This window comes from Glycocaulis abyssi (genome assembly GCF_041429775.1).
In the GTDB taxonomy this organism is placed as follows: Bacteria; Pseudomonadota; Alphaproteobacteria; order Caulobacterales; family Maricaulaceae; genus Glycocaulis; species Glycocaulis abyssi.
Map to the genome: position 1 here is coordinate 2,253,919 of NZ_CP163421.1, position 54,385 is coordinate 2,308,303.

General features: G+C 63.3%; 60 protein-coding genes (1 of these 60 cut by a window edge). 30 read left to right on the forward strand and 30 right to left on the reverse strand.

Going from position 1 to position 54,385, the window contains the following annotated elements; genetic code table 11:
* Positions 1–259, reverse strand: the start of a protein-coding gene (locus AB6B38_RS10925; RefSeq protein ID WP_371392888.1) for a 1-acyl-sn-glycerol-3-phosphate acyltransferase. The gene continues 611 nt to the left of window position 1, outside the view; the window shows 259 of its 870 coding nt (coding positions 1–259); it begins with the start codon at positions 257–259; its stop codon lies off the left edge, out of view.
* 27 nt (positions 260–286) lie between these two features.
* Entirely contained in the window at positions 287–652 is a 366-nt protein-coding gene (locus tag AB6B38_RS10930) for an ArsR/SmtB family transcription factor (protein ID WP_371392889.1), read from the reverse strand.
* A 76-nt stretch (positions 653–728) separates the two neighbouring features.
* Between AB6B38_RS10930 and AB6B38_RS10935 the strand changes: the two genes are divergently transcribed.
* From AB6B38_RS10935 to AB6B38_RS10950, 4 genes are all read left to right on the forward strand, one after another.
* Positions 729–1,244, forward strand: coding sequence for an arsenate reductase ArsC (locus AB6B38_RS10935; protein ID WP_371392890.1), 516 nt, complete (start codon positions 729–731; stop codon positions 1,242–1,244).
* Positions 1,244–2,299 (forward strand): ACR3 family arsenite efflux transporter, encoded by a 1,056-nt coding sequence (gene arsB / locus AB6B38_RS10940; RefSeq protein WP_371392891.1) that lies wholly within the window; start codon positions 1,244–1,246, stop codon positions 2,297–2,299. Before AB6B38_RS10935 ends, arsB begins: the two co-directional genes overlap by 1 nt.
* Positions 2,300–2,304: 5 nt before the next feature.
* Positions 2,305–3,024 carry an arsenical resistance protein ArsH gene (arsH, locus tag AB6B38_RS10945; RefSeq protein WP_371392892.1) on the forward strand — a complete coding sequence of 240 codons (720 nt, stop codon included), beginning with the start codon at positions 2,305–2,307 and terminating at the stop codon, positions 3,022–3,024.
* 85 nt (positions 3,025–3,109) lie between these two features.
* Positions 3,110–3,478: a hypothetical protein gene (locus tag AB6B38_RS10950; RefSeq protein ID WP_371392893.1), complete on the forward strand. Its 369-nt coding sequence runs from the start codon at positions 3,110–3,112 to the stop codon at positions 3,476–3,478.
* 74 nt (positions 3,479–3,552) lie between these two features.
* Here AB6B38_RS10950 and AB6B38_RS10955 read toward each other — a convergent pair whose 3' ends face one another.
* From AB6B38_RS10955 to AB6B38_RS10965, 3 genes are all read right to left on the reverse strand, one after another.
* A complete protein-coding gene (locus AB6B38_RS10955) occupies positions 3,553–5,694 on the reverse strand; it encodes an autotransporter outer membrane beta-barrel domain-containing protein (RefSeq protein WP_371392894.1) in 2,142 nt (713 codons plus the stop codon).
* Between the two features lie 11 nt (positions 5,695–5,705).
* Positions 5,706–6,505, reverse strand: a protein-coding gene (locus AB6B38_RS10960) for an IS5 family transposase (RefSeq protein ID WP_371392684.1) whose coding sequence is annotated in 2 segments (ribosomal slippage) — positions 5,706–6,167 and positions 6,170–6,505 — 798 coding nt in all. Because the reading frame shifts where the segments join, the coding sequence is not laid out codon by codon here.
* A gap of 28 nt (positions 6,506–6,533) precedes the next feature.
* Positions 6,534–8,036: a hypothetical protein gene (locus tag AB6B38_RS10965; RefSeq protein ID WP_371392895.1), complete on the reverse strand. Its 1,503-nt coding sequence runs from the start codon at positions 8,034–8,036 to the stop codon at positions 6,534–6,536.
* A gap of 126 nt (positions 8,037–8,162) precedes the next feature.
* On the opposite strand from AB6B38_RS10965, the gene AB6B38_RS10970 reads away from it, so the two are divergent.
* From AB6B38_RS10970 to AB6B38_RS10985, 4 genes are all read left to right on the forward strand, one after another.
* On the forward strand, positions 8,163–8,654 hold the full coding sequence (locus AB6B38_RS10970) for a hypothetical protein (protein WP_371392896.1): 492 nt from the start codon (positions 8,163–8,165) through the stop codon (positions 8,652–8,654).
* 99 nt (positions 8,655–8,753) lie between these two features.
* On the forward strand, positions 8,754–10,253 hold the full coding sequence (locus AB6B38_RS10975) for a CoA-acylating methylmalonate-semialdehyde dehydrogenase (RefSeq protein ID WP_371392897.1): 1,500 nt from the start codon (positions 8,754–8,756) through the stop codon (positions 10,251–10,253).
* Positions 10,254–10,288: 35 nt separating this feature from the next.
* Entirely contained in the window at positions 10,289–10,606 is a 318-nt protein-coding gene (locus AB6B38_RS10980; RefSeq protein WP_371392898.1) for a nucleotidyltransferase family protein, read from the forward strand.
* Positions 10,603–10,944: a DUF86 domain-containing protein gene (locus AB6B38_RS10985; protein ID WP_371392899.1), complete on the forward strand. Its 342-nt coding sequence runs from the start codon at positions 10,603–10,605 to the stop codon at positions 10,942–10,944. The genes AB6B38_RS10980 and AB6B38_RS10985 overlap by 4 nt, the downstream gene beginning before the upstream one ends.
* On the opposite strand, the gene AB6B38_RS10990 is transcribed toward AB6B38_RS10985, so the two are convergent.
* Both AB6B38_RS10990 and AB6B38_RS10995 read right to left on the reverse strand, forming a co-directional pair.
* Positions 10,941–11,228, reverse strand: coding sequence for a BrnA antitoxin family protein (locus AB6B38_RS10990; protein ID WP_371392900.1), 288 nt, complete (start codon positions 11,226–11,228; stop codon positions 10,941–10,943). The genes AB6B38_RS10985 and AB6B38_RS10990 overlap by 4 nt on opposite strands.
* A 122-nt stretch (positions 11,229–11,350) precedes the next feature.
* Complete coding sequence (locus tag AB6B38_RS10995) at positions 11,351–13,582, reverse strand: prolyl oligopeptidase family protein (RefSeq protein ID WP_371392901.1); 2,232 nt, start codon at positions 13,580–13,582, stop codon at positions 11,351–11,353.
* A 150-nt stretch (positions 13,583–13,732) separates the two neighbouring features.
* Between AB6B38_RS10995 and dapF the strand changes: the two genes are divergently transcribed.
* Entirely contained in the window at positions 13,733–14,557 is an 825-nt protein-coding gene (gene dapF / locus AB6B38_RS11000; RefSeq protein WP_371392902.1) for a diaminopimelate epimerase, read from the forward strand.
* Here dapF and AB6B38_RS11005 read toward each other — a convergent pair.
* On the reverse strand, positions 14,554–15,312 hold the full coding sequence (locus tag AB6B38_RS11005) for a GntR family transcriptional regulator (protein ID WP_371392903.1): 759 nt from the start codon (positions 15,310–15,312) through the stop codon (positions 14,554–14,556). The two genes, dapF and AB6B38_RS11005, sit on opposite strands and share 4 nt — an antisense overlap.
* Before the next feature lie 161 nt (positions 15,313–15,473).
* On the opposite strand from AB6B38_RS11005, the gene AB6B38_RS11010 reads away from it, so the two are divergent.
* The gene (locus AB6B38_RS11010) at positions 15,474–16,157 is read left to right on the forward strand and encodes a hypothetical protein (protein WP_371392904.1); all 684 of its coding nucleotides are present in this window, start codon (positions 15,474–15,476) and stop codon (positions 16,155–16,157) included.
* A 9-nt stretch (positions 16,158–16,166) separates the two neighbouring features.
* Positions 16,167–16,973 carry a dihydropteroate synthase gene (gene folP / locus AB6B38_RS11015; RefSeq protein WP_371392905.1) on the forward strand — a complete coding sequence of 269 codons (807 nt, stop codon included), beginning with the start codon at positions 16,167–16,169 and terminating at the stop codon, positions 16,971–16,973.
* Here folP and AB6B38_RS11020 read toward each other — a convergent pair.
* The 8 genes from AB6B38_RS11020 to AB6B38_RS11055 all read right to left on the reverse strand — a co-directional run bounded on the left by AB6B38_RS11020 (position 16,970) and on the right by AB6B38_RS11055 (position 24,615).
* Positions 16,970–19,018, reverse strand: coding sequence for a DEAD/DEAH box helicase (locus tag AB6B38_RS11020; RefSeq protein ID WP_371392906.1), 2,049 nt, complete (start codon positions 19,016–19,018; stop codon positions 16,970–16,972). The two genes, folP and AB6B38_RS11020, sit on opposite strands and share 4 nt — an antisense overlap.
* Before the next feature lie 145 nt (positions 19,019–19,163).
* Entirely contained in the window at positions 19,164–19,319 is a 156-nt protein-coding gene (locus AB6B38_RS11025; protein WP_371392907.1) for a type II toxin-antitoxin system CcdA family antitoxin, read from the reverse strand.
* 5 nt (positions 19,320–19,324) lie between these two features.
* The gene (locus AB6B38_RS11030; protein ID WP_371392908.1) at positions 19,325–19,846 is read right to left on the reverse strand and encodes a GNAT family N-acetyltransferase; all 522 of its coding nucleotides are present in this window, start codon (positions 19,844–19,846) and stop codon (positions 19,325–19,327) included.
* A 9-nt stretch (positions 19,847–19,855) separates the two neighbouring features.
* Positions 19,856–21,448 (reverse strand): ABC transporter ATP-binding protein, encoded by a 1,593-nt coding sequence (locus AB6B38_RS11035; protein ID WP_371392909.1) that lies wholly within the window; start codon positions 21,446–21,448, stop codon positions 19,856–19,858.
* Complete coding sequence (locus AB6B38_RS11040; protein WP_371392910.1) at positions 21,445–21,633, reverse strand: hypothetical protein; 189 nt, start codon at positions 21,631–21,633, stop codon at positions 21,445–21,447. Before AB6B38_RS11040 ends, AB6B38_RS11035 begins: the two co-directional genes overlap by 4 nt.
* A 462-nt stretch (positions 21,634–22,095) precedes the next feature.
* Complete coding sequence (locus tag AB6B38_RS11045) at positions 22,096–22,773, reverse strand: glutathione S-transferase family protein (RefSeq protein ID WP_371392911.1); 678 nt, start codon at positions 22,771–22,773, stop codon at positions 22,096–22,098.
* Positions 22,774–22,818: 45 nt separating this feature from the next.
* On the reverse strand, positions 22,819–23,823 hold the full coding sequence (locus AB6B38_RS11050) for a cation diffusion facilitator family transporter (protein ID WP_371392912.1): 1,005 nt from the start codon (positions 23,821–23,823) through the stop codon (positions 22,819–22,821).
* 54 nt (positions 23,824–23,877) lie between these two features.
* Positions 23,878–24,615: a creatininase family protein gene (locus AB6B38_RS11055; RefSeq protein ID WP_371392913.1), complete on the reverse strand. Its 738-nt coding sequence runs from the start codon at positions 24,613–24,615 to the stop codon at positions 23,878–23,880.
* 182 nt (positions 24,616–24,797) lie between these two features.
* Between AB6B38_RS11055 and acs the strand changes: the two genes are divergently transcribed.
* The 4 genes from acs to AB6B38_RS11075 all read left to right on the forward strand — a co-directional run bounded on the left by acs (position 24,798) and on the right by AB6B38_RS11075 (position 29,358).
* Positions 24,798–26,744, forward strand: a complete 1,947-nt coding sequence (acs, locus tag AB6B38_RS11060) for an acetate--CoA ligase (RefSeq protein ID WP_371392914.1) — start codon at positions 24,798–24,800, stop codon at positions 26,742–26,744.
* A gap of 99 nt (positions 26,745–26,843) precedes the next feature.
* Positions 26,844–27,314 carry a low molecular weight protein-tyrosine-phosphatase gene (locus AB6B38_RS11065; protein ID WP_371392915.1) on the forward strand — a complete coding sequence of 157 codons (471 nt, stop codon included), beginning with the start codon at positions 26,844–26,846 and terminating at the stop codon, positions 27,312–27,314.
* A gap of 163 nt (positions 27,315–27,477) precedes the next feature.
* Positions 27,478–28,572, forward strand: a complete 1,095-nt coding sequence (gene zapE, locus AB6B38_RS11070) for a cell division protein ZapE (protein WP_371392916.1) — start codon at positions 27,478–27,480, stop codon at positions 28,570–28,572.
* An 81-nt stretch (positions 28,573–28,653) separates the two neighbouring features.
* A complete protein-coding gene (locus AB6B38_RS11075; protein WP_371392917.1) occupies positions 28,654–29,358 on the forward strand; it encodes a hypothetical protein in 705 nt (234 codons plus the stop codon).
* 62 nt (positions 29,359–29,420) lie between these two features.
* Here AB6B38_RS11075 and AB6B38_RS11080 read toward each other — a convergent pair whose 3' ends face one another.
* On the reverse strand, positions 29,421–29,864 hold the full coding sequence (locus AB6B38_RS11080) for a DUF6265 family protein (protein WP_371392918.1): 444 nt from the start codon (positions 29,862–29,864) through the stop codon (positions 29,421–29,423).
* A 169-nt stretch (positions 29,865–30,033) separates the two neighbouring features.
* Between AB6B38_RS11080 and mdh the strand changes: the two genes are divergently transcribed.
* Genes mdh through AB6B38_RS11100 form a run of 4 tightly spaced genes read left to right on the forward strand, consistent with a single transcriptional unit; the run spans position 30,034 to position 34,011 of the window.
* Entirely contained in the window at positions 30,034–31,002 is a 969-nt protein-coding gene (gene mdh / locus AB6B38_RS11085; protein ID WP_371392919.1) for a malate dehydrogenase, read from the forward strand.
* A 14-nt stretch (positions 31,003–31,016) separates the two neighbouring features.
* Positions 31,017–31,844 carry a hypothetical protein gene (locus AB6B38_RS11090; protein WP_371392920.1) on the forward strand — a complete coding sequence of 276 codons (828 nt, stop codon included), beginning with the start codon at positions 31,017–31,019 and terminating at the stop codon, positions 31,842–31,844.
* On the forward strand, positions 31,844–32,869 hold the full coding sequence (locus AB6B38_RS11095) for an aspartate-semialdehyde dehydrogenase (RefSeq protein WP_371392921.1): 1,026 nt from the start codon (positions 31,844–31,846) through the stop codon (positions 32,867–32,869). The genes AB6B38_RS11090 and AB6B38_RS11095 overlap by 1 nt, the downstream gene beginning before the upstream one ends.
* Positions 32,869–34,011, forward strand: a complete 1,143-nt coding sequence (locus tag AB6B38_RS11100; RefSeq protein WP_371392922.1) for an acyl-CoA dehydrogenase family protein — start codon at positions 32,869–32,871, stop codon at positions 34,009–34,011. The genes AB6B38_RS11095 and AB6B38_RS11100 overlap by 1 nt, the downstream gene beginning before the upstream one ends.
* Before the next feature lie 251 nt (positions 34,012–34,262).
* On the opposite strand, the gene AB6B38_RS11105 is transcribed toward AB6B38_RS11100, so the two are convergent.
* On the reverse strand, positions 34,263–34,532 hold the full coding sequence (locus AB6B38_RS11105; protein ID WP_371392923.1) for a BolA family protein: 270 nt from the start codon (positions 34,530–34,532) through the stop codon (positions 34,263–34,265).
* Positions 34,533–34,585: 53 nt separating this feature from the next.
* Between AB6B38_RS11105 and AB6B38_RS11110 the strand changes: the two genes are divergently transcribed.
* The 4 genes from AB6B38_RS11110 to AB6B38_RS11125 all read left to right on the forward strand — a co-directional run bounded on the left by AB6B38_RS11110 (position 34,586) and on the right by AB6B38_RS11125 (position 36,931).
* Positions 34,586–35,212, forward strand: a complete 627-nt coding sequence (locus AB6B38_RS11110; protein ID WP_371392924.1) for a J domain-containing protein — start codon at positions 34,586–34,588, stop codon at positions 35,210–35,212.
* Positions 35,213–35,305: 93 nt separating this feature from the next.
* A complete protein-coding gene (cobS, locus tag AB6B38_RS11115) occupies positions 35,306–36,301 on the forward strand; it encodes a cobaltochelatase subunit CobS (RefSeq protein WP_371392925.1) in 996 nt (331 codons plus the stop codon).
* 25 nt (positions 36,302–36,326) lie between these two features.
* Positions 36,327–36,653 (forward strand): type II toxin-antitoxin system RelE/ParE family toxin, encoded by a 327-nt coding sequence (locus AB6B38_RS11120; RefSeq protein WP_371392926.1) that lies wholly within the window; start codon positions 36,327–36,329, stop codon positions 36,651–36,653.
* Positions 36,650–36,931, forward strand: a complete 282-nt coding sequence (locus AB6B38_RS11125; RefSeq protein ID WP_371392927.1) for a multiprotein-bridging factor 1 family protein — start codon at positions 36,650–36,652, stop codon at positions 36,929–36,931. The genes AB6B38_RS11120 and AB6B38_RS11125 overlap by 4 nt, the downstream gene beginning before the upstream one ends.
* A gap of 3 nt (positions 36,932–36,934) precedes the next feature.
* Here AB6B38_RS11125 and AB6B38_RS11130 read toward each other — a convergent pair whose 3' ends face one another.
* Both AB6B38_RS11130 and AB6B38_RS11135 read right to left on the reverse strand, forming a co-directional pair.
* Positions 36,935–37,330 carry a type II toxin-antitoxin system VapC family toxin gene (locus AB6B38_RS11130; RefSeq protein ID WP_371392928.1) on the reverse strand — a complete coding sequence of 132 codons (396 nt, stop codon included), beginning with the start codon at positions 37,328–37,330 and terminating at the stop codon, positions 36,935–36,937.
* Positions 37,327–37,602 (reverse strand): type II toxin-antitoxin system Phd/YefM family antitoxin, encoded by a 276-nt coding sequence (locus AB6B38_RS11135; protein WP_371392929.1) that lies wholly within the window; start codon positions 37,600–37,602, stop codon positions 37,327–37,329. The genes AB6B38_RS11130 and AB6B38_RS11135 overlap by 4 nt, the downstream gene beginning before the upstream one ends.
* A gap of 133 nt (positions 37,603–37,735) precedes the next feature.
* Here AB6B38_RS11135 and cobT point away from each other — a divergent pair, with 133 nt between their 5' ends.
* Positions 37,736–39,670 (forward strand): cobaltochelatase subunit CobT, encoded by a 1,935-nt coding sequence (cobT, locus tag AB6B38_RS11140; protein WP_371392930.1) that lies wholly within the window; start codon positions 37,736–37,738, stop codon positions 39,668–39,670.
* A gap of 4 nt (positions 39,671–39,674) precedes the next feature.
* On the opposite strand, the gene AB6B38_RS11145 is transcribed toward cobT, so the two are convergent.
* On the reverse strand, positions 39,675–41,366 hold the full coding sequence (locus AB6B38_RS11145; RefSeq protein WP_371392931.1) for an amidohydrolase: 1,692 nt from the start codon (positions 41,364–41,366) through the stop codon (positions 39,675–39,677).
* A gap of 112 nt (positions 41,367–41,478) precedes the next feature.
* On the reverse strand, positions 41,479–41,772 hold the full coding sequence (rpmB, locus tag AB6B38_RS11150; RefSeq protein ID WP_127565059.1) for a 50S ribosomal protein L28: 294 nt from the start codon (positions 41,770–41,772) through the stop codon (positions 41,479–41,481).
* Between the two features lie 226 nt (positions 41,773–41,998).
* On the opposite strand from rpmB, the gene AB6B38_RS11155 reads away from it, so the two are divergent.
* Entirely contained in the window at positions 41,999–42,802 is an 804-nt protein-coding gene (locus AB6B38_RS11155; RefSeq protein ID WP_371392932.1) for a DUF3108 domain-containing protein, read from the forward strand.
* Here AB6B38_RS11155 and AB6B38_RS11160 read toward each other — a convergent pair.
* Together AB6B38_RS11160 and AB6B38_RS11165 are read right to left on the reverse strand one after the other, a co-directional pair.
* The gene (locus AB6B38_RS11160) at positions 42,799–43,167 is read right to left on the reverse strand and encodes a type II toxin-antitoxin system VapC family toxin (RefSeq protein WP_371392933.1); all 369 of its coding nucleotides are present in this window, start codon (positions 43,165–43,167) and stop codon (positions 42,799–42,801) included. The two genes, AB6B38_RS11155 and AB6B38_RS11160, sit on opposite strands and share 4 nt — an antisense overlap.
* On the reverse strand, positions 43,164–43,361 hold the full coding sequence (locus AB6B38_RS11165) for a type II toxin-antitoxin system VapB family antitoxin (RefSeq protein WP_371392934.1): 198 nt from the start codon (positions 43,359–43,361) through the stop codon (positions 43,164–43,166). Before AB6B38_RS11165 ends, AB6B38_RS11160 begins: the two co-directional genes overlap by 4 nt.
* Before the next feature lie 119 nt (positions 43,362–43,480).
* On the opposite strand from AB6B38_RS11165, the gene AB6B38_RS11170 reads away from it, so the two are divergent.
* From AB6B38_RS11170 to AB6B38_RS11190, 5 genes are all read left to right on the forward strand, one after another.
* Positions 43,481–46,087 (forward strand): helicase-related protein, encoded by a 2,607-nt coding sequence (locus AB6B38_RS11170; RefSeq protein WP_371392935.1) that lies wholly within the window; start codon positions 43,481–43,483, stop codon positions 46,085–46,087.
* Positions 46,084–46,395, forward strand: a complete 312-nt coding sequence (locus AB6B38_RS11175) for a S4 domain-containing protein (RefSeq protein WP_371392936.1) — start codon at positions 46,084–46,086, stop codon at positions 46,393–46,395. Before AB6B38_RS11170 ends, AB6B38_RS11175 begins: the two co-directional genes overlap by 4 nt.
* Before the next feature lie 79 nt (positions 46,396–46,474).
* Complete coding sequence (gene fdxA / locus AB6B38_RS11180; RefSeq protein WP_371392937.1) at positions 46,475–46,816, forward strand: ferredoxin FdxA; 342 nt, start codon at positions 46,475–46,477, stop codon at positions 46,814–46,816.
* Between the two features lie 238 nt (positions 46,817–47,054).
* Positions 47,055–47,573, forward strand: a complete 519-nt coding sequence (locus AB6B38_RS11185; RefSeq protein ID WP_188451481.1) for a CarD family transcriptional regulator — start codon at positions 47,055–47,057, stop codon at positions 47,571–47,573.
* Positions 47,574–47,753: 180 nt separating this feature from the next.
* Positions 47,754–48,647 (forward strand): RNA polymerase factor sigma-32, encoded by an 894-nt coding sequence (locus AB6B38_RS11190; RefSeq protein ID WP_371392938.1) that lies wholly within the window; start codon positions 47,754–47,756, stop codon positions 48,645–48,647.
* On the opposite strand, the gene AB6B38_RS11195 is transcribed toward AB6B38_RS11190, so the two are convergent.
* The 6 genes from AB6B38_RS11195 to AB6B38_RS11220 form a co-directional block, all read right to left on the reverse strand.
* The gene (locus AB6B38_RS11195; protein ID WP_371392939.1) at positions 48,644–49,456 is read right to left on the reverse strand and encodes a thermonuclease family protein; all 813 of its coding nucleotides are present in this window, start codon (positions 49,454–49,456) and stop codon (positions 48,644–48,646) included. The genes AB6B38_RS11190 and AB6B38_RS11195 overlap by 4 nt on opposite strands.
* Positions 49,457–49,529: 73 nt before the next feature.
* A complete protein-coding gene (locus AB6B38_RS11200) occupies positions 49,530–49,910 on the reverse strand; it encodes a hypothetical protein (protein WP_371392940.1) in 381 nt (126 codons plus the stop codon).
* The gene (locus AB6B38_RS11205; RefSeq protein WP_371392941.1) at positions 49,910–50,284 is read right to left on the reverse strand and encodes a heavy-metal-associated domain-containing protein; all 375 of its coding nucleotides are present in this window, start codon (positions 50,282–50,284) and stop codon (positions 49,910–49,912) included. The genes AB6B38_RS11200 and AB6B38_RS11205 overlap by 1 nt, the downstream gene beginning before the upstream one ends.
* A 33-nt stretch (positions 50,285–50,317) precedes the next feature.
* The gene (locus tag AB6B38_RS11210) at positions 50,318–50,971 is read right to left on the reverse strand and encodes a hypothetical protein (RefSeq protein ID WP_371392942.1); all 654 of its coding nucleotides are present in this window, start codon (positions 50,969–50,971) and stop codon (positions 50,318–50,320) included.
* A 68-nt stretch (positions 50,972–51,039) separates the two neighbouring features.
* Positions 51,040–51,399 (reverse strand): hypothetical protein, encoded by a 360-nt coding sequence (locus tag AB6B38_RS11215; protein WP_371392943.1) that lies wholly within the window; start codon positions 51,397–51,399, stop codon positions 51,040–51,042.
* A 132-nt stretch (positions 51,400–51,531) separates the two neighbouring features.
* A complete protein-coding gene (locus tag AB6B38_RS11220) occupies positions 51,532–54,318 on the reverse strand; it encodes a TonB-dependent receptor (protein WP_371392944.1) in 2,787 nt (928 codons plus the stop codon).
* Between the last annotated feature and the right edge of the window lie 67 nt (positions 54,319–54,385).

Sequence of the window (54,385 nt, forward strand, 5' to 3'; positions counted from 1 at the left end):
GCGTGTTCACCGTCAGGTCCAGATAGTCCGCCGCCCAGTCGAACGCCTCACGCGCCCGCATCGGCCTCACCGTATCGACCATACGGATCGCGTCGCGATAGCCCATCAGCGCGCCTGCGGTGGGCCGGACGATATTCCAGAGCCAGGGATGGCGGCGCAGGCGCGGCGCGCGCTCATCGATCAGCTGATCGACAAGTTCCTTCGCCGACTGGGGCGGCGCAGGGGGAATGGGATAAAGGTCGGCGGGATAAGGGCTCATTACGAGTAGAGTTCGCGTGAGTGCGCCCTAGTTGCAAGCCCTCAGCGCGGATACCGCCAGCTTGGCCGTCACATCCCGGCACAGCTCGGGATCCCCGCCGCAGCAATCGGCGATGAGAAAGCTCACGAGCTCTGCTGTCGCCACCAGATTGGCGGCATAAATGCGCTGACGCCCGGCTTTCTCCACCTGCGCGAGACCCGCGCCCGTCAGCACGGCCAGATGGGCGGAAAGATTGCTGGGACTGATCCCTACCTGCTCTGCCAGCATGCCTGCTGCAAGTCCTTTGGGGCCTGCAGCGACAAGGGCGCGGAATATGCGCAGCCGGCCCTCATGGGCGAGGGCGGAAAGCTGGGCGCAGGCGCTGGATTCTTCGAGTTCGGGGCGATCTGACATTTCATTTCAATAATTCTTGAAATATTGAAATGTCAAGGTTAGAGATCGGGAAAACCCGCGCCACGGAAAGCCGCCCATGATCCGCATTCTTGTCCTGTGTACCGGAAACTCCGCCCGCTCCATCCTGGGAGAGGCCCTGTTTAACGCACTGGGTGAAGGAAAAATCACCGCCATCTCTGCCGGGTCACAGCCCAAGGGCGAACCACACCCGGTGGCGCTGGAGACGTTAAAGGCGCATGGCCTTCCAACTGAGGGCTATAGTTCAAAGAGCTGGGACGTGTTCGCCGGAACGCAAGCACCTGAAATCCACGGCGTGATCACGGTGTGTGACTCAGCGGCCAGCGAGACCTGCCCCATCTGGCCTGGCGCGCCGGTACAGGTCCATTGGGGCCTGCCAGACCCTGCCTATGTGACGCCGGATGCCGCCTGCCGCGAGGCGTTCGAGCAGACCTATCAGGCCCTTAAAACCCGCGTCGAAGCGGTGCTGGCGTTTGACGGTGATCTGTCTGATCCCGCCAGTCTAAATGCCGCCCTGAAGGCCGCGCATGAAGGCGTGTCCCTGCCCGGCTTCCAGCCCCGAGAGACTCATTGATGACTGCACCCAAAGACGCTGCGCCTGCCGGTATTGGCCCGTTCGAGAAATGGCTCTCGGTCTGGGTTGGCCTCGCCATCATTGCCGGTATCGCGCTCGGCACATTCCTGCCCGGCCTGTTCGGCTTTCTGGCGGGGCTGGAATACGCATCGGTCAATCTGGCTGTCGCCATCCTCATCTGGGCGATGGTCTTCCCGATGATGGTGAATGTGGATTTTGGCGCGCTGATGCGTGTGGGCGAGAAGCCCAAGGGCCTCATCATCACGCTGGTGGTAAACTGGCTCATCAAGCCCTTCACCATGGCGCTGCTGGCTGTCGTCTTCTTTGAGGGCGTGTTTGCCCGCTTCATCGAACCGGAAAATGCCGAGCAATATATTGCCGGCCTCATCATTCTGGGCGCTGCGCCCTGCACCGCCATGGTGTTTGTCTGGTCGCAGCTCACAAAAGGCGATCCGGCCTACACGCTCGTTCAGGTGTCGGTAAACGACGCGATCATGGTCGTGGCTTTCGCCCCCATCGTGGCGCTGCTGCTGGGCGTCACCTCGATCTCCGTGCCATGGGAGACGCTTGTTCTCTCCGTGGTGCTCTATGTGGTCATCCCGCTCATCGCAGGCATAGCGGTTCGCCGCTGGCTGATCCGCACTGGTGGCACGGCGCGGCTGGACGGCTTCAATGCCCGGATCAAGCCGGTTTCGATCAGCGCGCTGATCGCGACCGTCGTGCTGCTCTTCGGCTTTCAGGGCGGGACGATCCTCAGCGCACCTTTGGTGATCGCCATGATCGCAGTGCCCATCATCATCCAGTCCTACGCCATTTTCGCGCTGGCCTATGGCGCAGCCTGGATGTGGAAAGTGCCCCATAACGTGGCCGCGCCATGCGCCCTCATCGGCACATCGAACTTCTTCGAGCTGGCGGTCGCCGTCGCTATCGGGCTCTTTGGGCTCAATTCCGGCGCTGCGCTGGCGACGGTCGTGGGCGTGCTGGTGGAGGTGCCGGTCATGCTCTCGCTGGTCGCGCTCGCCAACCGGACACGCGCCAAATTCCCGACGGAGTAATCCCGATGAGCCTTGATCCCTCCACACCACATCTGGATGAGGAGTGCTACCGCGATGTGGAGCTGGAGCGGCTCTTCCCGGCCACCCGTGTCAGCCACAAGCCGCGCATCCTGCTGCTTTATGGGTCGGTACGTGACCGCTCCTTCAGCCGCATGGCCACTGAAGAAGCCGCGCGCATTCTGGAACGCCTTGGCGCGGAGACGCGCATCTATAACCCTTCCGGCCTGCCTCTGCCCGACGATGCGGATGTGAGCCATCCCAAGGTCGCCGAGCTGCGCGATCTCGTCATGTGGTCAGAAGGCATGGTCTGGTGCTCGCCCGAACGCCATGGCGCGATGACGGGCATTATGAAAGCGCAGATTGACTGGATACCGCTATCGCTCGGCGGAGTGCGTCCCACGCAAGGCAAGACGCTGGCCGTGATGCAGGTATCGGGCGGCTCGCAGAGCTTCAACACGGTCAACCAGCTGCGCGTGTTGGGCCGCTGGATGCGCCTCATCACCATCCCAAACCAGTCATCGGTCCCCAAAGCCTGGCTGGAGTTTGACGAGCATGACCGGATGAAACCCTCCTCGCTCTATGACCGCATCATCGATGTCATGGAGGAGCTGGTGAAATTCACCCTGCTGACCCGCGATTGCGCCGATTATCTCGTGGACCGCTATAGCGAGCGCAAGGAAAGCGCCGCCGAAGTGTCAAAGCGCGTCGGCCAGCGCTCCATGTAACCGGCAGGCATGGAGGGGCGACGCCAGCGCAAAGGAAAGCTAGACTGGCGCTACAAGCTGACCTTCAGCAAGGGAATTGCCCGCAATGAGCTTACTTGTCGCCCTCCTGCTTGCCGCGCAGACGCCGCAAGGCTCCGCCATCGCCGGAAACTACACAGCCACGGCGGAGGATGGCACGCAGTGCGCACTGGTGCTGATGCCGCCTGCCCGCCGCCCGCAAGGCGCGATGGCCCTGATGGCGGGCGCGGCGGGCCTTGCTGCCGTCTCGCCCGAGTGCGAGCTGGAAATCGCCGAAACCATGTTCTGGCAGTTCGAGGAGGACGAGGGCGGACATCTCATCTTTGTGGACGCGGCCGGCGACACGCTTTTCGCCGGCGAGCGGGCGAACGCGAACAGCCCCTGGCAGGGCGCCATGAGCGATGGCGCGCGCATCCGTCTGGAGCGCAACCGCTAGAATCTGCGCCCATCGGCAAGAAAAAGGCCGCCTCGTTTCACGAGGCGGCCTTTTCAGTTCACGGGTGTTCTGCCCTAGAACCGGGTGCGCAGACCAAAGATGAGTGCGTCCACGTCACGGATCCGGTTGCTACCTGCACGGGTCTCATAGGCCAGTGACAGATCGATCCCGTTGTTCAGACGCGCAATTGCGCCGACCGAGATTTCAAACCAGTCGCTTTCGGCATCCACACCGGTACCCAGGATAAGGCCCTGCGTGCCGGGCGTTCCGGCAAAATCACCCGCAATGGTTTCGCTCTCATCGCTGAGCCGGTTGGCGTAGCCAATATAGGCACGCGGTTCGAGCGTGAAACGGGCATTGTTCACGATAAGCCCGGCATCCAGCCCTACGCGAGCCGTTGTGAAGCTGTCCGAATAGCTCGACAGATCAAAAGCGGCAGGCGAACCGGTCACGCTGCCCGAATCAACCTCGACACGGTGCCAGGTAATGCTCGCCATCGGCGTCGCACGCAGAGCGCCATTGGTCACGGTGTAGCCAATCTGACCCGTCAGGTCATAGCTGTTGGCGCTCAGAGTGCCGGTAACCGGCAAAACGAGTCCGCCAATGGCCACATCACGCCGGGCACGCGAGCTATGATCGCCATAGCTTGCCGCGAGCAGACCTTGCAGTCTTTCACCCCGATAGGCGGCGTAGCCGGTGAGCTGGACACTCTCCACCCGGCTATTGGCGGCACCGCCGCCGGCCAGGACCTGATCGCTTTCCGAAGTGGCAAAACCGATCGCAGCTCCGAAGCGCCAGCCATAGCGCCGGCCATAATCGATACCGGCCATTGCGAACCCGCCTTCGATATCGGCATTGGCCGAGCTGGCTGTGGTGGGAGCGGAGGCATCAACAAGGCCGGCTGTGAAGAACACCTCAAACCCGTTGCCGAGATCATGCACATCGGGCTGGCCGCCAGCATCGGCAGCGCGGGCAGCTTCGGCCAGCGACATGCCGCCCATGCCTGCGCCCGCCTCAGACCCCATCAGGCTGAACATGGCCTGGTTGCCGCCCGGCGTGCCACCGCCCGCTCCCGGGCCCTTAAGCATCCGGCCGCGCAGCGCACCGGCCAGCAGATCGCCATGGCTTGTCAGCGTCCGGCGCAGCTGGAAGCCCTCATGTGGCACCAGATTCTCGAACGCATCCTCCAGCGGACCGTTCGGCAAGAGGTCCATCACCTGGAAGAGGGACGCCACCGGACCAGCCTGCGGATTGTCGCGCAGCTGGTCGAAGCGCGCACCGAGGGTTGCCTGGGACGGATTGGTGAAGTTGGCGAAATCGCTGAAATCTTCAGCCAGAATCTGCAACTCGACCATGCCGTCCGAATAGACAGGTGACAGGAACAGCACGCCTGGCAGATCAATTGTGCCATCGAACTCACCAGCGCGATCACCCGAATATTCCAGCACAGCGCGCCGGTCACCGCGGGTCGGAATGTAGCCGCCCACAGGATTGATGCCGGCAACACCGCCAAGTGCGACACTGCCATCAACCAGCAGCATATCGCTGCCCTCTGCCGACCAGTCGAAAATCAGTGCGCCGGCGGCTGTCTGCACATAGTCGCCCAGAATGAGTAGCTCGCCGACCTCGCCCAGCGCGCCCGGGCTGACCATGCCGGCCACGTTCCAGAAGGTGAGCGTGCTGATAATGCCATCGCCGTGCAGCAGGCCGCCGGTCATCATGACCTCACGGGCAAGCAGAAGACCATCGATCCGGGACTGCCCGGCGCTCTGGTCGAAAGCGATGAGGGTGGAGAAGATATGCTCTTCGGGCAGAACGAAGCCTGCATTGGCGCCGGTGAGGCGGAGCCGGTCGATCTCGACATTCATATCAACCGTCGTCGTGCCGCTGGCGCTCAGCGTCACATCGTAGAAGCGTGCAACATCACCGGTGATCGCCCCGGCAAACGTACCGAAAAGACCATAGGAATTGTTCGGAACGAAATCGGAGCTGCCAATGGCAAAGCCGGAGACGGGCGGGTCGGTTTCCGCCGCCTGAGCCTGCCCGTCTGATTCAGCAACGCTGATTACCGTCGATGGCGTCTGGCTGCCGTGAAGCTCTTCGTCGTCAATCCGGCCAATATTGTCAGCCGGGAGGAAGCCGCCCACGCGCGGCTCCTGGGCGCTGCTATCAATGACTTGCACGCCGGCGGTCATTTGCGCCGGACCGTAGCTCATCCCGCCAGCACCTAGGACACAGACTCATAATTTCTGAGCCATATCTGGATAGCGGCGAGTTTGACGAGGGCAAGGTAGTTATCGGCGTGTTTTTCGTAGCGCGTTGCGATGGCCCGGAAGTGTTTGATCTTGCTGAAGAAGCGTTCGACGAGATTGCGGTAGCGATAGAGGAAGGGGCTGAAGCTGGGCGGGTTCTTGCGACGTGAGACCGGTTTGATGCAACCCCATGCACCACGCGATTTTAGGCTGTCGCGCAGGGCGTCGCTGTCATAGGCCCGGTCGGCCAGCAGGATCTGGCCTTCGCCGATCCCGCCGAGCATATCGGTGGCGCTGCGTCCGTCATGGGCCTGGCCGGGCGTGAGCTTGAGTGCGACGGGCAGGCCGTTGGCGTCCACGAGGGCATGGATTTTCGTCGTCAGCCCGCCCCGCGAGCGCCCCATGCATCGGGGGTCAGGAGTGTCTCCGGCGGCGGCGTCCGCGCCCCCTTTTTTGCGTTCGCCCCGTGCTGGTGAACGCGGATCGACGAGCTGTCGATCATCTGGATGTCGCCGTCGTAAGCCGCTGTGATCGCGTCGAATATCCGATCCCAGACGCCCAGCTTGCGCCACCGGACGAAGCGGTTGTAGCAGGTCGTCGCCGGACCGTAGCGCTCCGGGATTTCCGCCCAGGGCGACCCGGTGCGCAAGCGCCAGTAAATCCCGTTGAGCACCTTGCGATCGTCCACACGCGGCACACCGCGCGGCTTGTTCGGCAGCAAGGGTTCGATGATCCACCACTCGAAATCGGTCAACTCGTAGCGGCGACGGCCCATGATCCATATCCTCCTCGCGAAGGTTGAATCAGGCTTCGGCCAAAAACGGAATCCCGTTTATGAGTTTATGACCTAGTTCGACGACACTGTCTACACTGCGCGTGCTGCTGTCCGAAGACGCGGCACTGGATGCGGCGCTTTCAGCCGCGCTTGACGCGCCATAGTCCGGCGAATTGTCGAACAGGTCCCCATCGCGGTACCCCTCGGCCGTGGTATCGAAGATGGTCCCGAATAGCGGGCCTTCCAGGGCCAGCCCGTCTTCCGGTGTCTCCGGGGCATCAGCCCACATCCCGTTGACGAGATTGCCTTGCGCATCGACGACGAAATAGGACGGGTCCATCGCCCGCGTCCAGCGGCTGGCATCCGACCAGTCACCGTCTCCGGCTGCCGCGGTCGCGTAGACATACGGGTTCTGCTCGGCAATCCAGTTCTGATAGAGGAAGAGCGGATTGTAGTAAGACACGTCGGCGTAAAGGGTGTTGGCAGGCGAAAACAGGCCCGCAACCCAGCCGCCCGACAGAACGCTGGTGACAAGCTGCTGGCCGTCCATTTCGACGAAAAGCCCGCTTCCCGAATCCCCGCCCAGCGTACCGGCTTCCTGCTCGGTCGCATCGCCCGGGAACCAGTCGATCTGATTATTCACCGAGATCAGCTGATTGAAGTCCCAGGTCAGACCGTCCGACCAGGGCGGCGTATCGCAGAGAAGATCGTCCGGTCCGAAAATGCCCGGATTGCCTGACGGACCGGCGCGGTAGCAGTCACTTGCATCACGATCGGGCCTGTCAAAATCGATATGGTAGAGCAGCTGGTCGCCGGACGGGCCAAAAAAGCCCGCCAATCCCGGTACAGCCAATGACGCGCCGATGAAGTCCATCTGGCTGAACAGGCCGTTGAGCATGTTCGTGCCGGCGCGGCGCTTGCCGTCAATACCCACATTGACGCCCGAACCTATACCCGTGCCGCCATAACCGACCATGGAGACGGGCATGTCCTCGGTGATCGGTGAGAACAGCATGCCGTAGGTGGGCAGCCCGATCGCCGGCGTGTCCAGCGTGGCCAGCGCCACGTCCCCGCCCGGAAAATCGAACTCGCCGTCCAGGCCGAAGGGCGCCTGGACCTGAAGCACGTTGTAGAAGGCCAGATCTGGATTGGACAACCAGTCGCCGGTCGCCAGACCGCGATCAGTCCAGTCAAGATAGCCGGGGATTGAATCAACCTGAAAGCCGAAACCGATGGGGATGCCGCCCTGCTCCCCGCCATACAGCATCTCATTGTATCCATCGACGCAGTGCGCAGCCCAGACAACCGTCCGCGGATTGATGAGCTGACCGGTGCACACGAAGGTGCCGCCGGGCGTACGGTTCCACATCATGCCGACGCCGGCCCACACATTGTCTGTATCGACCGCCCCATCGACGCCGATATCATCGCGGATGGGCAGGGCGTTGGCCGTACTGCCAATCGCCACCGCGAGCACGAGGGCGGAGGCCGCCGTTCCGAGTGATGCCTTCAGATTCATCTTCCGGTGCATGATGTTTCCCCTTCAAACCGTTATAATCTTCGGGACGGTAATTCGTCTGCCGTCCGCACGAGACTTCAATTTTTCGGTGACGAAGCTTAGACTGCTAACGAAAAGTTAATCAATTATCGCAGGACCATGATGCGAACGAAGCGATCATTTTGGCAGAAATGCGACAAATTTGCCGCACTCGCTCTAATTGCGCTTGCTGCGTGCGAGAGCCGTTCAGATGAGGGCGATGGGCGTGATTTTGGCCCGTCCCGGCTGCTGGAAGAGGATATTCGCACGCCGGACAACCGGGCCGGAGCAGAACTGGCAACGCTCACAGGCCGGCCCCTGAGCCCGACCCAGGGGCGCCTGGCCGGTGGATGGCAGCTTCAGGGGAGCGATATCTGCTCCGTCGAGTTTCATTCCGGCGGCGGCGTGACTGTCGCGGATGACTGCCCGGCCACCCTGAGCAGAGCGGTGTTGTGGGCAGTTCACGAGGACAGGCCATACCAGATCCAGCTCCTCGACCAGCAGCGGGCAGCGGTCTGGCGCGGGGGACTGATGGCTGAGGATGAACTTTCCGGCCGTCTTGCTGTTGGCACGCGCATTGACTTTGTCAGGGCAAGGCCCGCAGAGCACTAGAGCAGCCCTGTCTCGACATGTCCTGGGGACGGCGTTATGCCTCGGCCGGAATTGCGTCAGCACTCGGCGCACTCCGCTCGAATCCCTGGGAGACCCTCTATGACGCGCGAAATTCCCCATTTCATCAAAGGCCGGCACGAAGCTGGCACCTCTGAGCGCTTCGGCGATGTGTTCGATCCGAGCGCTGGCGAGGTGCAGGCGCGTGTGCGGCTGGCGACAAAGGCCGAGCTCGCGCACGCAGTGGAGATCGCCAGGGAAGCGCAGCTCTCCTGGGCGGCGACCAATCCGCAGCGCCGCGCCCGCGTCATGTTCCGCTTCAAGGCGCTCGTTGAAGAGAATATGGAAGATCTCGCCCGCCTGTTGGCGTCCGAGCACGGCAAGGTGGTCGCGGACGCCAAGGGCGACATCCAGCGCGGGCTGGAAGTGATCGAGTTTGCCTGCGGCGTGCCCCACCTGCTCAAAGGCGAGTACACTGAAGGCGCTGGCCCCGGCATTGATGTCTACTCCATGCGCCAGCCTCTGGGCGTGGTGGCGGGCATCACCCCGTTCAACTTCCCGGCCATGATCCCGATGTGGATGTTTGGCGTCGCCATCGCGTGCGGAAATGCCTTTATTCTGAAGCCCTCAGAGCGCGATCCGTCCGTGCCGCTGCGCCTGGCCGAGCTGATGCAAGAAGCCGGTCTGCCCGACGGCGTGCTGAACGTCGTCCACGGCGACAAGGAGGTCGTCGATGCGCTTCTGGAGCACCCGGATGTGAAAGCCATCAGCTTTGTCGGCTCATCTGACATCGCCCAGTACGTCTATGTGAAGGGCGCGGAGAACGGCAAGCGCGTGCAGGCCATGGGCGGGGCAAAGAACCACGGCATCGTCATGCCCGACGCCGACATGGATCAGGTCGTGAAAGACCTCGTGGGTTCCGCCTTCGGGTCGGCTGGTGAGCGCTGCATGGCATTGCCCGTGGCCGTTCCCGTTGGCGAGGACACCGCCAACCGCCTGATCGAGGCGCTGATCCCCGAGATCGAGACGCTTAAACCCGGCCATTCGCTGGACCCGGATGCGATTTACGGCCCCGTAGTGACCGCCGCCCACAAGGCCCGCATCGAGAGCTATATCGAGATGGGCGTGAAAGAGGGCGCCGAACTCCTCATCGATGGGCGCGGCTTCGAGCTGCAGGGCCATGAGAAGGGCTTCTTCGTCGGCCCGTCACTCTTTGACCGCGTGCGCCCGGACATGCGCTCCTACCAGGAAGAAATCTTTGGTCCGGTCCTGCAGATCGTGCGCGCCAAGGACCTGGAAGAAGCCGCGCGCCTGCCCAGCGAACACCAGTACGGCAATGGCGTTGCCATCTTCACCCGCAATGGCCTGGCGGCACGCGAGTTTGCCGCCAAGGTGAATGTCGGCATGGTCGGCATCAATGTGCCGATCCCGGTGCCGGTCGCCTACCACACCTTTGGTGGCTGGAAACGCTCTGCCTTTGGCGATTCCAACCAGCACGGCATGGAAGGGGTGCGCTTCTTCACCAAGATCAAGACCGTCACCCAGCGCTGGCCCACCGGTGAGGTCACTGACCAGTCCTTCATCATCCCGACCATGGGGTAGGGTGACCGCGTCAAATCCGTGCTATCACTGCGCGCATGGACACAGCGCTCGCGATACCCACGCTGGACGATGCCCGCGCCCGCCTGATGGCGGAGCGGGACAGCTTGCGTGCACTTGGCGTTACCGCGATTACCCTCTTCGGCTCGATAGCTAGCGGCAAGGCCCACGCCGCCAGCGATGTGGATGTCGTCATCGAGACGGCGGACGAGAGCTTTGGCTATGACGCGCTCATTGCGGTGGCCGAGCGTCTGGAAGACATCTTCCTGCGCGAAGTGGACGTGATCCACGCTCGTTCCCTCTCGCCGGAACTCAAGCGGGAAGTGGCGATGACAGGTGTGAGGGTGGCGCTGTGAGGGCCCAGATACGCAAACGCCTGTCAGACGCGCTCACCGAAGCGCGCTTTGCGCATGAGCTTGTCGCTGAACGAGACAATAACGCGATTGCGAACGACCCTGTCGCCCGGCGAGCCCTTGAACGCGCCTGTGAGATTGTCGGTGAAGCCCTTCGCGCAGCCATTGAAAGCGAGCCCGGCATAGTGGCCGATTACCCGGACATCCCGTGGAAGAAGGCCATCGGGCTACGCACCCGTCTCGCCCATGCCTATGACAGGGTCGATATCGCTTTCCTCACCGATGCCGCCAGAAACGCATTCCCGGACCTGATCGCGAAGCTGGAAAAGACGCTCAGCTAACCCTGCTCCGCTTTCTCCGGCGCAGTATCGGCCTTTTCCGCGAGCCATGCCTTGATCAGGGACTGGTAGGGCATGTCGCGCTTGTTGGCGGCAATCTTGATGCGCTCAAGAAGCGCGACCGGCAGCCGCAGCGAAATGGAGGCCGAGCTTGGCTTGAGCGCGGGCATACGCACGCGTTCGGCCTTGCTCCAGTCCACATGGTCAGCGGAATCGTGGACCTCCCACCATGCGCGTTCTTCGGCTTCGCTGGCAAAGACCGGCGGCTTCTTATCCTGCGCGCTCATACACATCCCTTTCCTTGCGGCTCATGTCTCTTGCCGACAGTAGATTACTCCACAATCGCACAAAAAACCCCGCCGGAGCACTCCGGCGGGGCTTTCAATTTCAGGCGCAGGCTTGAAAGCGCCTACTCCTCACCATCCATCAGATTCTGCATCAGGAAGGTGTATTCCAGCGCCAGCCGGTTGGCCGTTTCGCGCAGGTTTGCCGCCGCAGAATGGCCGCCTTCCATGTTCTCGTAATAGAGCATGTCGAGGCCGAGAGCGCCGGTCAGATACGCCATCTTGCGGGCATGAGCCGGATGCACCCGGTCATCCTTGGTCGAGGTGAGAAGGAAGAGCGGGGGATACTCCCGGTCCGGGTCCACATTGTGCAGCGGCGAGATGGAGCGCAGGAAGGCGCGTTCGTCCGGGTTTTCATCCGGGAAGCCGTATTCGGCCTGCCAGCTGGCCCCGGCCAGCATGGTGTGGAAGCGCATCATGTCCAGAAGCGGCACCTGGCTGATGACCGCGCCAAAGAGATCCGGGCGCTGGGTATACATCACGCCGGTCAACAGCCCGCCATTGGAGCCGCCCACCACGCCCAGCTGGGCCGGTGTGGTGATGCCGTCGGCAATCAGCGCCTCCGAGACCGCAATCAGATCGTCATAGATGCGCTGGCGGTTGATGGTCAGGCCCGCCTGGTGCCAGGCCGGACCGAACTCGCCCCCGCCGCGAATGTTCGCCAGCACATAGGTGCCGCCATTTTCCAGCCAGAGCCGGCCCATCGTACCCGAATAGGACGGGTTCAGGCTTACCTGGAAACCACCATAGGCGTAGAGCAGGGTTGGCCCCGGCTCCGCGCCTGAGCGCTCCGGATTGTGGATGATGAAATAGGGAATGCGTGTGCCGTCGGCGCTGACCGCCTCGCGCTGCTCCACTTCCAGACCGGTGGTATCAAACCAGGCCGGCATCGATTTGGCGGGCGAGAGCGAAGTGGCATCCGCGCTGACCCGGTAGAGCGTGTTCGGCGTCAGATAACCCTGCGCCGAGACGAAGGCGAGATCGGACTGGTCATCGGCCGTGGTGATGGAGACCGAGGTGTTCTCCGGCGTCTCCACCTGGCGGCGCTGCCAGCCATTTTCATCACGGGTAAAGACCCACAATCCCCCGACGACATTCTCGTCGATCACGGCCAGCAAATGGTTCGCCGTAGCGGCAAACCCGCCGACCGACTGGCGCTCACCGGGGACGAACACCGTCTCGATGGCGGGCAGTTCGCCCGTTGCGGCCAGCTCAGACATGGAGAGCGAAAGCACCGCGCCCTGGGGATAGGTCTCGCCGCCTTCCACGGGCGTCCAGTCCTCCTCGATGGAGAAGACCAGCTGGTCGCCAAACAGGGCTTGCGGGCTGACCCGGCGCGGCAGGGTAAGCCGGATCGGCTCGCCTTGCGCATTGTCCGGCAGCAGCCAGTACACGCTCTCAAAGAAGGTCTCGGCCTGCGTGGCCAGAAGATAGAACGTGCCGTCGGCCTGCTGGAAGCGGGCCGGCCACACGCCGACATCACTGGCGGCACCGGTGAAGACCACTTGCGCCTCTTCTATCGGCGTGCCCCGCGTCCAGCGCTTGACCACGAACGGATAGCCGGAGGTCGTGGTTTCAGCCGGATCGAGCGCGGTGGCGATCAGCAGCGTGTCTTCATCGATCCAGGCGGTCGTGCCCTTGGTGGGCGGAACAACAAAGCCATCCTCGACAAAGCTGCGGCTCTCCATATCCCATTCGCGGATATGGGCCGCATCCGACCCGCCATCGGAAAGCGTCAGCATGCAATGGCGATAATCCGGTGCCAGGCAGGACGAGCCACGCCACACCCAGTTGCGCCCTTCTTCGTCGGCCAGCGCATCGAGATCGAGCACGACATCCCATTCAGGGTTCGCCGTCTCATAGCTTTCCAGCGTGGTGCGCCGCCACAGCCCGTGCGTGTTCTGTGCGTCCTGCCAGAAATTCCACAGCTCGCTGCCGCGCACCGTCACGAACGGGATACGGTCTGTGCTTTCGAGCACCTCAAGCGCCCGGTCGAAGTGCTGCTGATAACGCGGATCGGCCTGCAGATGACCCAGCGAGCGTTCGTTCTGGGCGCGGGCAAAGGCAAGGGCTTCCTCGCCTTCCACCTCTTCCAGCCACAGCAATTCTTCCGAGCCGGACTGGATGGCCGCGTTCAGCGCGCGCGCTTCGGCGTCCACGCCCGCCCGCTCCTCGCTCTGGCTGTGGGATGAGGCTGCCGTTTCGTTCACAGTGACATCTCCGTTTCCGGCAGGATCACAGGCGGCCAGCAATAGCGCCGGGCCTGCAACCATCAGGGCCGCTTTATGCATCGTCATGGATATGAAATCCCCCTTGGAAAAACTGGCGCGCATTGAACGCTGACCACGCAGGCACGTCAAAGCCCGCTACATTACAAACCTGAAATCTCTGATCCCTGTTGCCGCCCCGCTTGCGGAGCAGCCCAAGGAGGCGTATCGGCTAAACCCATGAAAGCCTATGCCATGAACGGGGCGGGAAACGCCTTCATCGTCATTGACGCGCGCGAGCAAGGCGGGCGGCTGGCCCTGTCGCCTGCACGCGTCGCGGCGCTGCATGAGCGCCGCCCGTTCGACCAGATCATGGGACTGGAAAGCCATGGCGTCGCCGATGCGCATTTGCGCGTCTGGAACGCAGATGGCGGCGAGGTGGGGGCCTGCGGGAACGGCACACGCGCCGCCGCCTGGCTGATGTTTCAGGATGATAACCGCTCACGCCTGACGCTTGCGGCACAGGGCGGCGCACTCGGCGCGCGCCGTCTGGACACTGGCATGGTGGAGGTCGATCTCGGCCAGCCCGGCCTTGGCTGGCGCGATATTCCGCTGGCGCGCGAGATGGACACGGTCCGGCTCGATTTCGGCATCGATCTTCCCGGCGGTGGACGCCTTGAAGGACCAGGCGCGGTATCCATGGGCAATCCCCATGCGGTGTTTTTCGTCGAGGACGTGGCCGCTCTGCCATTGGCCGGGATCGGCCCGAAAATCGAGCATGACCCGCTCTTCCCCGAACGTGTGAATGCAGGCTTTGCGCAAGTGATCGACCGCCAGACGATCCGGCTGAGGGTCTGGGAGCGCGGTGCGGGCCTGACGCTTGCCTGCGGTACCGGTGCCTGCGCGGCTCTGGTAGCCGCCCACCGGCGCGGCCTCACGGCGCGCGAGGCGGTCATCATCGCCGATGGCGGGGTGCTGCCCGTGCGCTGGGACGCGGACGGGCATGTGCATCTGTCCGGCCCGGTGGAGATGGAAGGCGAGCTGGATATTGAAGGACTGGTCTAGCCTTCGGTCTCGCGTAAGAGGCTCATCTCGTAGACAAAGCGATTGCCCGGATGGACCGTGTCGGAGAACGCGATCACGCGTCCGCTCTTGTCATAATAGCGCCGCCTTGTGCGCAGGGCCGCAGCGCCCGCCTCACAATCAAGCCTTGCCGCTTCAGCTTCGGTCGTTACGCCAGCCAGAATGGCCTGATCGACCCGGGCGGTCGCCACGCCGCGCGTAGTGGCAATCCATTCAATGATAAGCCCGTTCATCTCCACCAGCTTTTCCACCGGCGGGGCCAGATCGGCGCGGATATAGATATCGGTCAGCGCCAGTGGCGGCTCGCCCGGCACGGCGCGCAAGCCGGAAACGCGCATATATTCCCCGCCCGGCGCGATACCGAATGTGCGCGCCAGCTGGGATTCCAGCGAGATCATCGCCGTGGCATCAGGCGTCAGGCGCGCATCGCGCGCATACTGCATCAGATCGTCCACATTGCCGAGGCGCTGGGAAAAGGCCGCCTTGCTCTCGGTGGCTATCACCAGCGTACCTGCCCCGCGCCGGCGCACGATCAGCCCGGCCTCGGCCAGAAGGCGCAGCGCCTCACGCGCGGTATGGCGCGAGACCTTATAGCTCTCGCACAGCGCATGCTCGGTCGGCAGCAACTTGCCGACCGGCGGATCACCCGCTGCGATACGTTTTTTCAGCGTTTCAGCCAGCCACACATAGCGCGGTGCGGCGCTGTCCTCGCCCCTGTCCTGTCCGGTTTGGGTCAAACAGGCTCTCCTGACGGCGTTCCGTTTCCGCCCGCTCATACCATAGACCGGCGCGATTCCGTCAGCCTTTGTCAGGACAAACAAGGGGCGGCGGACAGGGCGCGCCCTTGCAACAGGCGCAGGGTCAGGCTGGAATGGCCCGGACAAGCTGGAGATCCGCCATGATCGCGCTATTGCTGGCCGCCCTCGCCTTTGCAGAGCCCGAAACCGCGCCGCAAGCGCAGGCTGAGCCGCGCTATGGCACCGCCGACTATCGGGCCAGCTTTCTCACCGGACGCTTTTCCAATACGCAGCAATACGAGGCGTGGCAGCGCGACGCGCAGCCGGATGCCCCCGCGTACGCGTTCGACCTGTACTACGCCACGCATGCGCGCGTGGAGGCGCCCGGACTTGGCGAGCACGTGATCTATGTGGAATGGCGCGCGGGCGCAGATGACGGCCCCATCAGCCGCCAGCGGCTCTGGGTGTTTCGCGAGGGCGAGGGCGGTTGGTCCCCAGGGTTTGACATTTTCGAGTTCCGCGATCCTGACAGCTTTGCAGGCCGCGCGGATGAAGAAGGCGCATTTGCATCCCTTACCGCAGAGGACCTCATCGGCTACCCCGGGGAATGTCTGGTGGAGGCCCAGTCGCCAGCCCATGCGGGCTATTACTTCACAATAGAGAGCGATGATTGCATCGTGACTGCCGAAACGGGGGAGGAAGTCCGTATGGGTGCCAGCCTGCGCGGCGATCACCACTTCTTCACCTATCGCGAATGGGGCAATACGCTGGAACACCAAGCTGCATACCGGTTCCCTGATGCCCCCTACCCCTACAGCTTCCGCCGCCTGCCCGATGAGGACTGACACCTCGCAATGACACAGCGCCCCCGCCCGCTCGTCATGGGCATTGTCAATGTGACGCCCGACAGCTTCTCCGATGGCGGTCAGCATTTTGATGCCGCCCGCGCCATCGTGCATGGGCGGGGCCTGATCGCGGCAGGCGCGGACTGGCTTGATATTGGCGGGGAAAGCACACGGCCCGGCGCGCAGCCTGTCAGCGAAGCCGAAGAGCTGAAACGTGTCGTCCCGGTGATCGAGGGGCTGGCTGGCACCGGCATTCCCCTCTCCATCGACACGATGAAGCCGGGCGTGGCGCGGGCTGCCATCTCCGCTGGCGCAAGCCTCTGGAATGATGTGAACGCGCTGCGGGCCGATGACGCGCTGGAAACGGCCGCGGAGCTCGGCTGCCAGATCTGCCTCATGCACATGCAGGGCGCGCCGCAGACCATGCAGGCCGACCCCGTGTACGAGGATGTGGTGGCAGAGGTGGAGACCTTCCTGCTGGCGCGCGCCGAGGCGGCCATAGAGGCAGGCGTTCCACGTGAAAGCATCTGGCTTGATCCCGGCATAGGGTTCGGCAAGACGCTCACCCATAATCTGGCGCTGATGGCAGCCCTGCCACGCCTTGCAGGCCTCGGCTTCCCGGTCCTTTTCGGGGCGTCACGCAAGCGCTTCATCGCCGCGCTGAATGGTGATGCGCCCGCAGATCAGCGCCTTGGCGGATCACTGGCGGCTGCGCTGCACGCGGCCCGGTCAGGGGCCAGGATGATCCGCGTGCATGATGTGCGAGAAACCGTGCAGGCGCTGAAGATTCAGGCCGCTATCGCCAGCGCGCCTTAGCTGTCTTTGCGCGGCTTGCGCTTGATGCGCTTCAGCGTCTGGTCACCACCGGACGGGCCGTCGCCCTTAAAGGGCTTTTTGCCGGCCTGCGGTTTGCCATCCTTGCCGGACTTGCCTGCGCGGAACGGTTTCTCGCCGCCGGCCGCCTTGTCCTTGCGATAAGGCTGGTCGCCCTTGAAGGATTTGCGGCCTTTGTGCGGCCCCTTGTGCGCTCCATCCGGCTTCTTCCCGCCGGACAGCGGCTTGATGTTCACACTCGGCGCAGGTGGCTTGTCCTCATAGAGGGCATCCTCATCGCGTTCAGCCCTGCGGGCGAAGCGTTCGCGGCGGCCCGGACGGTCATCACGGGGCGGGCGCTGGCGCGAAGGCGGCGCATCCGGATTGGCAGGCTGCAAGGGCGTATCGCCCGCGCGCCGGACCACCACGTTCTGGTCACGCTCGCGCGGCTCCAGAAGCGCTTTTTCGAAATGCTCCACCTGCGCGCCGGTGATTTCAAAGCGGGTGGCCACCTCGCCAATGTCAATCGCGCCGATATCACGGCCCGTGACATCGCCCAGACGGCAGATCATCGGCACCAGCCAGCGCGGCTCGGCGCGCTGGCGCCGACCCATATCCACTTCGAACCAGACACTGCCTTCAAACCCGGCACGCGGCGCGCGTTCGCGGCGCTCGCGCCGTTCAAACGGCTCATTGCGGTCGCGCGGACCTCGCTCCTCGCGCCGGACGGGGCCGCTATCCACGCCCAGCTCTTCAGGTGCCGGCAGGCGGCGCTCCAGCTCGGCCAGAAAGCCCAGCGCAATGCGCTCTGCGCCAAAGCGCTCAATGATCTCGCGCGCTTCGCTCAGCCGCTCCTCATCGATCTCGCCAGTAAAGGCGGGATGCTCGCCAAGGCGTTCACGGTCTTTCGCCCGGACGGCATCCGCATCGGGCGCATCCGTCCACTCCGCATCAAGGCGCGCATCGCGCAAAAGCCTCGTCGCCCGGCCGCGCTGGTTGAACCCGGTGACGAGAACACTGATACCCTTGGCGCCCGCCCGCCCGGTCCGCCCCGAACGGTGCAGCAGGGTCTCGGAATTGTTTGGCAGATCGGCATGGATAACCAGATCAAGGCCCGGCAAATCGATCCCGCGCGCGGCCACATCCGTCGCCACACACACCGCCGCCCGGCCATCGCGCAGCGATTGCAGCGCCTTGGTGCGTTCGGCCTGGCTAAGCTCCCCGGAGAGGGCGACGGATGCAAAGCCGCGATTGGCAAGGCGCGCCGCCATGCGGTTCACGCCTTCGCGCGTGCCGCAGAACACCAATGCGCGCGGCGCGCCATGATAGCGCAGCACGTTGATGACAGCGTTTTCCCGGTCACGCGGCGGTACGGCATGCACGACATAGCTGATATCGGCGTGCTGGCTGCCATGACTGATTGTGGAGATACGCACCGCGCCGGACTGATAGGTCTGGGCGATGCGCGCGATCTCTTTGGACACCGTGGCCGAAAACAGCAGCGTGCGCCGCTCTTCCGGGGCGGACCCCAGAATGAATTCGAGGTCTTCGCGGAAGCCGAAATCGAGCATCTCGTCGGCTTCATCGAGCACGATGGCGCGAATGGCGGACAGATCCAGCGCGCCCCGCTCGATATGGTCCTTCAAACGGCCCGGCGTGCCCACGATGATATGCGCGCCGCGCTCCATGGCCCGGCGCTCTGCGCGCGGGTCCATGCCCCCGACCGCAGAGGCAATGCGCGCACCCGCATCAGCATAAAGCCAGCCAAGCTCGCGCTGGACCTGCAGGGCCAGCTCGCGCGTCGGCGCAATCACGAGGGCTAGCGGGCTTTGCGAGAAAGCCAGCTTCTCATCCTCGCCCAGAAGATCAGGTGCCATCGCGATACCGAAGGCCACCGTCTTGCCAGAGCCGGTCTGGGCGGAAACGAGCAGATCCTGCCCAAAGGCATTATCGGCCAGCACCGCGCCCTGAACGTCGGTCAGCGTCTCATAGCCCTTGCGCGCCAGCGCAGCGCGCAGCGCGGGATGGATAGTGTCAGGCAGCGTCATGTAAGGGCCTCGCCGGGCACGCATTGGCAGGCGTTTCGCCAGCGCGCCGTAAAAATATCTGGCGCACGGGGCAGGCCCGGCACCAATTCAGCGCGGCGCTATAGCAGCTTCCCCGCGATAAGGGAAATGATCTGGCTTTGGCGGCTTACGGCTTCTCTATTCCGGTGGCCCACTCAGGCACAAGCAGCACGCCGTGCTGCTGCACCCGCCTGTTGTGGGCGGCAATTGCGCGCCTGTTCTGCTGCCGCCATGCCTTCGCTGCGGGATTAGTGTCTGATTTATGCCGAGGCCGCTCTGTCATTCTCGTTACAACCCCTCAAAAACGCTATCGAAGCGCACCATGCCTTTCACGCCCTGCATCGCCGCCCGGTCCAGCCGCGAAATCATGAAGGCTTCTTCCGGAACGCCCTCATAGGGGCAGGCAATGCCCAGAGGGCCAGCCGGTACGAAGCCGAAGCGCGGGTAATAGGCCGGGTGGCCGATCAGCGCGACGAAAGGCGCGCCGCGCGCCTGCGCGCACGACAGCGCCGAGCGGCAGAGCGCGGACCCGACACCGCTGCGCTGGCCCGCCGGGTCAACGCTGACAGGTGCCAGCGCCAGCCCGTCAATGACCACGCCGCCCGCCGCGTCCACGATGGGTGCGGGCGAGAGCATGATGTGCCCGGCAAGCCCGTTGCCCGGTATCTCGGCGACCAGCGAGATCGCCTCCTCGCCGTGCTTGTCGCGCAAAAGATCGACCAGCCTTGCCTCGTCATCGCGCTGGAAGGCGGCATGGGTGAGCCGGTGAACCGCCGTCTGGTCCTGCTCTGTCTCAGGTCTGATCAGCATGACCTGCCCCTATTCCGCTGCCGCCAGCGCCGCGAGACGCGCATACACGCCCTCGCCTTGCGCGCGCAGCTCGCCATGCGTGCCCTGCTCGACGATCCGGCCCTCATTGAAGACCAGAATCCGGTCAGCGTCCCTTATGGTCGACAGCCGGTGGGCGATGACGATGGCGGTGCGGCCCGCCATCACATCGGCCATCGCCTCCTGCACCTCGCGCTCGGTCTCGTTGTCGAGGCTGGACGTGGCTTCGTCGAAGATGAGGATAGGCGCATCGGCCAGCACCGCGCGGGCAATCGCCACGCGCTGGCGCTCCCCGCCCGACAGCTTCACCCCGCGCTCACCCACCAGCGTGTCATAGCCGCCCGGCAGGCGCGCGATGAAATCATGCGCACGCGCGCGCTTCGCGGCCCTGACAATATCCTCCATCGAGGCATCTGGGCGCGCATAGGCGATATTCTCCGCAATCGAGCGGTGAAACAGGGCCGGATCCTGCGGCACGAGCGCTATGGAACGGCGCAGGCTTGCCTGCTTCACACCGCGCACATCCTGCCCGTCAATGAGAATTGCGCCCTCATCGACATCATAGAGCCGCTGGACCAGCTTCACGAAGGTCGACTTGCCTGAACCCGTCGGGCCGACCAGAGCCACCTTCTCGCCGGCCGGTATGACAAGCGAGAAATCCTCGTAGAGCGGCCGGTTCTGACCCGCATAGGTAAAGCGCACGCGGTCGAACACGATTGCGCCGGGGCCGGGCACGAAGTCCGGTGCACCCGGCGCGTCAGCGATTTGCGTTTCCTGCTGGGCGTAGGCGGCAATGTCCTGAATCTCGTCAAGACCACGCTGGACGTTCTGCACCTCCTCGCCAAAGCGGCGCATATAGCCCGCCATCAGCATGAAGGCCGTGATGGCAAACACCACCGCGCCGGGGCTCGCCTCACCGCGCTGCCACAGATTGATAAGCAGACCCGTCAGGCCCGCCTGCAGGGCGAGCACGGCAATGATCTGCACCAGCCAGGTGTTCACAAACCTGAGCCAGGTCTTCTTCACCTCGCGGCGCCAGCGCCAGGCCAGCGTGTGGAAACGCTGGTCCTCACGCGCTTCTGCGCCAAAGCTCTTCACCGTGGCGATACCCGACACGGCGTCGGCAACCGCCCCGCCCAGTTCAGAATCGATCCGGTTGGAGCGGATATTCTGCGGGCGCACATAGAGCGCCGACATCGCCACTGAGGCCACGATGAAAATGGCGGTGACGCTCAGCGCATAGAGCCCGACCAGCGGCCAGGTGAAGAGCATGTAGACGCCCAGCCCCGCCATCACGAGGACAGAGGGAATCAGCCCGAACCAGAGCGTCGCGGTGATCGTGTCATAGGCCCACATGCCGCGCGTGATCTTGCGCACGACCGAGCCGGCAAACGTGTTGGCATGCCAGTCGAGCGCGAAGCGTTGTACGCGCGCGAAAGACTCCGTCGTCATGTCGGCCATGTTGGCGCTGGAGAAGCGTATCTCGAAGCGCACCGCGATCTGGCGCATGGCGTTAAACGCAATGGCCAGGCCCAGAAATAGCGCGAACGCCGCCCAGTGGCGGCCATCGCCATTGCCGGTCATCGTGTCAATGAGCCGCCGGCAGCGACGGGGATGAACACGTCGATCACCGTGGCAATGAGCGTGAAGCCCACCAGGGCGGCAAAGAGCCATGGGCGGCGCATCCACTGGCGCCACAGGAAGGCCAGAACGGCGGAATTGGAAAGCACGCGCGGCGTGCGCGCGTCATCATCAAATTGTTCGGTCATGCTCGTCTCGAATGCTAGAGGCCCGCCTGCCCGGTGACGGGCGCGGACCAGGGTTCTGAAAATGGAAGCGTGACAGGGCGGCAGGGGAGAAGCGTTACGCGGGATAGCAGCCTGTCGGCCGGTGGCCCCGGTGCCCTCCAATTACCGCGCTACCGCGTGCGCGTGAGGGCGCTCCAGATTTCAGATCGCATGAGTCAGACGAGACCTCCTTTGGACGGCAGACGCCGCCGGTGAGGTGAGCCTGTTACACCCGCCCGCCCGCCGGGCCAAGCGCTGAGACGGCGAACTGTGGCATTGTGGTTAACAGGTGTGGCGATGAAGGCACAGGGGCCGCATCCTTCGAGACGCTCGCTTCGCTCGCCCTCAGGATGAGGGATCGAGCTTTAAGCCCTCATCCTGAGGGGCTTCGTTAGAAGCCGTCTCGAAGGACGAGGGCGTAAACGAGCAGGGAAGATCAACACCTCAGAAATCCAGATCCGCATACCAGCGCGCGGGCGGCAGGCCGGGCAGGCGATCATCCAGCAGCGAGCGGAAGGCCGGGCGGCATTTGATGCGCTCATACCAAGCTTTCGCCGCCGGGAAGCTGTCCCAGGGCACATCGCCCAGATAATCCACACAGGAAAGATGCGCCGCCGCCACCAGATCAGCCATGGAGTATCGCGGCCCCGCTAGCCCGTCGCGGCGCTCCAGCAGCATGCTCATATAATCAAGATGCGCGCGCAGGAAATCGCGCCCCGCCCGGATAACCGAAGCATCGGGAGAACCCAGATTCTGCATGCGCTTTTCCAGCTTTTCATGCAGCAGATAGGCATTCACCTCGGCATCGAACTTGCGGTCAAACCAGGTGACCAGCCGGCGCACCTCGGCGCGCCCCGCCGGATCGGCTGGCAAAAGCGGCGGCTCGGGCCGGGTCTCTTCGAGATGGGCAAGGATGGCATCGGCCTGCACGATCACCAGCGGGGTCTCGCCCGACCGGTCCTCCAGAACGGGCGTCAGCCCCGCCGGGTTGAGATCGAAAAACGTATCTTCCGGCTCCCAGACACGCTGGAAGCGCAGCTCCACAGCACATTTCTTCTCGGCCAGCGCAAGACGCGCCTGCCGGGACCAGGGATCAAGGGGCCAGTGGTGCAGAATGAACATCGCGAAAAACGCTAATGCGCTTCGTGACAGGGTTTAAGCGCCTATTCAGCGCGCCCCGCCATCATGGGGCTCAGGATCGGCATCAAAAAACCCGCGCCCGTGCGCCTCGCCATAGCCTTTGGGATCGGAATGGATCAGCAGATCGGCGGCCGGATAGTGCGCCAGCACCCGGTTCTCCGCGTCCACCACCACATCGTGGGCATCCTTGAGAGACTGGTAGGGGTCAAGGTCCATATGGACCTGAATGTGGATAAGCGGGCCTGCCGCGCGTGTGCGTAGCTCGTGAATGCCCAGCACGCGCGGATCATCGGTGAGGAGCGCTTCGATATGGGCGCGGGTCTCGTCTGGCAGTTCCCGGTCGAGGAGCTGATTGACCGAATCCCGGCCAAGCTCGTAGGCAGACCTGGCCAGCAGGAAGCCGACAAACAGGGCGAGGATCGGATCGGCCCGCTCCAGTCCGGCAAAGACCGCCAGCGCAATCCCGCCCATCACGGCCAGGTTGGACAGCAAATCGGCTGAATAATGCGCCCGGTCGCCCGTTACCGCGATGGAGCCGGTGCGCCGGATCACCAGCGTCTGCATGCGGATAAGGCCAAGCGTCAGGACCAGCGATAGCGCCATCACCGCCAGCGCCCAGCCACCCGCCTCCACGGGCTGCGGGTCAATGAGGCGGCGCGTGCCTTCCACAAAGAGGAAGATGGCGGAGGCCGCCACCAATACAGCCTGCAGGAGGCTGGAAAAGGCTTCCGCCTTGCCATGGCCGAAGCGGTGCTCATTGTCGGCAGGCCGAGCCGCATAGCGCACGGCCAGAAACGCCGTCACCGAGGCGGCAAGGTCCAGAAGCGAATCAAAAAAGCTCGCCAGCAGGGCGATAGAGCCCGACGCTATCCAGCCCGCGAGCTTGGCGCCCACCAGTATCAGCGCCACGCTGACCGAAAGGGCCGTCGCCATCGTGTTGATGCGCTGCGCCTCGGCCGGATCCATACGCCCCGGCCCGGCCAGGCCGGCAGGCTGGATATCCGTTTCGGGCGCGCGTGAAGGTGACGTCATGGCGCCGATATAGGCGCACGCCGTTACATTGTCACCAACGCGCGCTGGCGCAGATCAACTGGCGAAATACGCCTCGACCTCGCGGATCAGGGCCTTTTTGGCCACTTCCACGATGCGCTTGCCCTTTTCAGGCGTCGCCTGCGAGGGATCAGAACCGATGCGGCCATCGGGAAAGTTCTTGCGGTAATCGGCTGCATCGGTGAACCGCCCCTCGGGCGCGGTTTTCGGCGTCATCACCACGTCTTTCACCGCTTCCGGGTAGGCGTAATAGGTGACGGCAACTTCTGAAGCCGTGGCGTGGCTGCCATCGCCTTCAGGGAACAGCTCCTTGCAGACCTGCGCTACCTCGTCAAACATCCACCAGGAGGTCTGTTTGAGCTTGTAGGGACACGCCTCGCCATCCAGCGACCAGGCCGCATAGCTTTCCACGAACGCCGCATCAATGGTGGTGATATTTCCGCCATGGCCGTTGAGGAAGAAGATGCGCTTGAAGCCGTGCCGGTGCAGGCTGTCGATCCAGTCATTGAGCGCGGCAATCATCGTGGTGGGCCGCAGCGTGATCGAGCCGGTAAAGCCAAGATGGTGCTGGGCCGAGCCGACCGAGAAGGTCGGCCCGACCAGAAAGCCCGCCTCATCGCCCGCTTCTTTTGCGATCACTTCAGGACAGATCGCGTCCGTGCCCAGCAGGCCGTTGGGGCCATGCTGCTCGACAGAGCCGATCGGGATGACGATGCCCTTGGACTTCTTGAGATAGGCTTCTATTTCGGGCCAGCTGGCCTGGTTGAGCTGCATGCCGGTATGTCTCCCGCCTGGAGGGGTCAATCATTCGCGAGCGAGATCAACCGATCACGCACCGTCTTGCAAGGGGAGAGGCGCATAAAAGCCTACACATGGTCCGCGCGCTTGCAGGGGCCGGGGCCTATCGGCCAAGCTCCACCCCGTCAGATCAGAGCCAAGCGCGGAGCACGACAGCCATGACAGACGAGATCATCCCGGTAGCCTCCAGCTTCTCAGGCTCGGACATGAGCGCAGAACGCTACAAGGCCCGGTATGCGCGCTCGATTGAAGAGCCCGAAGCCTTCTGGCGCGAGGAGCTGGGGCGGCTCGACTGGATCAGGCGGCCGGAAAAAATCTCCGATGTCTCCTTCAACAAGGATGATTTCCGCATTCGCTGGTTCGAAGACGGCATCCTCAATGTGTCGGTGAACTGCATTGACCGGCATCTGGAAACCCGCGCCAACAAGCCCGCCCTGATCTGGGAGGGCGACCATCCCGCCCACCATCACTCCATCACCTACCGCCAGCTGCACGACCATGTGTGCCGGTTCGCCAACGTGCTAAAAATGCTCGGCGTGAAAAAGGGCGACCGCGTCACGCTCTACATGCCGATGATCCCGCAGGCCGTCTTTGCCATGCTCGCCTGCACGCGCATCGGCGCGGTGCATTCGGTCGTGTTTGGCGGCTTCTCGCCCGAAGCCCTTTCAGGCCGGATCAATGATTGCCAGAGCGAGTTCGTCATCACCGCCGATCAGGGCGTGCGCGGTGGCAAGGCCATCCCCTTGAAAGACAATGTGGACGAAGCGTTGAAAAGCGCGCCCGGCGTCAAACGCGTGCTGTGCGTGAAGCATACCGGCGCGAACGTGCACTGGGAGGAGGGCCGCGATTACTGGTATCACGACCTGTCCATCCAGGTGGACGCGCATTGCGCGCCCGAACCGATGGGGGCCGAAGACCCGCTCTTCATTCTCTACACCTCAGGCTCCACCGGAAAGCCCAAGGGCGTGCTGCACACGACCGGCGGGTATCTCTTGTGGGCCACGATGACCCACGCCCTCACCTTCGATGCGAAGGAAGACGATATCTTCTGGTGCACGGCCGATATCGGCTGGGTGACGGGCCATTCCTACATCGTCTATGGCCCGCTCGCGAACGGCGCGACCAGCCTGATGTTTGAAGGCGTGCCGACCTGGCCGGATGCCTCGCGCTTCTGGCAGGTGATTGAAAAGCACAAAGTTTCGGTCTTCTACACCGCCCCCACCGCCATCCGCGCCCTGATGCGCCTGGGCGATGATCCGGTGACGAAGCATGACCGCTCCTCCTTGCGCCTTCTGGGCACGGTGGGCGAGCCGATCAATCCCGAAGCCTGGCGCTGGTATCACAAGACAGTCGGCAATGGGCATTGCCCCATCGTGGATACCTGGTGGCAGACCGAGACCGGCGGGCATCTCATCACGCCCCTGCCCGGCGCCCATGGCCTCAAACCGGGCTCGGCCAGCTTTCCCATGTTCGGCGTCCAGCCCGCCCTTGTCGATAATGACGGCAAGCGCCTCTCCGATAGCGGCGCGGCGCAAGGTAATCTGGTGCTGCTGGGTTCATGGCCGGGGCAGATGCGCACCGTCTATGGCGATGACCAGCGCTTCTTCGACACCTATTTTTCTACCTATCCCGGCTATTACTTCACCGGCGACGGCGCCCGGCGCGACGAGGACGGATACTGGTGGATTACCGGCCGGGTGGATGATGTGCTGAACGTCTCCGGCCACCGTCTGGGCACCGCCGAGATCGAAAGCGCGCTGGTACTCCACCCGGATGTCGCAGAAGCCGCTGTCGTTGGCTATCCGCACGACATCAAGGGGCAGGGCGTGTGGTGCTATGTGACGCTGAATGAGGGCGTCGAGGCGAGTGAAGCGTTGGAAAAGGCGCTCAAAGACCAGGTGCGCAAGGAAATCGGCCCCGTCGCCAGCCCGGACGTGATCCAGTTCACGCCCGGCCTGCCCAAGACCCGTTCGGGCAAAATCATGCGGCGAATCCTGCGCAAGATTGCCGAGAACGAGCTCTCATCGCTCGGCGACACCTCGACGCTCGCTGATCCCGGCGTGGTGGAGTCCCTGATCGAAGGACGGGTAAAGGCGGGCGGTTAGTGAGGCGCTAACCCAAAGGATCGCTTTGGCTGGTCCCCGCGCCGAACCGGCTTATCCTGGCAGGCATAATGAGGCTCTCGAGGGGTTAAAAGGGTCGCCATGAACCGCAGGACCGTCTCCGTGCTTTTTGTCTGCACGGGCAATATATGCCGCTCGCCCCTGGCACAGGGCGTGGCCGAGGCCATGGCCGCGAAGCTGAACAAGGCGATGGTGTTTGACTCGGCCGGTACCGGCGACTGGCATGCGGGCGAAGCCCCCGATCCGCGCGCCGTGGAAGCCGCCGCGCGGCGCGGCTATCACATCGCCAATCAGCGCGCCCGCGCACTCAGCGATGAGGATTTCGCGCGCTTTGACCACATTATCGGCATGGATAGCGGTCACAAGCGCTGGCTGCTGACGGCGCGTGATGTGCGCCGGCTGGAAGAGCGCCCCGTCTCCATGCTGATGGACTGGTCGGTAGGCTTGGCGGGCAAGGACGTACCCGATCCCTATTATGGCGACGATGCGGCCTTTGAACACGCGCTGGACCTGATCGAGAAGGGCGTGGACGGCCTAGTCCGGCGGATGTGAAGGCGGCTGCCCGGCCGGTCTTCACCCTTGGCAGCCCCGCCCGGCCCGCGCTACAGGGGGGCATGCGCACCATTCGCCGCCCGGCCCTGTTCATCGCCGCGATTCTGATCAGCTTTGGACTGGCCATGGCCGGCATCATCGCCCTCGCCCTGAAAGCGCTGCCGTGACACCGTCCAAGGCGCTGGAGGAAGGCATTGCCGGGGGCCGCCTGACCGAAGATGGCGGCCAGCGCGCCATTGCGCTCTATCTCGACACGCTGATCGAGGACATTGAGAGCTGGAAGGGCGGCAGGTCCGGCCTGTTCCGCAAATCAAGCCCGCCGCCCAAAGGGCTTTATCTCTGGGGCGGGGTCGGTACGGGCAAATCCCTCCTGATGGATCTCTTCCACGACGCGGTGAGCCTCAAGGCCAAGCGCCGCGTGCACTTCCACGCCTTCATGCAGGACGTGCATGCCCGCATCGCACGTGAACGCGAGACGAAAAAGGGCGAGCCCCTGATCGCCGTGGCTGACGAGATCGCCCGCGAGACACGGCTTTTATGCTTTGACGAGCTGCAGGTGACCAATGTCGCCGATGCGATGATCCTTGGCCGCCTGTTTGAGCGCCTGTTCGACAAGGGCGTGGTCGTGATCGCCACCTCCAACCGCCACCCGTCAGAGCTCTATAAGAATGGCCTCAACCGCCAGCTTTTTGAGCCCTTCATTGCCATGATAGAGGCAAAGCTGGACGTGATGCGTCTCGATAGCGGGCGCGATTACCGCCTGGAGCGCCTGTCTGCCGCGCCGGTCTATTACACGCCGCTGGATGAAGAGGCCGATGCGGCGATGGACGCGGCCTTTGCCCGCCTGACGCTGGGCGCGCGGGCGCAAAGCTGCACGCTCACCATTCAGGGCCGCACGCTGGAGGTGACACGCGAAGCGGCTGGTGTAGCGCGGTTTGGCTTTGCCGAGCTGTGCGCAAGGCCGCTGGGGGCTGCAGATTATCTGATGCTGGCCGAAACCTTTCACACAATCCTCATCGACCATGTGCCGGTGATGAGCCCGCGCAAGCGCGATGAGGCCGCCCGCTTCGTCACCCTCATCGATGCGCTCTACGATACCCGCGCCAAGCTGGTGATGAGCGCCGAGGCCGAGCCTTCCGATCTATACCCCGATGGCGATGGCGCGTTCGAGTTTGAACGCACCGCCTCGCGCCTGATGGAGATGCGCAGCCTTGAATATCTGGCCGCCGAGAGGCGATTAGCCTCGCCTGAAAGGTAAATTTTGTGTAACCTTGGACACGCTGAACCGGCAGGACAGGGCCTGCCGGGCTGAACTTTCGCGTGCTGAGGGGGAAATATAATGCGGGTCATCATCGCGGCCATTCTGGCCGGTGGACTGTCATTGGCGGCGCTGTGGGGCGCTGACAAATATCTGGGTATTGGCGGGGCCGCACCGGCACCGCAAGAGGCTGACGACGCCGCCGACGCGGCGGATGACGCGGTCGACGAGGATGAAAACGGCTTCATCACCGAGGACTACGAGGACGTCACGGACGAGCCGGTAGAGGAATTCTTCGAGGAGGAAGCTGCGCCGGACGAAGAGCTTGCTGGCCGTTTCATCAACACCGCCGAAACCGATTATCACGGCTATTATATGCCGAGCGGGCTCATCCAGACCGGCGACTGGGTGCTGCGCCATATCCATATCGGCCATGCCAGCCAGTTCGAAGCGTTCGAGGAAAGCGGGCAGGACAGCGATCTCGTGCCCGTCTGGATCGAGTTCATGCATGTCGATTCTGAAATACTCACTACCGAGGAAGGGTTTGAATACCCGTCTGAATCCCGGCGTGTCCGGGCGGAGCGCTTCCATATCGACGAGGCAAATTTCGAGTTCGACGCCAGCCATGACGAGATCGGTGATGTCTATGTCTATGGCACGCTCGATCCCGACCAGATTCAGGGGCCGGTCGAAGGCTCTACCGGCTTTCCGGCGCTGACCGGCGGCATGGAGCTCAATGGCGAGCGCCTGCGCAATGTCTCCTTCGACCACTGGTACGGCCACTAGGCGAGAGGCATCTTAAGGGTATGTGAAAAGCCGCCCCGGCTCCGGGGCGGCTTTTTCGCCTTCTAGTCCTGAAGGGTCCAGCTCCAGCTGAACTGGCGCTCCCGGTCGAGCGTCGAGATGGTGGCGTTCAGTCTGTCACCATCGCGGACGTATTCGATGCGCTGGGGAAAGTCGTGGTCGGGGTTTTCAAACACCGCGCTCTCACCGTCCTGTGACACAAGGCCGAACCTCACCGGTGGGCGGCCACCGGGTTGGGCGAAATAGGCGGCATCGGCGCCCGTTGCGATATAGAGGAACTCGAAGCTGACGGCCCGCCCGTCTCTCAGGGTCCGGCCCATACCGGTCATCAGCCCGCCTTCCGGGGCCATCCAGACCTCCTCGGACACCCGGCCATTATTGTCGCTACGCCAGTGACCGGCGAGCCAGGCAAAATCAGGTTCGTCCGCGAATGCAGGGGCAGCCGGAGCGGCAAGAGCAAGGCACAGGGCAAGCATTGACAGGCGCATCACCATCATCTCCGTCTCAGGGCAGTTATCGCTCTACGCGCGCGCTCACCACCGCGCAAGCGCGCACCCGCATTGCAGAGCGCTTCGCTTGGCGCTAGACACGCGGCCATCGGTTTTGCGCCGCAGCACATCCCTTCGCACGGCGCCCCAACTAGCCAAGGAGAGGCCCATGGCCCGCAAGAAGATTGCCCTTATCGGCGCCGGCATGATCGGCGGCACGCTTGCCCATATCGCTGCGCGTGAAGAGCTGGGCGATGTCGTCCTGATGGATCTGGCTGAAGGCACCGCCAAGGGCAAGGCGCTCGATATCGCTGAGGCGAGCCCCGTGTTCGGCAAGGACAGCCATCTCTCCGGCGGTTCGGTGGAAGACTATTCGCCGATTCTGGGCGCGGATGTGTGCATCGTCACCGCAGGTGTGCCGCGCAAGCCCGGCATGAGCCGCGATGACCTTCTGGGCATCAATCTCAAAGTGATGAAGGCCGTTGGCGAGGGCATCAAGAAATTTGCCCCGAACGCCTTCGTGATCTGCATCACCAATCCGCTCGATGCGATGGTGTGGGCGCTGCGTGAGTTTTCCGGCCTGCCGCACAACATGGTGGTCGGCATGGCGGGCGTGCTGGATTCGGCCCGCTTCCGCTGGTTCCTGGCTGAAGAGTTCAAGGTGTCGGTGGAAGACGTCACCGCCTTCGTGATGGGCGGGCATGGCGACACCATGGTGCCGCTGACGCGCTACTCCACCGTGGCTGGCATCCCCGTGCCGGACATGATCGAGATGGGCTGGACCACGCAAGCGAAGATGGACGCCATCGTGGACCGCACCCGCTCTGGCGGCGGCGAGATCGTCCAGCTTCTGGGCAATGGCTCGGCCTTCTACGCACCGGCCGAAAGCGCGATTGCCATGGCCAAGTCCTATCTCAACGACAAGAAGCGCGTCCTGCCCTGCGCGGTGCATCTGAGCGGCGAGTTCGGCGTAAAGGACATGTATGTCGGCGTACCGGTGGTGATCGGCGCGGGCGGCGCAGAAAGAATCGTCGAGATCAGCCTCAATGCCGACGAACAGAAAATGTTCGACCACTCGGTCGATGCCGTGAAGGGCCTTGTCAAAGCCTGCAAGGATATCGATCCGAGCCTAGCGTAACCTCAGCAATCGCGATGGTGAGTAGAACAAAAAAGCTGCTAGCTGAATACCCGAACTGCGTGTTTTGTGGCGGGCGCGAGCCCGCCACTTCGCGTGACCATCAGCCACCCAAAATATATTTTAGAGAAAAGGCATTCCCCCACGGATATGACGAGTTCTCAGCCTGTGAGAAATGCAACAACGGGTTTTCCGCAGTTGAACACTTAACAGCGTATTTTGTTCGGATTTTTGATGCCGATAACGATGCGTATTCGGAAGAAGATACAGAGCGACTCTTTAGTTACATAAGAAACAATTTTCCCGACCTGAAGCCCCGCGAATTTAGCTGGGCAAATGACGTTAGAAGAACGCTTCGAAATATGGGAAAAAGGAAACCTAGCGATACGTTGTCCTATGACATACCAGTGGTATTGTTTGACTATAATATCGTCAAAATTTGTGAGCCGTCGTTCAGAAAAATTACTAAGGCCTTATACTTCAAACACATGAAAAAGATTGCTCCGGTAGAGGGAGCGGTTCAAACAATAGTGGAGTTTAATATTAGCGTGTCGGATAGATATCTAGAAAATAAGTTCGCTGATATTCTGTCAAAACCCGTAAACACGGTGCCGCATAAACGCACTCCTGCTAAGAATTTTAGATACAAGTGGGACTATAACGAATCACAAAGGGTGTTTGGCTGTCTGATGGAGTTTGGCAGCGCCTGTCACGTGATGGGAGCGGTCGTAGAAGATCAATCGCTCGTGAAGCATCAGACGAGGCATCCTTGGCAAAGCGTCATCGAGGGCGCACCTGACGCTAAAGCACTTCTTGAAGACAACCGGCTGGGAGAACTCTCATAATGGCCCTCAATATCGCAGTCGTTGGCGCAACCGGCGCGGTGGGCAAGGAAATGCTCACCATCCTCGCCGAGCGCCTGTTCCCGGCTGGCGAGGTTCACGCCCTCGCCTCGCGCCGCTCGGTCGGCACCGAGCTGAGCTATGGCGACAAGACCCTGAAATGCAAGGACCTGGAGACGTTCGACTTCTCGTCCGTCGACCTCGTCCTGATGAGCGCGGGCGGAGATGTGTCGAAGGAATGGTCCCCGAAAATCGCCAAGGCAGGCGCCATCGTGATCGACAATTCGTCGGCCTGGCGGATGGACCCGGACGTACCGCTCATCGTGCCGGAGGTGAATGCCGATGCGCTCGATGACGGCATCAGGAAGGGCATTATCGCCAATCCGAACTGCTCCACCATCCAGACCGTGGTTGCACTCAAACCCCTGCACGATGCGGCCACCATCAACCGCGTCTCGGTAGCCACCTACCAGTCCACCTCCGGGGCGGGCACCGAGGGCATGGACGAGCTGTGGAAGCAGACCCGCGCCATCTATGTGAACGATCCGGTTGAGCCGCAGGCCTTTTCCAAGCAGATCGCCTTCAACGTGATCCCCAAAATCGACGTCTTCATGGAGGACGGCTCCACCAAGGAAGAGTGGAAGATGGTGGTCGAGACCAAGAAAATCCTCGACCCGAAGATAAAGCTCTTTGCCACCTGCGCGCGCGTGCCGGTCTTTGTCGGCCACTGCGTCGCCGCCCATATCGAGTTCGAAACCGGAATCAGCGCGAAGAAGGCCCGCTCGATATTGCGCGAAGCGCCCGGCATCATGCTGATCGACCGCGCGGATGAGGAAGAGCCAGCCTTCGTCACGCCGGTGGAGTGCGTGGGCGAATTTGCAACCTTCGTCTCCCGCGTGCGCGAGGACCCGACCGTGGAGAACGGTCTCGCCCTGTGGATCGTCTCGGACAATCTGCGCAAAGGTGCCGCCCTCAACGCCGTCCAGATTGCCGAGCTCCTGCTCAACAAGGGTATCGTGAAGGCCTGATGCAAAGCCCGTTCGATACAGCCGAACGCAAGGCTTTCCGCGAGAGTGTGGAGGCTTTCGTGGCGCGCGAGATCGCGCCCTTTGCCAATGAATGGGACGAGGCGGGCGATTTCCCCTGGGAGCTGCATCAGAAAGCCGGGGCGCTCGGCCTGTTCGGCTTCGGGATTGACGAAGCTTATGGCGGGCTCGGCTTTGACGATGCCTTCATGCGCATGGATAGCGGCGTAACCCTTGCCTATACGGGCGCGGGCGGGGTCAATGCCTCGCTCGGCTGCCGCAATATCATGACCGGCCCCATCGCGAAGCTGGCCTCTGAAGAGATCAGAAAAGCCGTCCTGCCGGAGATCATTTCAGGGCGTGAAGGCGGCGCGCTCGCCATGACCGAGCCGTCCGGCGGTTCAGACCTCTCGCGCATGAAGACCCGCGCGGTGAAGGACGGCGATGGCTGGCGCATAACGGGTGAAAAAACCTTCATCACCGGCGGCATGAAGGCGCGCTGGTATGTCGTCGGCGCGCGCACGGGCGGCGAGGGCTTTGGCGGCATCTCGCTCTTCCTCGTGGAGGCAGGCTCTGAAGGTTTCAGCCGCACGCCGATAAAGAACAAGATGGGCTGGTGGGCGTCTGACACCGCCACGCTCCATTTCGATGATTGCTACGTGCCCGCGGGCAACCAGCTGGGTGAGGAGGGCCTGTGCCTTCTCGCCATCATGGAAAACTTCAATTATGAGCGCCTCGCGCTCGCTTCGGGCTGCCTTGGCATGGCCAAACGCTGCCTTGACGATGCGGTTAGCTGGGCGAAGGAGCGCGAGACCTTCGGCAAGCCGCTCATCAAACATCAGGTCATCCGCCACAAGATCGCGGACATGAGCATGCGCATCGATGCGCTGGAGGCTTACTTGCGCGCCATTGCATGGACCATGACTGAGGGCGAGATGCCGGTCGCCGAGCTGTCCAAGGTGAAGGTGCTCGCCTCCACCACGGCCGAGTTCTGCGCCAGCGAGGCCATGCAGATCCTCGGCGGGGCGGGTTATTTGCGAGGGTGCGCCATCGAGCGCATCTACCGCGAGGTGAAGGTGATGGCGATTGGCGGCGGCTCTGAAGAGATCATGCGCGATCTGGCGGTAAAGCAGATGGGGCTGTAGGGGACCGCTCTCCCCACAATTGTCATCACCCGCTTTATGCGGGTGATCCATGCCTCTTTTAGTTCCGCAACGCATCCGCGTTGCGATGTTCCGCGAAAAGTCGCGGGCGCGCGTTCGCGCTTTTCAGGCCGCAAAGCGGCCTGCAAGGCCGACCGGTCGCCGGGCACTTTTGCCCGCAGCGACGCACGGATGTGCGGAGCATCAACAAAAGAAGACTGGGCACCGGCTTGCGCCGGTGAAACGCGAGGGGGTTACTCCCCCGGCGCTTTCGCCCGTATCACCAGAGCATGGATGGGGCCGGTCAGCTCCTCGGCGAGTGCCTGATTGACCAGACGATGCCGCGCGATACGGCTCTGGCCCGCAAACGCCTCTGACACGATCTCGACGGTGAAATGGCTCTGCCCGCCGGGCCGTGAGCCCGCATGACCGGCATGGGCGGCGCTATCGTCAGTGATGGTCAGCTCAAGCGGAGCCAGCGCCGCTTTCAGCTTGTCCTCGATCACCCGGCGCATCTCTGTCATTTCACCTGTATCCTTCATTGCCCGATAACGGGTCGAGGCCCATACTTACGCATATGGATTCTGGCTTCAAATACCGTCCGCGCTTCAAGGATATCCGCATCCGTCCGCCCGGTGGCAAGCCGGCCGAGGAAGTAACCTTGTGCGAATACCCGCGCTGCAACGAGCACGCGACGGCCAAGGCCCCCAAATCGCGCGAGCGGCTGAACGAGCATTATAACTTCTGCCAGAAGCACGCCGCCGAGTACAACAAGAGCTGGAATTTCTTTGAAGGCATGAGTGAGGGCGCGGCGCAAGCCTACGCCCAGAGCGCCGCCTGGGGCCACCGCCCGACCTGGAATTTCCGCGCTGGCGGCACCGCGCGCGCCAAGGCCCAGCAGGCCAGCACCGACTGGCAGTCCGCCTTCATCGACCCCTTCACGCTGTTCGGCGAGCGTCCCCCTCCCCGCCATGGTGAGGGTACGGCCGCGCCCAAAGGCCGGCAGCTTGGCCGCCTGCAGCAAAAAGCGCTGGATACGCTGGGGCTGGAGGCCGAAGCCAGCAAGGGCGATGTGCGCAAGCGCTATGCCGAGCTGGTGCGGGCCTATCACCCCGACGCCAATGGCGGGGACCGCTCCCGCGAGGAAGCCCTGCAGCGCGTCGTCGCCAGCTACCAGATCCTCAAAAGCGCAGGGATGGCATAAAGCCTTGCCCTCATGGCCCCCGCTGGCCAATGCTGCGCATGCGCGCTAGTTACGTTTTGTAACGCCACGTCTTCACGAATTGACCGGACCGACATGACCGACACGCTCATTGCCGCCAAACCCGATACCACTGCCGACTGCAAGGCCCTGTTCGGGTTTGATCCCGGCTTCGAAGTGCCCGCCTTCTCCATGCGCGACGAGCACGTGCCGGCGATTGACGAGACCTATGTGTTCGATCCGGCAACTACGCGCGCCATTCTGGCGGGCTTTGCCTTCAACCGGCGTGTGATGGTGCAAGGCTATCACGGCACCGGCAAATCGACCCATATTGAACAGGTCGCTGCGCGTCTGAACTGGCCAATGATCCGGGTCAATCTGGACAGCCATATCAGCCGCATCGACATGGTCGGCAAGGATGCCATCGTGGTGCGCGACGGCCTGCAGGTGACCGAGTTCCAGGAAGGCATTCTGCCCTGGGCCGTCCAGCGCCCGGTCGCGCTGCTGTTTGATGAATATGATGCCGGCCGTCCCGACGTGATGTTTGTGATCCAGCGCGTGCTCGAAGCCTCCGGCTCACTGACCTTGCTGGACCAGACGCGCGTCATCCGCCCGCATCCGCATTTCCGCCTGTTTGCCACCACCAACACGGTGGGTCTGGGCGATACGACCGGGCTTTATCACGGCACCCAGCAGATCAATCAGGGCCAGATGGACCGCTGGTCGCTGGTGGTGACGCTGAACTATCTGCCGGCCGAGACCGAGCGCGCCATCGTCGAAGCCAAGCTCGGCGAGTACGGCAAGACCGAAGAAGGCAGGGCGCAGATCGCCGACATGGTGAAAGTGGCAGACCTCACCCGCGAAGCCTTCATCAATGGCGATCTCTCCACCGTGATGAGCCCGCGCACCGTGCTCACCTGGGCGGAGAACACGGCGATTTTCGGCGATCCGGGCACTGCCTTCCGCCTCACCTTCATCAACAAGTGCGATGAGCTGGAGCGCCCCATCGTGGCCGAATTCTACCAGCGTGTTTTCGGTGAGACGCTGGCCGAAAGTCCGGTGAAGGGAAGCAGCCCCGGCCGGGCGGCTTGATTTATCGCAAAAAAGCGATAAATTGATGCGCTGGACCATCGAAACACTGAATGCCGAGGTTGATGCGGAACTCGACGCCCTGCCGGCAGACATGCTCGCCCGCTTCACCCGGATTGCGCAGCTGATTGAATCGGTAGGTCTGACGCATATCGGCATGCCGCATGTCCGCCCGCTGGAATCCGGATTGTGGGAGATGCGCATGACAGGCCGGGACGGTATCGCCCGGGCCATCTATGTCACCCGCACAGGCCGGCGGGTTATCGTGGTCCGGGCCTTTGTGAAAAAGACCCAGACAACGCCAAGGCGAGAAATCGAGATTGCGCTGAAGCGGGCAAAGGAGATCATGCCATGACCAGAGTGAATACGCTGCATGAACGCTGGTCTTCCGACCCGGCTTATACCGAAGCCTATGACAGCATGGCGGATGAGTTTGCGGTAGCGCACGCGCTGATCGAGGCGCGCACGCGCGCCGGGCTCAGTCAGGCTGAACTCGCCGAGCGCATGGAGACAAGCCAGTCGGTTGTGGCGCGTATGGAAAGCGGGAGGCATCTGCCCTCGACCCGTTCCCTGCAGCGCTACGCACGCGCCGTGGGTGCCAAGCTGAATATTGCGCTGGTGCCAGCAGGGTGACGTCTACCAGATGCGGGTCACGCCATAGGCGTCGAACGCCCGGTCAGAGCTGACAATGGGCATATCGCCATTGCGGGCCTGCGCGGCGAGAAGCCGATCGAACGGATCTCCATGATGTCGCGGCAGCAATCCCGCATCGATATAGTCATGCATGGAGGGCGCCAGCAGCTCAAAGCCACCCGCGAACTCGCCCGCTTTAAGCGCGTCCACCAAACCATCCAGCGCGGGCGACCGGCCCCGGCCGAATTTCCCGACCTTGATGCTCACTTCCCACACGCTGGCCAGGCTCAGGAAAACCGTCCCGGCATTTTCAATCCCGGTTCGGGCACTATCGGTGAGGCGCGGCACGCCGGCAAACCACCAGATCGCCGCGTTCGTGTCACACAGGACCCGTCTCACGTCCGCTTTTCCTCATCCGCGATCCACGGACCTTCGAACTCGGCGATTTCCTCTTCGGTCATCGGCGCCGTCAGTAGCTCGACCTCCTCCGCACTCAGGCGCAGATCGGCCCACTGGCCGGGCTTGCGCTTCGGTTTGGTGACGGGCTTTTCCGCGATCAGGCGTGCAACCGGCTCCTTGCCACGGCGTATGACAATTTCCCCGCCTGCCTCGATCTCGCGGATCAGGCGCGAAAGCTGGGTCTTGGCCTCATGTATCGTGACATATTTCATAGCGCGGCTCTCGCTTGGCTAACCGGACTTAGCTAACTTAGCTAAGTTTGACCAGAATGTCCAGAATTCCGCCCTGCAGGTTTGCGCACAAACCCCCTTCGCCTTATGCCGCCACGCCTCTAGGTTAGTCCCCATGACCTCTTCGTCCGACACGCCAGCCGAGACCTTCAAGCGCGCGCTCACAGCCGCGACGCGGGCCATGGCGCGTGACCGGGAGCTGGAGGTGGCGTTCTCCGGTGATACGGCCACGCTGAGCGGCGACAAGGCGATCCTGCCTGCTCTCTCGCCTGCGCCGGGACCGCTGGAAGCGGCACGCCTGCGCGGCAAGGCCGACGCGCTGGCGCTCAAACGCGCCCTGCATGATACCGATGCTCACAGTGCCGCCCTGCCACCGGGCAGCGAGGCGCGGCGCATATTCGATGCGGTGGAGCAAGCGCGCTGCGAGGCACTGGGCGCGCGCGCCATGAAGGGCGTCGGCGAGAATATCACTGCCATGCTGGAGGAGCGCTATAGCCGCGCCGGTTTCCAGCAGGCCGAGGACCGCCAGAACGCCCCCTTGTCCGAAGCGCTTGCCATGCTGGTGCGCGAGCGCATTACCGGCACGGCTACGTCCGACGCCGCCAAAGGCGTGATGAAGGTCTGGCGCGAGGATATTGAAGCCGCCGCCGGTGAAGCGCTGGACCAGCTGGCCGAAGCTGCACAGGACCAGCGCGCCTTTGCAAAAGCCTTGCGCGAGGTGATCCGCGATCTCGATCTGGCCGATGAGCTGGGAGATGAGGCGGAGGAAGACCAGAGCGACGAGACAGAGGATTCCGGCCTCGAAAACCCGCCCGAAGAGGGCGATAGCGATAATGACGAAGGCAATGAGGGCGAGGACAGCCAGGAGCGCTCAGACGCTTCCGGCACCGCCGCCGACGAGGAGGACATCTCCTTTGCCGAAGACAGCCAGACCCGCATTGATGCCGAGGATGAGCCCGGCGAGACCATGGAGGCGGCCCGGCCCAACTGGGTGCCGCCAAAGGGCGATGATCCCAATGCCTACAAGGTCTTCACAACCCGCCATGATGAAGTAATCGCCGCTGACACGCTGTGCGATGGCGAGGAGCTGTCCCGCCTGCGCCGCACGCTGGACCAGCATCTCAAAGGTCTTGAGGGCGCGGTGGGCCGCCTCGCCAACCGGCTGCAGCGCAAGCTGATGGCCCAGCAGAGCCGGTCCTGGGCGTTCGATCAGGAGGAGGGGATACTCGATCCCGCCCGCCTGCCGCGCGTCATCATGGACCCGATGCTGCCGCTCTCCTTCAAGCAGGAGCGCGATACGGAGTTCCGCGACACCATCGTCACCCTGCTGATCGACAATTCCGGCTCCATGCGCGGACGGCCCATCCTAGTCGCTGCCGCCTGCGCCGATATTCTCGCCCGCACGCTGGAACGCTGCGGGGTGAAGACCGAGATTCTGGGCTTTACCACCCGCGCCTGGAAGGGCGGGCGCTCGAAGGAGGACTGGCTGGCCGCTGGCAAGCCGCCAAACCCCGGCCGCCTCAATGATCTGCGCCACATCATCTACAAGGGCGCCGATGCACCCTGGCGGCGCACACGCAATAATCTCGGCCTCATGCTGCGCGATGGCCTCCTGAAGGAAAATATCGACGGCGAGGCCCTGCAATGGGCGTGGAAACGCCTGCTGGCGCGGCCAGAACAGCGCCGCATACTGATGGTTATTTCCGACGGTGCGCCGGTCGATGACGGTACTCAGTCTGCCAACTCGCCTGCTTACCTCGAAAAGCATCTGCGCGAGATGATCCGCTTCATCGAGACCCGCTCCGAAGTGGAACTCCTCGCCATCGGCATCGGCCATGACGTGACGCGCTATTACAAGCGCGCCGTCACCATTGTGGACGTGGAACAGCTGGCAGGCGCCATGACCGATCAGCTAGCCAGCCTCTTTGATGAAAAACCGCGTACCCGCAACCGGCGCGATACCGGCACCACGCCGCGCAAACCCTCCGGCGATGGCTTGTCAGCGCTGAAGCGGGCCGTCAGCGCGGATACCGGGCGCAGCGTGCGCTAAACGCCTACTCCCCCCGCCAGACCACTTCCCCGCCAATCACCGTCATCACGGGCCGGGCGTGACGCAGATCGAGATCCTCTGCCGTCATCAGATCCATGTCGAAGACGGAGAAGTCGGCGAGCATGCCGGGCGCGATTGTGCCCAGCTCCTCCTCGCGGAAGGCGGCCCAGGCCGCATTGCTGGTGAAAAGGGCTAGCGCCTCATCGCGTGAGAGCGCCTGTTCCAGATGCCAGGTCTCAAGGTCGGCAAAGCCATCAAGATCGCGCCGGACGGTTGCGGCATAGAACTCGATGCGGGCTTCCCCGCGCTCCACCGGCGCATCAGACCCGCCCGCGATCACCGCGCCGCTATCTGTAATGTCCCGCCACGCATAGGCGCCCGACAGGCGCTGCGCGCCAAGCCGTGCAGGCGCAAAGTGCAGATCACCAATGGCGTGGGAGGGCTGCATGGAGGCGATAAGGCCAAGCTGCGAGATACGCGGCAGATCAGATGGGCTGACAACTTGCGTATGCTCGATGCGCCAGCGGGGCTGCGCAATCGCGCGTTCCTCAACCGGCACACGCCCGTAGGCCGCCTCCACCCAGTCCAGTACCGAGCGGTTGCCGAGATCGCCAATGGCATGGATGGCGAGCTGCACTCCGTCGCGCAGGGCATCATCCATCATCGCGCCCGCGGCGTCCGCCTGCATCAGCATCAGGCCGCGGTTGGCCGGATCATCGGCATAAGGGTTGATAAGCGCCGCGCCGCGCGAGCCAAGCGCGCCGTCCGCATAGAGCTTTACTGCGCGCGCGGTAACCTGCCCTGATGCGTGCTGGCGCGGGGCGTTGGCGGCGACATCTGCGTAATCGCCCGGATTGGCCGACACATGGACGCGAAGGGCCAGCCGGCCCTCATCGGCGAGCCGTTCAAGGATCGCCACATCGCGGTAGGGCACGCTCATATCGTGCACGCCCGTCCAGCCATAGCTGGCCATCACGCGCGCGCCCGCTTCGTAGATTTCCAACCGTTCGGCCTCTGTCGGCTCGCCCAGAAGCGCGCGGAACGGGGCCATGGCGGTGTCGATAATCATGCCGGTGGCCCGGCCATCCTCACCCCGCAAGATCGCCCCGCCATCGGGATCAGGGGTTTCATCTGTCACGCCCGCCGCCTCTATCGCGGCACTGTTGGCGACCAGCGCATGACCGTCGGCCCGGATCAGGATGACGGGCCGGTCTGCCACCACCGCATCGAGATCACCGGCACCCGGAAAGCGCGCTTCCGGCCAGTGTGTCTCGATCCAGCCGCGCCCGAACACCACGCCTTCGCTGTTGGTATCGGCATAGGCCGCGACCCGCGCCTGCAGGTCCGCGATGGAGGTGGTTTCCTCAAGGTTCAGCGTGCGCTCGCGCTGGCCGATCCCGATCAGGTGGGCATGAGAGTCGGTAAAGCCCGGAAACATCGCCACGCCGCCAAGATCGACCGTTTCGGTGCCAGCATCGGTAAACTCTGCCAGCCCCGCCGCATCGCCCGCATAGACGATCCGGCCATCGCGCACCGCGACAGCCTCCACCGTCGTCCCCAGCCCGGTATGGATGGTGCCGCCGGTGAAGATGCGCTCGGCCACCTCATTGGCGGCTTGCCCGTTTTCAGACGTGCCATTACAGGCCGCCAGAAGCCCCGCAGAAACGATAATCATGAGTGTGGTGCGACGTATCATCTGGCCCTCCCGAAGCGCTTGGAAACGCAAGCTAGGCCGGTTGGCGGCAAAAAGAAAACGCCCGCCTCAAGCGAGACGGGCGTTTGATCTTTCAAGGCAGGAGGAAGGGGGCTTAGGCCGCCGCTTCGCCTTGCGCCTTTTTCAGCTCGCGCTTCACTTTCAGCGCGCCAGCCGACAGGTTCTCATCGCGGGCTTTGAGCAGAAACGGGTCGAGACCGCCCACATGGTCCACGCTGCGCAGGGCTTTCGCCGCGATGCGGAATTTGAACGCGCGGCCCAGAGCCTCCGACGCCAGCGTGACGTCGATCAGGTTCGGCAGGAAGCGCCGGCGGGTCTTGTTATTGGCGTGGGACACGTTGTTGCCCGACATTGGGCCGGTCCCGGTCAGTTCGCAGCGGCGCGCCATGGCTTCCACCTTCTCTTGCAAAGTCGCGTTCAGGAATATCGTTACACGCCGGAGAAGCCTCCGGCGCGGGAGCGCGGGTGTTAGCCGAGAGGGCGCGCAACGTCAAGCCGGGCCTGTAGATGACGCCGGGTCAGGGTGTGCCTGCCACAACACTGCCGCGTTCATCGTGCAGACAGCTTGTGAACACGATACAATAGCGGCTGAAAACCCTGCTGGAGTGATCTTCATGCGACTTAAAGCCCTTCTGGCCCTGACGGCTCTTGCGATCCTGCCCGCCCTGCCAGCCAGCGCGGACACCGGAACCCGGCTCGCCGCGCCGCCCGACAGCCTGTTTGTGCAGTATTCCGGCTCGTTCCTGATGATCCCGGTCGCGAACATCTCCATCAACGCCGTGTGGCCGGGCGAGACCTATTCGGCGACCGCCACTTTCCAGTCCGGCGGGCTTTTGCGCTGGTTTGACGATACCAATATCGAGGCCGGTGTTTCCGGCTATGTCCGCGATGGCGGCCTTGACCCCTGGCGCTACCAGCACCTCAACCATGCCAGCGGCAAGGGGCGCATCGTGGCGGTTCACTTTGAGGACGGCATGGCCGTGCCGGATATCAACCCGCCCTTCGGCTCGATGGGCGATCCGGCCGCCAGCGATGAGGACCGTACCGGCGCCATCGACCCCATTTCGGGCATTCTCAACATGATGCTGAGCGCGCCCATGGCCGCCAATGGCGAGCCCTGCTCTGGCAGCGTCCCGATCTTTGACGGGCGGGCACGCTATAATCTGCGGCTGGAAAATGGCGGTATGTCAGAAGTGTCCACGCGCGCCTATCGCGGCGCGGCGCTGGTCTGCCGGGCCTATGTGGAACCGATCAGCGGCTATGAGGAAGGCAAGCGCCCGACCGAGGAAGATACAAACCGCCCGGTGACAATATGGATGGCCCAGCAGGGCGAAATATGGGTGCCGGTGCGCTATCGCGCCAATACCCGCATCGGCAATCTGACCATCAGCGCCACCCATCTGCGTGTGGGCGGCTAGGCGAGATCCACAGCCAGGCCGAGCCGGTCAAGGACCCGCGCCAGACGCTTGTCGCGGGTCCATAAGCCCTGCAGTGCTCCGAGCTTTGCCGACGCCGCAAGATGGGCATCCACATAACCAATGCCGCTACCGGCAAGGTCATACGCATCGATGAAGCGGCGCACTTCGCCGTCCGATGCCTGCGGCGCGGCCGGCAGGTTTTCCAGATCGGCCAGAATATCCGACCGGTCAGCCAGATTGCCCAGCGCCAGCTCACCGATGATGAAGGGATGGCACACGGCCTGACCATTCATCAGCAGGCCCGCCAGATGCGGTTCGCCGGAACGTAGATAGTCCACCCACACAGATGTGTCGACGAGGATCAAGCCGGTTCGCCCTGCCGCCGGGGAACGGGCCGCAAGTCCGGCTGCGTCCCGCCCAGACGGGCCAGGCGGCGCGCGCTCTCGCGCTCGATCAGCGCCTTCATCGCCTCGCGGACAAGGGCTGCCCGCTCTTCAATGCCGGTGAGCTTCGCGGCTTTTTCAAGCAGCTGGTCGTCAAGATTTACGGTCGTGCGCATGGCAGATCTCCCTTGATGAACGCATATTAGCATCAAATGATGCCAAAACCCATGCCTGCCATCGCCTCTTAAACCGGCCCGCGCTACGCCCTATCTTCGCAACAGAAAGCGAGGCGGTCATGCGCACGCAAGGCGAGATCACGGCGGTTCTGGGCCCCACCAATACCGGCAAGACCCATCTTGCCCTGACGCGCATGCTGGGGCGCTCTTCCGGCGTGATGGGCCTGCCCTTGCGCCTGCTCGCCCGCGAGCTTTACGACCGCGTGGTCAAGGCCAAGGGACCGGGCGCGGCCGCCCTCATCACCGGCGAGGAAAAGATCGTGCCGAAAAGCGCACGCTATTTTCTGTGCACGGTCGAAGCCATGCCGCTCGATCTGCGCCCCGCCTTTCTGGCCATTGACGAGATCCAGCTCGCCGCCGACCCGGATCGCGGCCATGTCTTCACCGACCGGCTGTTACATGCGCGCGGGAGCGAGGAGACCATGCTGCTGGGCGCTTCGACCATGGCGCCCATGCTCTCCCGGCTGGTACCCGATGCGCAAAGAGTGGAGCGTGAACGCTTCTCCACCCTCACCTATTCGGGGCCCAAAAAGATCGGCAAGCTGCCGCGCCGCTCCGCCATCGTCGCCTTCTCCGCAGAAGATGTGTACGCCATTGCCGAGCTGATACGCCGCCAGCGCGGCGGGGCGGCTGTGGTGATGGGCGCGCTCTCCCCGCGCACCCGCAATGCGCAAGTAGAGCTCTACCAGTCCGGCGAGGTGGACTATCTCATCGCCACTGACGCCATTGGCATGGGGCTCAACATGGATGTGGACCATGTCGCCTTTGCCGCCTTTTCTAAATTCGATGGGCATCGCCGCCGCCGCTTGCGCCCCGACGAGATAGGCCAGATTGCAGGACGCGCAGGCCGCTTCCGCTCTGATGGCACATTTGGCGAGACGGGCGATGCGCGGGTTCTGGACGCCGAAACGATTGCGGCGGTGGAGAACCACGAATTTGCGCCCGTCTCAAAACTGACCTGGCGCAATGGCGCGCTGGACTTTTCCTCGCTGGAAGCCTTGCGCAATTCGCTGGCAAGACCATCCCCGGCCAAAGGGCTGGAGCGGGTGCGCGGCGCGCTGGACGAGCAGGTGCTCGAAACCCTGAGCGCGGACGCCGAAGTGCGCGGCTGGACGCGCGCGCACGGCGGGCTGGAAACCCTGTGGGATGTCTGCCGTATACCCGATTTCCGCAAGACGACGGTGGACGAGCACGCCCGCCTGTCGCGCCAGATATATGCCTATCTGATGAGCCGGGAAGGCGTGCTGCCCGATGCCTGGCTGGAAGGCCAGCTGGCGCGCGTATCCGGTACGGCAGGCGATGTCGCGGTCCTCTCCCAGCGCCTGGCTCATGTGCGCACCTGGACCTATGCGGCCAACCGCCCCGGCTGGACCAGAGACCCTGCCCACTGGCAGGGGCGCACCCGCGAGGTGGAGGACGCGCTCTCCGACGCGCTGCACGAAGCCCTGATGACCCGCTTCATCGACCGGCGCACCTCGGCGCTGGTCAAGGGCCTGCGCGAGAAGGCCGATCTGGCCGCAGGCGTGGACCATCGCGGCGAAGTAACCGTGGAGGGTCATTTTGTCGGCCGCCTCAAGGGTTTGCGCTTTTCAGCAGACCATGCGGGCGGGCCGCTGGCCCAGCGCGCGGTCACCGGCGCAGCCCTCAAAGCCGTTCGCCCGGAGATCAATCGCCGCCTCGGCGCGCTCGCCCGCGCAGACGCCGCCGATCTGGAGCTGGATAGCGATGGCTATCTGGTCTGGCAGGGCGAGCGGACGGGAAAGCTGGCACGATCGGCAGACCGGCTGAACCCGGATGTGGTGCTGGTCGGCGGGGAGCTTGGCGCTCCTGAAGCGGTCTCACGCGCCGCACAGCACCTGCAGCGCCACGTCGCCGGGGAAATATCGCGCTATCTGGGCCCGCTATTGAGGCTGAAGGATCATGGCGGCACCGGCGCCGGGCTGGACGGTCTGGCACGCGGCATCGCCTGGCGGCTGGTGGAGGCGGGCGGGGCCACGCCGCGCCGCCAGCTCGCCGCCGATATCGCGCAACTTTCCGCCCATGAACGCCGGCAATTGCGCAGCGCCGGGGTGCGCATCGGCGAGCATGGCGTGTTCCTGCCCGCATTGTTGAAGCCGCGCGCGGCCAGCCTGAATGCACTGCTATGCGCGGTCCATTCCGGCGATGCAGACCAGCGCTTCCGGCCCCAGCCCGGACGCGTCTGCCTGCCCGCCCCGCCGGAGCGGAGCGAAACGGAGATCGCGGCGGCAGGCTATCTGGTCTGCGGATCGCTGGCGGTGCGCGTGGATATGCTCGAACGCCTCGCCGACGCCATTCGTGATGCCAGAAAATCCCATCCGCGCAGCTGGTTCGCGCTGGACGACACCATGATGGCGCTGCTGGGCCTGCCCATGTCCGGGCTGGAAGAAATCGTGCGCGCGCTTGGCTATACCCGCGTCAGCAAGGCGGCAGGCAACACGCCGGACATGTGGGCGGCCAGCCGCAAGGCGCGGCGCAGCCCGCCTGAGAGCGCCCGCCCGCCTGCACCAGTAGACAGCGCCAGCCCATTTGCCCGGCTGGCCGAGCTGAGCCTGACGCCCGCGGCGGCCCGCCCGCGTCCGCGCGCATCGCACAAATCGCGCCGCAAACGCGCAAACACATCCGGCAAGGGAGCCAGACCCGCATGACAGGGCCAGCCTCCGGTGATGAAGCGCCAGAGCGTATCCGCATTGATGTCTGGCTGTTTCGCGCCCGCTTCCTCAAATCACGCGCACTGGCCGCCGATCTCGTCAATCGCGGCCATGTCCGGCTGGAGCGGGGCGGCCAGATCGTCAAGATCGCCAAGGCCGCCCACCTCATCCAGCCCGGCGACATCCTCACCTTGCCGCTCAGACCGGCTCCTGCCCGCATCGAAATCTGTGCCACCGGCCACAGGCGCGGCCCGCCGGCAGAGGCACGCACGCTCTATCGCGCGCTGGATATCGCAGGGCCGTGATTGACAAAACGGATCGCGGGTTCCATGTCCGGATCGCTGCCTGCCCGCCACCCGCGCCACCCGGAAACGCTACGCCGCCATGACCTATATCGTCACCGATGCCTGCATACGCTGCAAGTTCACCGATTGCGTGGAAGTCTGTCCGGTGGACTGCTTTTATGAAGGCGAGAACATGCTCGTCATTCATCCCGACGAGTGCATTGATTGCGGCGTGTGCGAGCCGGAATGTCCTGTAGAGGCCATCAAGCCGGATACTGAAGATGAGGCCGACGGCAAGTGGCTGGCGCTGAATTCAAAATACGCCACTGAATGGCCCAACATTACAGTGCGCAAAGACGCGCCCGCAGATGCCGCTGAATTTGAGACCGTCACCGGAAAGCTGGACAAGTACTTTTCAGCCAAGCCGGGCTCCGGCGATTAACCTTGCCTTTACTATTATGGCCAACAGGTTAAACATTCGCAAACGCAGCAATTGAATTTCTGTCACGATTGTGGTAGCTTGTGCGTCTTCGATAACCGCGCCTTAAGCGGACCCCTCAGGGAATTTGCGTTGATCTGATCTATTGTCTTTATCACCACTTCCCCGGTTTTCACCGGCGGGAGTGCTGTTGACAATTATCAGCCCTGAAGGTCCGTGCGCGCTGGCCAAGAGAGTGTCGATGACCAAGAAAACCGCCAATGACAACAAGACCTTCAAAAAAGGTGATTACATCGTCTATCCGGCCCACGGCGTAGGCCGCGTGACCGGGGTGGAAAAGGAAACCGTGGCAGGCTTCGATATCGAGGTCTATGTCGTTTCCTTCGAGCAGGACAAGATGACACTGCGGGTGCCGACGGCGAAAGCCATCGCGTCGGGCATGCGCCCGCTGGCCAATGACAAGGTGCTGGCCGATGCCCTGAAAACCCTGCGCGGCAAAGCCAAGGTGAAGCGTACCATGTGGAGCCGCCGGGCCCAGGAATACGAAGCCAAGATCAATTCCGGCGACCTGATCTCCATTGCCGAGGTCGTGCGCGACCTTCACCGGCATGAAGACCAGCCCGAGCCGTCCTATTCCGAGCGTCAGCTTTATGAGTCTGCGCTGGACCGGATGGTGCGGGAAGTGGCGGCCGTGGAGAAGGTCGATCGCGACAAGGCGCTCGAAATCCTGTCCACCTCCCTGCAGAAAAAAGCCGCTTAAGACACCGGGTTTCTCCTGATTGTCATGAATCGCCCCGCCCTTGCCAGCGGGGCGTTTTCATTTGGCCGGGCCGCAAGGGATGGGGCGCCTGCACGAGAATGAAGCGCGGATGTGATCCGGTGAACGGCGTTCACCGTAGAGGCTGACGAAACCGATGCCACCCTTGCCGGAGTTGCGTCCATGTCCAGCCAGTCTTCCGCCCGCCGCACTGCCGATCCCGACCGCCAGTTTTTGAAAACAGCCATGGCCGTGCCGCTGCTGGAACGCGAGGAAGAGTTGGCCCTTGCCACCGCCTGGCGCGAAGACGGCGACGAACAGGCCCTGCACACGCTCACCACCGCCTATATGCGCCTCGTCATCGCCATGGCGGCGCGCTTTCGCCAGTACGGCCTGCCTTTCGCTGATCTGGTGCAGGAGGGCAATATCGGCCTGATGCAGGCCGCCGCCCGGTTCGAGCCGGAGCGGGGCTTGCGCTTTTCCACCTATGCCAGCTGGTGGATACGTTCCTCGATCCAGGATTATGTCCTGCGCAACTGGTCCATCGTGCGCACCGGCACCACGGCGGCGCAAAAATCGCTCTTCTTCAATCTGCGCCGCCTGCGCGCCCTCATCAGCGATGTCGGCGGCAGCGCCATGACGCCTGAAAACCGGGCCTATGTCGCCGAAGCGTTGAAAGTTGGCGAGGATGATGTCGATGCGATGGCCGCAAGACTGGCGGCGGTCGACCGCTCGCTGAACGCGCCCCTCGCAGAAGAGGGTGAGGGCGAGTGGCAGGATTTGCTGGCTGATGACCGGCCTGACCCGGAAACAGCCGTGATGGAAAGCCGTGATACGGCCACCCGCCATCAATGGATCAGTGAGGCAATGAACAGGCTGAGCGAGCGCGAGCGCCACATCATCACAAAGCGCCGCCTCATCGAGGACAGCGTCACGCTCGAACAGCTCGGCGGGGAGCTCGGCATCTCCAAGGAACGCGTCCGCCAGATCGAGCATCAGGCCCTGATGAAGATGAAAAAGTCTCTGATCGAGATTGCGGGCGACCCGGAAGAGGCCGGTCTCATCCCTGCCCTCTAGCGCCCAGGAAGCCTGGCGGGCTCAGGCGCATCGACCAGTTCAAGCGCTTCAGGGTGATCGAGCGTTATCATCGGGCCGTTTTCCTCATACATCCAGCCGCGCACGCGCACGATTGTGCCCGCCAGTTCGCGCAGATCGACACCTGCCGCTTCAAAGCGCCGCTGGTGCCGGCGCATCACCTGCACCGTGAAATCGGTGCGCCAGTCCGTGCCGAAATTGAGATAGATGCGCCCGTCGCGCGCCTGCCCGGTGGAGATCACCCGCCCCTGCACGATTGCGACGCTATCAAGCCAGGGCGCGAGGGCGTTGGGGTCAGTGGTGTGAACCAGAAGGTCGCGCAGACCCCACGCGCCAAGACCGGCATTACGCGCCACTTCCTCCAGTTCCAGCAGACGGGAGGTGTGCGCGGTGTTGTCGGCATGGCTATCGACAGCGGCCAGCCCCTCGGCGACAAGCGCCGCCTGCAGGGTGGAGCCATCACCGCGCGTGGCGGTTACCAGAAGCGCGCCATAGCGATTGCGGCCGGGTCCGGCAGGTGCAAGCGCCAGATCGCCGCCAGCCTCGTCCAGCAGGGCCTGTAGCCGCGCCAGCGCCAGCTCTGCAGACGGGCCAGCACGCGGCGCGCGTATACCGGCAAGGCGCACATCTGCCGCCTCGCCCTCGATCTCCAGTGTAAAGCGATCCCCGCTTACGGCGCGGGCACCTGAAGAGTCCTCGGCCAGTGGCAGCGCGTCCGGTTCGGCCTCAGGCGGCGCACCGCAGGCAGCAAGATAGAAAGCGGTAAATGCCGCTGTGATTATCCTTCCCACCTGGCCCGTCCCCGTCCCGCTTCACCCCAGTCTGACAAGACATCAGAGCGGAGTGAAGCGTAAACGGGTGCCGCTAGAAGAAGAGCGCGGCGGCAAAGAAGGCAAAGAAGAAGCCGACCGCCCACACGATAGCCGCGGCAATCAGCACGATCCCGCCCCAGCGCCGCATGCGGGCGCAGGCTGCCGCCTGTTTCGGGTCTGCCGGACAGGGCGCATTGCGGGTGAACCAGCGCATGGCGAAGGCCCCCAGCAACAGCGCACCCGACAGGGCAAAGAGCGGCCCCTTCCAGGCGGTGAAGGCCACCAGACCCGGCACATTGGCCACCAGCCCCGCCATCACCGCCCCGGCCCCGATGGTCACCAGCAGGGCCGGCAGGGCGCAGCAGATCAGCGTCGACAGGCTGGCAAAGAGGGCAAGGGCCGGAGCCCCCGTCTCACGAAAGGCCAGCCGCATTACAACGCCTCCGGCCGGGTGATGCCATTGGCCTGATAGCCTGCACGGCGGATCAGGTCGGTAATCGTGGCATCATCAAGCGTCTGGCCCTCATGGACCACGAAGGTCAGCGTCTTGGCGTCAAGATCGACCGTGGCGGCGGCCACTTCGTCCCGGCGCTCAAACGTGCGCGTCATGGCGAGGGCGCAGAAATCGCACACCGCACCCAGCACATCGACGAGAACCAGCGAGCCGCCCTCATCAAGCGCGGTCTGCATGGCCGGCGTGAGCTGGCTTTCTGACAGGCTGACCTCCTGCGCCAGTGTGGACGGCGTAGCGGCCAGTACGGGCGCTACGGACAGGGCAAAGGCAAGGGTGATATTGCGAATGGACATGGGATGTCTCCTTTTTAATCGGGAATGGCCGCTTCAGAAGCGGTACTGGAACTGGAGGAAGGGTTTGTCATCGGTGACCGACCAGCCGAACTCGGCCATGAGCGGTCCCTGGAAGAAGCGCACGAGCGGTGTCACACCGACCGGGTTTTCAGCCTGCGGATTGTGCTCCACCTGCACCATCAGCCAGGTGTGGAGCGCGCCGTAATTGGCCACATAGGGCGCAACACCGAGCCTTGCCGACTGCATGGCCATCTCGCCGACCGTCTCACCGGCAAAGCCTCTGGCCATGTAGGAGACAAACCAGCGGCGTGTCTCCCAGTCGGCCATCAGCCCCAGCGAGCCGGCCGCACCGCTGCCTGCCGGGTTATCGTCCACGCCATAGGCAAGGCCCGCCGCACCAAACAGGTAGAGATTGGCCTGATAGTCCTCGCCGAACCAGCGATTGGCGAGCCATGTGGCCTGCACACCGTGAAAGGCATGATCGTCCTCGCGGTGCCATTCCCCGCGATAGCCGATCGAATAGCGGTGATGGGGCGTGTAGTGCGCCCAGATGGCGCTCATATCGCGGTCATGTTCCACGATGAGCGTTCTGCCGCCCTCATAGGATACCGGGCGCGCGTGTGCCTCTGCAGGAGGCAAGCACATAGCCAGCGCCACCGGGGCAGCCGCAAATGCAAGATGTTTCAAGGAATATTCCTTCCCGTCTGATCAATTCCGGATGGGCGCAAGGAAGCTTGCGCCAGCTCATGGAAGGATCAGGTCCGGGGAGGGGGCGGGTCGTGGGCGGCAATAACGGGCAGGGCCGTCTTTACGGCGAACAGGCGCGGCGCGCCGTGCAGGGCCACGCCGTCAACGAAGCTGGCATCCACCGAGAGCCCGGCGGCCAGCGCGCAATCAATACAGGCCGCACCGCCCTGACAGGCTTCATCGCCATGCAGGGCAGGATGCAAGTTGTCGTGAGACACCGGTGCCGGTTCGTGGCAAGGCGAATGGCCTGCCGGAGATGCGTGAGACGCCGTTTCGGCGGCCTCCACAACCGGCATGGCGAGCGCGCAATTGGCCGAGCCGGTAACGGCAAGGCCAAGCATGACAAAGCTGGCAAGAAGCGCGCGCATAATGCCTTGATACCTGTTTGTGCCGCCGCGCGCCAGTCACAGACCGGTGATGGGCTGGCAAAGACACCGGAAATGGCAAGGGGCGCGAGGTTTCCCCCGCGCCCCTCATTTTAGGCACTAAGGCTATATGGCCTAGAAGTTGAAACGCAGGCCACCGAACAGGGTGTAGCCGAACGCCTCGCGCTCGATTACGCGGCTGCGGTCGCCCGCATAACGCACCCCTTCGGTATTGGTCAGGTTCTTCGCTTCAAAGAACACACCCAGCTGGTCGTTCACATCGTAGCTGGCCGAGAAGTCAAGCTGGCTGCGGCCTTCCCAGAAAATATCGAGGCGCGAATCTTCCCCATCGACCGAGTCGATATAGTCAGACCGGTCATTCCAGGACAGACGGGCGCTGAAACGCTCGGTTTCATAGAACACGGCGAGGTTCAGCGTGGTGTCCGACTGACCCGGCAGGACGCGCGTGCGGCTGCCCGAAATCGGGGAGGCCAGTGTAATCTCGGCATCGGTATAGGTGTAGTTGGCAAACACACCGGTGTTGGCCAGCAGGCCCGGCAGGTTCACGAATTGCTGCTGATAGGTCAGCTCTACACCGCGGATATAACCGTCGGGCGCATTCTCGGCGGTGGAAATACGGGCAGGAAGACCCTCATACGTGCCGTCCCGGACCAGCTCGAACTCATAGTTCTCAAGATCCTTGTAGAACACGTTGATGGCCGCCAGACCCAGCGGGGTGAAATAGTATTCCAGACCCGCATCGAAATTGTTCGACAGGGTCTCGCGCAGATCCGGATTGCCGCGATCCACTTCGACCGGCAGAGACGTGCGATCACCCTCTTCCACCCGCGGCACCACATCCTGGTAGCGCGGACGGCTGATCGCGCGTGTCAGCGCCACACGGCCAATGAGATTATCCGAGAATTCGTGACGCACCGTCAGGTTCGGGAACCAGTTCGTGTAATCCCGGCTGATACGGTTGATGCTGATATTGTCAGCGTCATCGATGAAGGGGGCCGAGCCCTCGAACTGGGTGTGCTCGACGCGCAGGCCCGCCACGATACGGGTGGCACCGGCCTCCACCGTCGCCATGCCGTAGGCGGCATAAATACGTTCCTCGGCTTCATAGTCAGCGGTGGTGGACTGCGGAACACGGCGTACATCGGCCTGTGTGGACTGGGCCTGATTGGCGTTCCAGTAGGCGGTCACCGCCGACGGATCGTACTTGTTGCCCAGGAAGTAGTTGAAGTTCTGCGAGCGCTCCGTGCCCAGGAAAGCCGAGATCGGCTGGCCCGGATTGGCGCTTGCACGCCGGTCACGATATTGCTCGTTATCGTTGGTCACCTCGCGACTGCGCACGGCGGCACCGGTGCGGAACTCGGTCGGATTGGCGAAGAGCGATCCGCTAAACGCATAATTGATCCGCGCGGCGATCTCGTCCTGCTCGGTGGTCTGACCGCGGAATACGTTTTCGCGGAACCCATAACCGGAGAGGTCAAGATGCTCATTAGTGGTGAAGAGCGACAGGGCCGGGCTGTCAGCGTTCGAGAAATCATAGCTCAGGTCCGGCCGGATCGAGGAGCGGAACAAGAATTGCGCCCGGCGCGGGTTGAACTGTTCGGAGCGTGAATAGGAGAGCGAGTAATCCAGCTCCCCGCCGCCAATGAGATGCTCACCGCCGATCTGGATCGTGGCAATCTCGTTCTGGACGATGCGGTGACGCAGCTCTTTTTCGATGCGGGCATCGTTCCAGGTCGCATTGCCGTTGGTGGCGCCCGGCTGAAGGTCACCATCGTCATAGATTACGAGGAGCGTGTTGCGGAACTCGTTGTCGCGGAAGCGCGAATAGCTGCCGGTCAGGAAGAAGCGGTTCGCGTCATCGGGGCGGAATTCCAGCGATCCGGTGAGCGCGGTGCGCTCGCGCACCGTGTCATAATCCTTGAACTCCTGTTCATCGACGAGGAACACATCCTGACCGCCAACATCCTCTATGATCCAGTTGGACTCGATATTGTCGACCTGACGGTCCGTGCGCGAATAGCTGGCTGACAGCAGGGCGCCGAAACGGCCATCGCCGAACGTATTGGAGATCGTGCCCGAGGCGCGGCGGTCATTGCCGTCGCCAAACTCATTATAGCTCAATCCGCCCTGGCCGGAGATGCGCAGGCCCGGACGGTCGAAGGGAGAACGCGTAACCAGATTGACCGAGCCGGCAATCGAGTCGGCATCCTGGTTCGGCAGCAGGGTCTTGGACACTTCCAGCGCGGCTACGATATCGGCCGGAATGGTATCAAGATCTACCGCGCGGGTACCCGGATCGGGCGAGCCCACAGCCACACCATCTACCGAGATACCGGTGAAGTCGCCCGGCGCGCCGCGCAGATTGATGAAGCGGCCTTCGCCCTGATCGCGTGCGACGGCAAAACCCGGAACGCGCTGGAGCGCTTCGGCGATATTGGCATCGGGGAAGCGGCCGATGGAGTCAGCCGAGACGATATTGGTGGTGGCGCTATTGGTGCGCTGCTGGTTCAGGGCGCGCGCCGCAGAGTCAAGGATCTGGCCAGTGATGACGATGCGTTCCACACCATCGCCCGCTTGGGCAAGGGTGAAGGTGATCGTATTGGTCTCGCTCGCCGAGATGTTCACGCCGCGTACACCCGGAGGCAGGCCCAGATAGTTAACCTCGAGCTGTGCTTCGCCAGCAGGCAGCGACAGAAAGATGAATTCGCCGCGGCGGTCAGTGGACGTGGTCAGACCGAGTTCCGGTACACTTACACGGGCACCCGGAAGGCCATTGCCACGCTCGTCGACAACCCGGCCGGTCAACTGATGCTGGGCCAGCGCCTCTGCGCCAAGAGCACTAAAGCCCAGAGCGAGCACAAGGCCAGATACGCCCAGAAGGCGTTGATTACGGATTCTCATCGGTGAAGTCCCCCTGAAAAACAACCAAACACCGGACTGCGCGCACGCATCCGGCTCTTGCTCGTTA

Excerpts from the sequence above, each read along its gene's own strand:
- mdh (WP_371392919.1), top strand. The coding sequence starts at position 30,034 with ATGGCCCGCAAGAAGATTGCCCTTATCGGCGCCGGCATGATCGGCGGC.
- cobT (WP_371392930.1), top strand. The coding sequence starts at position 37,736 with ATGACCTCTTCGTCCGACACGCCAGCCGAGACCTTCAAGCGCGCGCTC.
- AB6B38_RS10935 (WP_371392890.1), top strand. The coding sequence starts at position 729 with ATGATCCGCATTCTTGTCCTGTGTACCGGAAACTCCGCCCGCTCCATC.
- AB6B38_RS10950 (WP_371392893.1), top strand. The coding sequence starts at position 3,110 with ATGAGCTTACTTGTCGCCCTCCTGCTTGCCGCGCAGACGCCGCAAGGC.
- AB6B38_RS11035 (WP_371392909.1), bottom strand. The coding sequence starts at position 21,448 with ATGACCGGCAATGGCGATGGCCGCCACTGGGCGGCGTTCGCGCTATTT.
- AB6B38_RS11135 (WP_371392929.1), bottom strand. The coding sequence starts at position 37,602 with ATGAAATATGTCACGATACATGAGGCCAAGACCCAGCTTTCGCGCCTG.
- arsH (WP_371392892.1), top strand. The coding sequence starts at position 2,305 with ATGAGCCTTGATCCCTCCACACCACATCTGGATGAGGAGTGCTACCGC.
- AB6B38_RS10990 (WP_371392900.1), bottom strand. The coding sequence starts at position 11,228 with ATGAGCGCGCAGGATAAGAAGCCGCCGGTCTTTGCCAGCGAAGCCGAA.
- cobS (WP_371392925.1), top strand. The coding sequence starts at position 35,306 with ATGACCGACACGCTCATTGCCGCCAAACCCGATACCACTGCCGACTGC.
- AB6B38_RS11110 (WP_371392924.1), top strand. The coding sequence starts at position 34,586 with ATGGATTCTGGCTTCAAATACCGTCCGCGCTTCAAGGATATCCGCATC.
- AB6B38_RS11120 (WP_371392926.1), top strand. The coding sequence starts at position 36,327 with ATGCGCTGGACCATCGAAACACTGAATGCCGAGGTTGATGCGGAACTC.
- AB6B38_RS11075 (WP_371392917.1), top strand. The coding sequence starts at position 28,654 with ATGCGGGTCATCATCGCGGCCATTCTGGCCGGTGGACTGTCATTGGCG.
- AB6B38_RS10965 (WP_371392895.1), bottom strand. The coding sequence starts at position 8,036 with ATGCACCGGAAGATGAATCTGAAGGCATCACTCGGAACGGCGGCCTCC.
- AB6B38_RS10975 (WP_371392897.1), top strand. The coding sequence starts at position 8,754 with ATGACGCGCGAAATTCCCCATTTCATCAAAGGCCGGCACGAAGCTGGC.
- rpmB (WP_127565059.1), bottom strand. The coding sequence starts at position 41,772 with ATGGCGCGCCGCTGCGAACTGACCGGGACCGGCCCAATGTCGGGCAAC.
- AB6B38_RS11020 (WP_371392906.1), bottom strand. The coding sequence starts at position 19,018 with ATGACGCTGCCTGACACTATCCATCCCGCGCTGCGCGCTGCGCTGGCG.
- arsB (WP_371392891.1), top strand. The coding sequence starts at position 1,244 with ATGACTGCACCCAAAGACGCTGCGCCTGCCGGTATTGGCCCGTTCGAG.
- AB6B38_RS11185 (WP_188451481.1), top strand. The coding sequence starts at position 47,055 with ATGACCAAGAAAACCGCCAATGACAACAAGACCTTCAAAAAAGGTGAT.
- AB6B38_RS11090 (WP_371392920.1), top strand. The coding sequence starts at position 31,017 with ATGGTGAGTAGAACAAAAAAGCTGCTAGCTGAATACCCGAACTGCGTG.
- AB6B38_RS11010 (WP_371392904.1), top strand. The coding sequence starts at position 15,474 with ATGATCGCGCTATTGCTGGCCGCCCTCGCCTTTGCAGAGCCCGAAACC.
- AB6B38_RS11170 (WP_371392935.1), top strand. The coding sequence starts at position 43,481 with ATGCGCACGCAAGGCGAGATCACGGCGGTTCTGGGCCCCACCAATACC.
- AB6B38_RS11190 (WP_371392938.1), top strand. The coding sequence starts at position 47,754 with ATGTCCAGCCAGTCTTCCGCCCGCCGCACTGCCGATCCCGACCGCCAG.
- AB6B38_RS10980 (WP_371392898.1), top strand. The coding sequence starts at position 10,289 with ATGGACACAGCGCTCGCGATACCCACGCTGGACGATGCCCGCGCCCGC.
- AB6B38_RS11025 (WP_371392907.1), bottom strand. The coding sequence starts at position 19,319 with ATGACAGAGCGGCCTCGGCATAAATCAGACACTAATCCCGCAGCGAAG.
- fdxA (WP_371392937.1), top strand. The coding sequence starts at position 46,475 with ATGACCTATATCGTCACCGATGCCTGCATACGCTGCAAGTTCACCGAT.
- AB6B38_RS11205 (WP_371392941.1), bottom strand. The coding sequence starts at position 50,284 with ATGTCCATTCGCAATATCACCCTTGCCTTTGCCCTGTCCGTAGCGCCC.
- AB6B38_RS10930 (WP_371392889.1), bottom strand. The coding sequence starts at position 652 with ATGTCAGATCGCCCCGAACTCGAAGAATCCAGCGCCTGCGCCCAGCTT.
- AB6B38_RS11030 (WP_371392908.1), bottom strand. The coding sequence starts at position 19,846 with ATGCTGATCAGACCTGAGACAGAGCAGGACCAGACGGCGGTTCACCGG.
- AB6B38_RS11220 (WP_371392944.1), bottom strand. The coding sequence starts at position 54,318 with ATGAGAATCCGTAATCAACGCCTTCTGGGCGTATCTGGCCTTGTGCTC.
- AB6B38_RS11080 (WP_371392918.1), bottom strand. The coding sequence starts at position 29,864 with ATGCGCCTGTCAATGCTTGCCCTGTGCCTTGCTCTTGCCGCTCCGGCT.
- AB6B38_RS11165 (WP_371392934.1), bottom strand. The coding sequence starts at position 43,361 with ATGCGCACGACCGTAAATCTTGACGACCAGCTGCTTGAAAAAGCCGCG.
- acs (WP_371392914.1), top strand. The coding sequence starts at position 24,798 with ATGACAGACGAGATCATCCCGGTAGCCTCCAGCTTCTCAGGCTCGGAC.
- AB6B38_RS11105 (WP_371392923.1), bottom strand. The coding sequence starts at position 34,532 with ATGACAGAGATGCGCCGGGTGATCGAGGACAAGCTGAAAGCGGCGCTG.
- AB6B38_RS11100 (WP_371392922.1), top strand. The coding sequence starts at position 32,869 with ATGCAAAGCCCGTTCGATACAGCCGAACGCAAGGCTTTCCGCGAGAGT.
- AB6B38_RS11055 (WP_371392913.1), bottom strand. The coding sequence starts at position 24,615 with ATGCAGCTCAACCAGGCCAGCTGGCCCGAAATAGAAGCCTATCTCAAG.
- AB6B38_RS11125 (WP_371392927.1), top strand. The coding sequence starts at position 36,650 with ATGACCAGAGTGAATACGCTGCATGAACGCTGGTCTTCCGACCCGGCT.
- AB6B38_RS11045 (WP_371392911.1), bottom strand. The coding sequence starts at position 22,773 with ATGTTCATTCTGCACCACTGGCCCCTTGATCCCTGGTCCCGGCAGGCG.
- AB6B38_RS11095 (WP_371392921.1), top strand. The coding sequence starts at position 31,844 with ATGGCCCTCAATATCGCAGTCGTTGGCGCAACCGGCGCGGTGGGCAAG.
- folP (WP_371392905.1), top strand. The coding sequence starts at position 16,167 with ATGACACAGCGCCCCCGCCCGCTCGTCATGGGCATTGTCAATGTGACG.
- AB6B38_RS10970 (WP_371392896.1), top strand. The coding sequence starts at position 8,163 with ATGATGCGAACGAAGCGATCATTTTGGCAGAAATGCGACAAATTTGCC.
- AB6B38_RS11040 (WP_371392910.1), bottom strand. The coding sequence starts at position 21,633 with ATGACCGAACAATTTGATGATGACGCGCGCACGCCGCGCGTGCTTTCC.
- AB6B38_RS11200 (WP_371392940.1), bottom strand. The coding sequence starts at position 49,910 with ATGCGGCTGGCCTTTCGTGAGACGGGGGCTCCGGCCCTTGCCCTCTTT.
- dapF (WP_371392902.1), top strand. The coding sequence starts at position 13,733 with ATGAAAGCCTATGCCATGAACGGGGCGGGAAACGCCTTCATCGTCATT.
- AB6B38_RS11145 (WP_371392931.1), bottom strand. The coding sequence starts at position 41,366 with ATGATACGTCGCACCACACTCATGATTATCGTTTCTGCGGGGCTTCTG.
- AB6B38_RS10955 (WP_371392894.1), bottom strand. The coding sequence starts at position 5,694 with ATGAGCTACGGTCCGGCGCAAATGACCGCCGGCGTGCAAGTCATTGAT.
- AB6B38_RS11065 (WP_371392915.1), top strand. The coding sequence starts at position 26,844 with ATGAACCGCAGGACCGTCTCCGTGCTTTTTGTCTGCACGGGCAATATA.
- AB6B38_RS11175 (WP_371392936.1), top strand. The coding sequence starts at position 46,084 with ATGACAGGGCCAGCCTCCGGTGATGAAGCGCCAGAGCGTATCCGCATT.
- AB6B38_RS11215 (WP_371392943.1), bottom strand. The coding sequence starts at position 51,399 with ATGCGCGCGCTTCTTGCCAGCTTTGTCATGCTTGGCCTTGCCGTTACC.
- AB6B38_RS11155 (WP_371392932.1), top strand. The coding sequence starts at position 41,999 with ATGCGACTTAAAGCCCTTCTGGCCCTGACGGCTCTTGCGATCCTGCCC.
- AB6B38_RS11050 (WP_371392912.1), bottom strand. The coding sequence starts at position 23,823 with ATGACGTCACCTTCACGCGCGCCCGAAACGGATATCCAGCCTGCCGGC.
- AB6B38_RS10995 (WP_371392901.1), bottom strand. The coding sequence starts at position 13,582 with ATGACGATGCATAAAGCGGCCCTGATGGTTGCAGGCCCGGCGCTATTG.